General features: G+C 73.9%; 28 protein-coding genes (1 of these 28 running past the window's edge). 15 read left to right on the top strand and 13 right to left on the bottom strand.

Going from position 1 to position 57,671, the window contains the following annotated elements:
• From AB0I16_RS27600 to AB0I16_RS27565, 8 genes are all read right to left on the bottom strand, one after another.
• Positions 1-1,066: the 5' portion of a peptidogalycan biosysnthesis protein gene (locus AB0I16_RS27600; protein ID WP_363252302.1), read on the bottom strand. Its footprint begins 128 nt before the window's first position; 1,066 of the gene's 1,194 nt are visible here — the first part of the coding sequence; it begins with the start codon at positions 1,064-1,066; its stop codon lies beyond the left edge, outside the window.
• A 21-nt stretch (positions 1,067-1,087) separates the two neighbouring features.
• Positions 1,088-2,089 carry an aspartyl/asparaginyl beta-hydroxylase domain-containing protein gene (locus AB0I16_RS27595; protein ID WP_363252301.1) on the bottom strand — a complete coding sequence of 334 codons (1,002 nt, stop codon included), beginning with the start codon at positions 2,087-2,089 and terminating at the stop codon, positions 1,088-1,090.
• Between the two features lie 157 nt (positions 2,090-2,246).
• Positions 2,247-3,098, bottom strand: coding sequence for an MBL fold metallo-hydrolase (locus AB0I16_RS27590; protein WP_363252300.1), 852 nt, complete (start codon positions 3,096-3,098; stop codon positions 2,247-2,249).
• A gap of 87 nt (positions 3,099-3,185) precedes the next feature.
• Complete coding sequence (locus AB0I16_RS27585) at positions 3,186-4,502, bottom strand: aspartate kinase (protein WP_363252299.1); 1,317 nt, start codon at positions 4,500-4,502, stop codon at positions 3,186-3,188.
• Positions 4,503-4,516: 14 nt separating this feature from the next.
• Positions 4,517-5,758: an MFS transporter gene (locus tag AB0I16_RS27580; RefSeq protein ID WP_363252298.1), complete on the bottom strand. Its 1,242-nt coding sequence runs from the start codon at positions 5,756-5,758 to the stop codon at positions 4,517-4,519.
• Complete coding sequence (locus AB0I16_RS27575) at positions 5,755-7,008, bottom strand: hypothetical protein (protein ID WP_363252297.1); 1,254 nt, start codon at positions 7,006-7,008, stop codon at positions 5,755-5,757. Before AB0I16_RS27575 ends, AB0I16_RS27580 begins: the two co-directional genes overlap by 4 nt.
• Complete coding sequence (locus AB0I16_RS27570) at positions 7,005-8,225, bottom strand: aminotransferase class V-fold PLP-dependent enzyme (protein ID WP_363252296.1); 1,221 nt, start codon at positions 8,223-8,225, stop codon at positions 7,005-7,007. Before AB0I16_RS27570 ends, AB0I16_RS27575 begins: the two co-directional genes overlap by 4 nt.
• A 10-nt stretch (positions 8,226-8,235) precedes the next feature.
• The gene (locus AB0I16_RS27565; protein ID WP_363252295.1) at positions 8,236-9,348 is read right to left on the bottom strand and encodes a fatty acid desaturase family protein; all 1,113 of its coding nucleotides are present in this window, start codon (positions 9,346-9,348) and stop codon (positions 8,236-8,238) included.
• Positions 9,349-9,788: 440 nt separating this feature from the next.
• On the opposite strand from AB0I16_RS27565, the gene AB0I16_RS27560 reads away from it, so the two are divergent.
• From AB0I16_RS27560 to AB0I16_RS27545, 4 genes are all read left to right on the top strand, one after another.
• Entirely contained in the window at positions 9,789-10,487 is a 699-nt protein-coding gene (locus AB0I16_RS27560; RefSeq protein ID WP_363252294.1) for a response regulator transcription factor, read from the top strand.
• Between the two features lie 152 nt (positions 10,488-10,639).
• The gene (locus AB0I16_RS27555) at positions 10,640-11,992 is read left to right on the top strand and encodes an ATP-grasp domain-containing protein (RefSeq protein ID WP_363252293.1); all 1,353 of its coding nucleotides are present in this window, start codon (positions 10,640-10,642) and stop codon (positions 11,990-11,992) included.
• Between the two features lie 95 nt (positions 11,993-12,087).
• Complete coding sequence (locus AB0I16_RS27550; RefSeq protein WP_363252292.1) at positions 12,088-12,918, top strand: transketolase; 831 nt, start codon at positions 12,088-12,090, stop codon at positions 12,916-12,918.
• A complete protein-coding gene (locus AB0I16_RS27545; protein WP_363252291.1) occupies positions 12,915-13,907 on the top strand; it encodes a transketolase C-terminal domain-containing protein in 993 nt (330 codons plus the stop codon). The genes AB0I16_RS27550 and AB0I16_RS27545 overlap by 4 nt, the downstream gene beginning before the upstream one ends.
• A gap of 94 nt (positions 13,908-14,001) precedes the next feature.
• On the opposite strand, the gene AB0I16_RS27540 is transcribed toward AB0I16_RS27545, so the two are convergent.
• The 5 genes from AB0I16_RS27540 to AB0I16_RS27520 all read right to left on the bottom strand — a co-directional run bounded on the left by AB0I16_RS27540 (position 14,002) and on the right by AB0I16_RS27520 (position 27,526).
• Positions 14,002-15,261, bottom strand: a complete 1,260-nt coding sequence (locus AB0I16_RS27540; RefSeq protein ID WP_363252290.1) for an MFS transporter — start codon at positions 15,259-15,261, stop codon at positions 14,002-14,004.
• Positions 15,258-15,461, bottom strand: a complete 204-nt coding sequence (locus AB0I16_RS27535) for an MbtH family NRPS accessory protein (protein WP_363252289.1) — start codon at positions 15,459-15,461, stop codon at positions 15,258-15,260. Before AB0I16_RS27535 ends, AB0I16_RS27540 begins: the two co-directional genes overlap by 4 nt.
• Before the next feature lie 25 nt (positions 15,462-15,486).
• Positions 15,487-16,677, bottom strand: coding sequence for a cytochrome P450 (locus AB0I16_RS27530; RefSeq protein WP_363252288.1), 1,191 nt, complete (start codon positions 16,675-16,677; stop codon positions 15,487-15,489).
• Between the two features lie 65 nt (positions 16,678-16,742).
• A complete protein-coding gene (locus AB0I16_RS27525; RefSeq protein WP_363252287.1) occupies positions 16,743-26,078 on the bottom strand; it encodes an amino acid adenylation domain-containing protein in 9,336 nt (3,111 codons plus the stop codon).
• A gap of 728 nt (positions 26,079-26,806) precedes the next feature.
• Positions 26,807-27,526: a hypothetical protein gene (locus AB0I16_RS27520; protein WP_363252286.1), complete on the bottom strand. Its 720-nt coding sequence runs from the start codon at positions 27,524-27,526 to the stop codon at positions 26,807-26,809.
• Between the two features lie 658 nt (positions 27,527-28,184).
• Here AB0I16_RS27520 and ccrA point away from each other — a divergent pair.
• From ccrA to AB0I16_RS27465, 11 genes are all read left to right on the top strand, one after another.
• Positions 28,185-29,525, top strand: coding sequence for a crotonyl-CoA carboxylase/reductase (ccrA, locus tag AB0I16_RS27515; protein WP_363252285.1), 1,341 nt, complete (start codon positions 28,185-28,187; stop codon positions 29,523-29,525).
• Between the two features lie 358 nt (positions 29,526-29,883).
• Positions 29,884-38,829 carry an SDR family NAD(P)-dependent oxidoreductase gene (locus AB0I16_RS27510; protein WP_363252284.1) on the top strand — a complete coding sequence of 2,982 codons (8,946 nt, stop codon included), beginning with the start codon at positions 29,884-29,886 and terminating at the stop codon, positions 38,827-38,829.
• Positions 38,826-42,113 (top strand): beta-ketoacyl synthase N-terminal-like domain-containing protein, encoded by a 3,288-nt coding sequence (locus tag AB0I16_RS27505; protein ID WP_363252283.1) that lies wholly within the window; start codon positions 38,826-38,828, stop codon positions 42,111-42,113. The genes AB0I16_RS27510 and AB0I16_RS27505 overlap by 4 nt, the downstream gene beginning before the upstream one ends.
• The gene (locus tag AB0I16_RS27500; RefSeq protein ID WP_363252282.1) at positions 42,110-45,436 is read left to right on the top strand and encodes an amino acid adenylation domain-containing protein; all 3,327 of its coding nucleotides are present in this window, start codon (positions 42,110-42,112) and stop codon (positions 45,434-45,436) included. The genes AB0I16_RS27505 and AB0I16_RS27500 overlap by 4 nt, the downstream gene beginning before the upstream one ends.
• 5 nt (positions 45,437-45,441) lie before the next feature.
• A complete protein-coding gene (locus AB0I16_RS27495; RefSeq protein ID WP_363252281.1) occupies positions 45,442-51,201 on the top strand; it encodes an SDR family NAD(P)-dependent oxidoreductase in 5,760 nt (1,919 codons plus the stop codon).
• Positions 51,198-51,965 carry a 3-oxoacyl-ACP reductase FabG gene (gene fabG / locus AB0I16_RS27490; RefSeq protein ID WP_363252279.1) on the top strand — a complete coding sequence of 256 codons (768 nt, stop codon included), beginning with the start codon at positions 51,198-51,200 and terminating at the stop codon, positions 51,963-51,965. Before AB0I16_RS27495 ends, fabG begins: the two co-directional genes overlap by 4 nt.
• A gap of 49 nt (positions 51,966-52,014) precedes the next feature.
• A complete protein-coding gene (locus tag AB0I16_RS27485) occupies positions 52,015-52,803 on the top strand; it encodes an alpha/beta fold hydrolase (protein WP_363252278.1) in 789 nt (262 codons plus the stop codon).
• A gap of 73 nt (positions 52,804-52,876) precedes the next feature.
• Entirely contained in the window at positions 52,877-53,848 is a 972-nt protein-coding gene (locus AB0I16_RS27480; protein WP_363252277.1) for a beta-ketoacyl-ACP synthase III, read from the top strand.
• A 74-nt stretch (positions 53,849-53,922) separates the two neighbouring features.
• The gene (locus AB0I16_RS27475; RefSeq protein ID WP_363252275.1) at positions 53,923-55,149 is read left to right on the top strand and encodes a thiolase family protein; all 1,227 of its coding nucleotides are present in this window, start codon (positions 53,923-53,925) and stop codon (positions 55,147-55,149) included.
• Positions 55,149-56,705 (top strand): AMP-binding protein, encoded by a 1,557-nt coding sequence (locus AB0I16_RS27470; protein WP_363252274.1) that lies wholly within the window; start codon positions 55,149-55,151, stop codon positions 56,703-56,705. The genes AB0I16_RS27475 and AB0I16_RS27470 overlap by 1 nt, the downstream gene beginning before the upstream one ends.
• A gap of 41 nt (positions 56,706-56,746) precedes the next feature.
• Positions 56,747-57,583 carry an SDR family NAD(P)-dependent oxidoreductase gene (locus AB0I16_RS27465; protein WP_363252273.1) on the top strand — a complete coding sequence of 279 codons (837 nt, stop codon included), beginning with the start codon at positions 56,747-56,749 and terminating at the stop codon, positions 57,581-57,583.
• Positions 57,584-57,671 lie beyond the last annotated feature (88 nt).

Genomic DNA, 57,671 nt, shown 5'->3' with positions numbered 1-57,671 from the left:
CGTCGAGCATCCACAGGGGGCGGACCTCGGCGCCGCGCATCGCCTTGGTGTCGGTGGAGGCGATACCGGCGTGCATCCAGCGCCGGCCGTGGCGCAGCGCGTCGCGGACCGGCTCGTAGTAGACGAGGTTGAAGTACTCGGCGACGTCGACCAGCTGGTCGTAGTGGAAGCCCGCCCCCTTGAGGAAGGTGGCGTCGCCCCAGCGGTAGAACAGCAGGAACCCGACGGGGGGCCCGTCCCCCCTGGCGCACATCAGCACGCGCGCCGCGTCGCCCATCGTCTCGGCCTGGACGCGCAGCGACTCGGCGAGCACCGCGACGTCGGCGGGCTGTCCGTAGCGGGCCTGCGTGCCCTGGGACATCAGGGCCGCCTCCTCGTAGCACTCCGAGAGCGGCAGCTCGCTGAAGTGGTAGCCCGCGGAGTCGAATCGTCGCTGGTCCCTGCGGATCAGCTCGCCGCGGCGCTTGGACGGCAGCGTCCGCATCCAGCCGTGCCAGTCCTCGCCCTCGGTGCGTATCCAGGCGTCGGCGGCGCACAGCACGGGCTCGGCCCGGACCCCCGCGGCGCGCAGGGCCCGGACGTCGGTGCTGTTCAGGAACATGGCGCGGCACGGCAGCCGGTCGGCGCTCCCGTGGTCGAAGAGCCGGTCGGCCACGGCCCGCCTGCGCAGGTCCGCGAGTTCGTCCAGCAGGGCCGACGCCCCTTCGGCGCGGTCCAGCCCCTCGCTGATCAGCAGATTCGTCTGGTAGCCGCGGCGCGGGCCGACGAGAAGGCCCTGCGGGGCCGCCGCGGGCAGGCCGGCCCGGGACAGCAGCCGGCCCCACTGGTAGAACCCGTTGTTCTCCTCCCAGACCGCGGTGACGGGCACGGCCGCGGTGCCGCCGGGCAGCCGGGCGTGCACGTTGCCGGTCAGGGTCCGCCCGCCGGGGTCACCGACGCAGAAGTCCAGCCATCCGCTGGTGGCGTAGAGGTGGTCGCCCGCCAGCCGGTCCCACTCCTCTGTGCCCAGCCCCTCGGTCGGGGTGTCGAAGCCGGCGGTCCGGCCGCGGCTCACGGTCATGCTCATCTCGGCCTCCACCTCGGCGGATCACACGCTCTGCGGCGTCGCGGGGACCGCCAGTGTCCGGACCCGCCTGCCGGTCCTGGTACGCAGCACGACCCGCGGCCTTCCCCCGTCGTCGACGACCTGGACGGTGCGCTCGTCGGTCCAGCCCTGGAAGCGGAACTCGTCGTCCCCGATGTGGACCAGCCCCGCGTAGGGGGCGCCGTCGTAGGACAGCACCAGGCCGTCGCCCCGCGTCCCGATCTCGGCCGGCACCCTCGGCTGGTCGGTGAGGAACTCGCCGTCGGCCTCCTCCCAGTCCGTGAAGGACTTGGGGACCTCGAAGGCGACGCGGTGCCGGGAGGCGGGCCGCAGCGGCCGCTCCTCGCGGTTGACCATGATCCTGTCGAACGGCAGCCCGGCGCGGACCTCCGCCGGGAACAGGTCGAACAGCGCCTCGGTCACCTGCACGTCCAGCACGAAGTGCACGCGGTGGGTGGTACCGCTGTTCTCGATCCGGTGGGTGCGGGCGAAGTTGCCGAACCAGAGGGAGCCCGCCTCCCACACGTACGGGGTCTCCCCGAAGAACAGCTTCGCCTCGGGCAGCGTGATCACCGGTACGTGCAGCCGGGCGATGCCCCAGGTGAGCGCGTACTTGTTGTCGAAGTGGTCGGGGCCGTAGGTGTCCGGTCCCAGCGCCATCAGCCGTACGGAGCGCAGCGGCGAGGGGATCGACCGCATGACCGCGTGCAGATGCGGGGCGAGTGCGGTGTGGGAGGTGTCGGCGAACGGCACCAGGCCGGGCCCGCCCGGGTCGGTGCGCGCCTTGTCCCCGCCCGTGCTGCGCAGGGGCATGATGTGCCAGTCGAGTTCGGTCTCGACCAGTTCGTCGTCGGTGACGAAGGTCTTCTGCAGTCTCCAGTCGGCGGCCTGCTCCGCACGCAGCGCCTGGACGTCGCGCACCAGGGGGGCCACCTCGAACTCCGGCGTCAGCCGGACCACGTCGGGGATACCGGCCTGTGCATCCGCAATCGTTTCAACAGACACGTCTGTTACTTCCTTCGCATGGCTGAATGTGCTGACGAAAAGGCTGTGGGGCGGGGTCCGCGCGGTCCTGGCCGCACACTCACAGCCAGAGAAAACCAACCGCGCGGTTCTGTCAACGCGTTCACCGACGGCCTGAACACCGTCGTCCTCACCCTCCTCACCGCGGTTCCAGGGGCCGCCCCAGCGGGCCGCCGTCCAGTTCGGCGTAGGCGCGGCGGAGGTTGCCCACCAGGCGCTCGGCGCGGCCCGGGTGGCCGAAGGGGCCCGCCAGGGCCTCCCCGGCCATCTCGGACGGCGTCAGCCCCCGCTGCCAGCCCCGCATCGCGACGACCTGGACCCACCGCAGGTAGGACTCCGTCTCGTCGAGGACACGTGCGTCCCTGATCGGCCCCCGGCCGCAGACGACCGTGCGGGCGCCGAGCGCCCGCAGCGTGCCGACGGCGCGCAGCGCCCCCTCCACGGAGCCCATCAGGGTGCAGGGCGCCGTCCCCGCGAGCACCACGTCCCCGGTGAACAGCACCCGGTCGCCCGGCAGCCACACCACCACGTCGTTGGTGGTGTGCGCGGGCCCGCAGAAGACGAGTTCGACGCTCCGGTCCCCGCTGTGCAGGGTGAGCCGCTCGTCGAAGGTGACCGACGGCAGGGCGGGCCGCGGGCCCGCCCCCGCCATCTCACTGCGCGTCAGCGCGTGCGCGATGACGGTCGCCCCGGGGAAGGTCCCGCCGTCGCCGTGGGTCCGGCCGCCGTGGTGGTGGGTGTGGACGATCCTGCGGACCGGCCCCGCGCGCAGGGACTCCACGGCGGCGCGCACGGCCCGCGCCCGCGCCGCCGTTGCGACCGCGTCGATGACCGTGACACCCTCGGGCCCCGTGATGATGCCCGCGTTGGCCGGGCACCGGCCGTCGTCGGACGGGACGCACGCGAACACCCCGTCGGCGATCTCCGTCGTACGCGGCTGTCGCGGTGCCCGCGGGCGGTGCCCGGGGCGGAGCTGGTTCGGCTCGGTCATGCGGGGCTCCTTTCGGTGACGGGCGGCCGGCGCGCGGGAGGCCGGGGCCGGGTCGCGGGCTCGGCCGCCCGGCCCTGGGCCGACGGATCAGACGGGTGAGCCGACGGCGACCGCCGCCCTGCCCGTCGCGCCGCGCGGCTCGCGGACGGGCATGAACTCCCCGTGCAGGACCGCCACCGCGCGCGAGCAGTCCGCCTCGCCGACCGTGGCGGAGATCCGGCTCTGCGACGTGGACAGCGAGAGGGGGTCGATGCCCGCGGCGAGCAGCGCGTCCAGCATCCGGGCCAGGGTGCGGGTGTCGCTCATCAGACCGGTGCCGACCAGCGACACCTTGGCCACGGCGGGGTCGACGGCGACCCGGCAGGGCAGGGACGTCAGCAGGCTGGTCACCGTGTCGACGTCCGCGGCGGGCACCGTGAAGTCCCAGCCGTACCCGTGCGACGTGTCGGTGAACCTGGCCAGCACGTCGACCGGTACCGACGCGTCGGCCAGCAGGGCGAGGACTTCGGTGCCCAGCAGCGGGGCGTCGGGGGATGTGCCCACGGCCGTGACGCGGGCGCTGCGCGGCTCGTGCGACACGGCGGTCACACGGTCTTCGGTCTCCAGCATGGCGAGATCCGCTCCTTCCTGTCCGGATACCACGACGGTCCCGGGGTTGCGGCTGAAGGTGCTCCGTACGTGCAGGTCGACGCCCGCGCGGCCGGCCAGTTCCACCGAGCGCGTGTGCAGGACGCGGGCTCCGGCGTGCGCCATCTCCGACATGACGCCGCTGCGCAGGAGCGGGATCGGCCGCGCTTCCGGCACGATGCGCGGGTCCGCCGAGAAGACGCCGTCGACGTCGGTGTATATCTCGCACTGGGCGGCGCCGAGCGCGACGGCCAGGGCCACGGCCGAGGTGTCCGAGCCGCCCCTGCCCAGGGTGATGACGTCGCCGGCCGCGTTCACGCCCTGGAAGCCGGCCACGACGGCCACTTCCCCGCGTGCGAGGGCCCGGCGCAGCCGGGAGGTGTCCACGTCCTCGATGCGTCCGTTCGCGTGCCGGCCGGACACGGTGAATCCGGCCTGCGACCCCAGCAGCGACACCGCGGGGACGCCGAGCCCGTGCAGGGCGATGGCCAGCAGGGCGGCCGAGCCGGCCTCCCCCGTGGCGAGCAGTTGGTCGAGTTCCCTGCCCGGTGGGGCGGTGCTCGCCGACCGGGCCTCGTCGATGAGCCGGTCGGTGCGGTCGCCGCGGGCGGAGACGACCACCACGACGTCGCTGCGGGCGTGCGCCGCGGCGACGATGCGCGCGATCCGGGCGAGGTCTTCGGGGGTGGTCCCCATCGAGGTCCCGCCGAACTTGAGGACCCGGACCGGTCGTCGGGCGCCTGCGGGGCGCGGGGCGATGGAGGATGCGGAAGCCACGATGTCCCTTTCCGTCAGGACGTGGAGTCGGCGGTGGGCCGGACCGCGGGTGCGGACGCGGCGGTGTGCGCCGGGCCGCCGTCCGCCATGGCGGCGAAGCGGCGGTGGCATACGGCGACGATGACGACGGCCGCCACGGCCGCGGCGGCCCCGAGCAGGAACGTCACGGGCCCGAGGCCGGCCCCGATGAGCCACAGTCCCGCCGCGACGGCGAGGGACTCGGCCAGCCCCCAGACGAAGGTCAGGGCGCCGACGGCCAGGCTCGTGCGGCCACCCGCGACGGCGACGGCCAGCGTCTGGTAGACCGGGCCGTAGAGCATCTCGCCGACCGTGATGGCGAGGACGGCGCAGAGCATCAGCGCCATGCCGCCCTCCGGCGCCACGAGCAGGGCGGTCCCCGCCCCCAGCGCCAGGTTGGCGGCCACGATGAGGACCGGCTCGCCCCTGTCCCGGCACAGCCTGGTCACCAGGGCCTGGGTCACCACGATGGCGACGCTGGCGAAGGCGAACAGCAGGCCGACGCCGCGTGCTCCGAGGCTCGGCGTGGCGTAGGCGGCGAACACGCCGTAGAACTGCGCGTACGTGATGTGGGTGAGGAAGTTGACCCCGAGCAGGACGGGCATCCCCGGGGGCAGGCCGGTGGTCCTCGGGGCCTCGGCCGCCGGCTGCCGCACCGGCACGCGGCCGGTGGCCAGCCGGGTGGCCAGCACCCCCGCGAGCAGCGCGAACCCGATCGGGGCCAGCACGTAGAACCGGCCCGTGGCGGCGTAGGCGAGGGAGGAGACGAAGGGGGCCAGGCCGCCCGCCGCGTTGAGCGCGACGTTCTCGTAGGAGAAGGCCCTGCGGGTCTCCTCGGGGCCGAACTGGTGGACGATCAGGGTGAGTTGCGCGAGGGTGGCCAGTGACCCGGCGAGCCCGAAGGCCGCCGAGACCAGCATCCAGGCGATGAGCGAGCCGATCTGGAGCACCACCATGGCGCACAGCAGGCCCGCGGTCGCCGCCATCGCGATCTGTGAGCCGATGACGGCCCCCCGCTCGCGGCCCGGCGGCAGGACGCGGACGAACGCGAGGGAGCCGAGCCGGTTGGCGAGGACCGCCGCGCCGGTGATCAGCCCGCAGTCCGCGGTCGAGAAGAGGTCCTGGTCCAGCAGCCACACGGTGAAGAACGGGTACAGCACACCCCAGGTGCTGTAGGTGAGGAAGCGCACGGCGTAGATCGTCCAGCCGCCGGGCGGCGTCGCGCGTCCGGTCCTCACGACGGCGCCGCCCAGGCGGGGCCGCGCGGGCCGTCGGCGGTGTGCACCACGACGTCGTCGATCTCCCGTGTCACGTCGCTGATGGGCCCGGTGAGCATCCCGACCCACGCGGAGTCGCCCGCGCCCACGGGGTCGACGCGGCCGCCGTCCGGCACGAACTGGGTGTGCAGGCAGCGCCCCCCGTCCGGCACGGTCACCGACAGGACCTTCCCGCCGCCCTCGATGCCGTAGTAGTACGACAGGGTGGGTGTGCCGGTGCCCTGGGCGCGGTAGGCGGGCGCCGGGCTGGTGCCCGCGGCCGGCAGGCCCAGGGTGAGGACGTGGGCGAGGATGTCGGCGGGGTCCAGGCCGTGCACGAGCGCGAGCTGCTCGACGATGGCACCGCCGCCGACCCGCCCGATGTTGGCGTCGATGAGGTAGGGGCGCCCGCCGTCGACCAGGAACTCGCAGTGGAAGTACCCCTGGCTCAGGCCGGAGCGTCCGACGAGCGTGGTGACGGCGGTCTTGCACAGGTCCTCGGTGCCGTGCGGCAGGCGGCGGTCGGCGGGCAGCAGGTTGCTCACCTCCGTCCAGGCGATGCGACCGCGCTGGGAGAAGTCGATGAAGACGGTCCGCCCGTCGGTGACGTAGCCCTCCAGGCTGAACAGCGATCCGCGGATGTCCGCCTGCAGCACCCAGGGGTGGGCGAGGTCCTGGGAGAGGCCGGTGGCGGCCACGGCGTTCCACAGGTCCACCGGTCCCGCCCCCTTGGGCAGCCGCGCCGCGCCGCGCGCCCCGGCCTGCTCGGCGGGCTTCACGATGTGGCCGTGGGGCGCCGGGGCGAGGGCGGCCGGGTCCACCGCGAGCCGGGCCGCGTCGCCCCCCGTGAAGCGCAGCGTGGGCGGGCTGAACTCCGGCAGGAGCGCGGCGACCACGGCCTTGGAGGCCAGCCGCACCGCGACCGGTTCCGGCCCGTGCAGATCGTGGCGGGCGGCGATCTCCGCGATGAGCGGGAACTTCTCGTCGTACAGGCCGGTGATGGCGAACGCTTCCTCGGTGATCGAGGGTTCGTCGGCCAGCAGGCGCAGCACCGCGTCCCGGTCCTCGATGTCGGTCGCGAAGCAGACGCAGTCGCGGAGGCTGTCCGCGGCCCGGCCCGCGAAGCCGTCGGGGTCGGCGAGGAACACGGGCTCGAACCCCGCCGAGCGCAGCGCCCGGGGCACGTACTTGGCACTGGTGGCGTTGACACCGAGGATGATGATCTTCTTCACGCCGAGTACTCCCTCTCCTGCCGGCCCCTGGCGGGCACGGTGGTCCCGAGGGGCACGGTGGCCCCGCGTCCGCCGGTCTCCTCCAGGACGCCGATCGCGTAGTCGATCTCCTCCCGCGTGGTGCGGGGTCCCACGGCCAGCCGTACCGCCTGCGGGATGCCGGCCCGCAGGAGGTAGTTGGGGGTGTGCGCGCCGTCGATGAGCCAGCAGGCGACACCCGCGCGGCACAGCGCGTGCCACAACCGCTCAGGGGTGAGGCGCTCGTGGGTGACGCACAGGATGCCGGTGTGGTGGCTGCCGGGCGCGTGCACGCGCAGCCCCGGGATCTGCCCGGCCCGCACGCGCAGTTCCCGTGACAGGGCGGCCGTCCGGTCCCAGTCGTTGTGGCGGGCCTGGCGCACGGCGGTCTCGAACCCGACGAAGGCCTGCACGCTCTTCTCGCCGAGCTCGAACCTGCGGGCGCCTTCGGTGAGGCGGCGGATGCCGCCGCCGGGGGCGAAGGCGTGCGTGTGCACGTCGACGCTGACCGGGTCGGCCGACGCGCGGAACCGGGAGGACATCACCGCGAACCCCGTGCCGCGCGGCGCCAGCAGCGACTTCTTCCCGTTGGCCGTCAGCAGGTCCACGGGGGTGGCCGCCAGGTCGATGGGCACGTTCCCCGCCGACTGGCAGGCGTCGACGACGAGCAGGGCGCGGCGGTCGCGGACGAGTGCGGAGAAGGGCGCAAGGGGGGTGACGGCGCCCGTGCAGGAGGGCATGTGCGTCACCGAGATGAGGGCGACCCGGTCACTGATGTGGTGCTCGCACCAGTCGACGTCCACGTCTCCGCGCGGGGTGAGGGGGATCTCCCGGATCGTGAATCCGGCGGTCCTGCGCAGGTTCCTGAGGAAGAGGAGGTTGCCGGCCCACTCGTAGGGCGTCGTCCATACGACGTCGCGTGGGGTGAGGGTCAGTCCGGCCACGCCGCTGTGCCAGGCGCGGGTCGCCGAGTCCGACAGCGCCACGGCCTCGCGGGGGCAGTTGAACAGCCGCGCGACGCCGCGGTAGACGCCCTCGTCGAGCAGTTCCGCGTAGGCGCGTTCGGCGAAGTAGGAGCCGACCGTCCCCTCCAGGGTGAGGTAGTCGGCCACCGCCTCGCGGGTCTCGCGGCTCTGCAGCCCGGAGCCGGCCGTGTTGAGGTACGAGCGCCACCGCGCGGTGTACGTCCGGTCGGTCATGAGTGCCTCCTCACGGCTGCCGCACGGGCCGGGTGTGCGCGAGGGTGAGGACCTCGGCGAAGGTGGGCGAGGCCGCCTCGGGGACACCGCCGGCCCGGCGCCAGGCGCGGTACTTCGCGGCGTACGTCACGACCGTCTCCGCGCCGTCCCTGCCCTTGCCGCGGGTGACGATGCCTCCCCACAGGGCGTCCCAGCGGGCGTAGGTCGGATCGTCCAGGAGGATGCGGTGGGCGCGCTTCATGTTCCAGAACGGGATGCTCATGTTGAGGTGGTGCACCAGGTGGTAGTTGTCGTGGTGCCGGCCGAGCAGGTAGTTCTCCAGGGCCCAGCCGTGCCGGTTGCGCGTCATGAGCAGTTGGGCGCGCTCGCTCTCGGGCATCGGGAAGTGCTCGGCGAGTTCCGAGAGCCACCCCACCGCGACCGCGCTGGTGAACAGCGGGACGATCCAGAAGAGCAGCAGCAGGTGCAGTGTTCCGGTGGCGTAGCAGACCCCGGTGATCAGCAGCCACTGCGCGGCGAAGACCAGCCTCTCGGTGTTCAGGCCGACCGGCATGGAGACGTTGGTCCGCGGCCCCCGGTAGAAGATGCGGTCCCGGACGATGTACCGGACGTAGGCGGCCGTGCGCAGGCCGAGGACGGCCAGCGCGATGTTCTCCAGGAAGAACCGCGCGTCCGACTTCCCCGGGTCGTACAGCCCGAGTTCGCGGTGGAACTCGTAGTCGGGGTCCTTCTGCGGGTCCCCCAGGTAGCGGTGGTGGAAGCCGATGTGGCTGGTCCGGTAGGGCGAGTACAGGTGGAAGACGAGGTATCCGGAGAACACCGTCCCGAGCAGCAGGTTGAGTGTCCCGTTGCGGCTGAGGACCTTGTGTGACGACTCGTGCAGGAGGTTGACCATCGCGCGCTGGGTCGAGCCGATGAACAGCAGCGCGAGCGGATACAGCCACCAGGAGAGGTGCAGGCACGCCCAGACCGCGACGGCGACGCCCGCGTAGTCCATGAGGACCGCGAGCACGGCGTGCCAGTTGTCGAGGGCGCCCAGCGGCCGGAGCCTTTTGCGGACATCCGGCGCGACCTTGCCGAAGTCGTAGTCGACGTGTCCTCGCATCGTGGGTGATGGACTCAAGGGCGCCATCGGCGTTCCTCCCTGGGGCGTGGGGGCCTCGCCGGCCCGGGACGCCAGAAACGTAGGCACCGGGACCCGCCCGGCAGCCGGCGCTACGACTTCTGTCACATCCCGGCGCGCTCAAAGGCACATTCCCGCGGGGCCGTCGGGCCCCTGGGGCGGGCGCCGTCCCGGGCGCCCGCCGGGTGCCGTGCCGGGCGCCGTTCGCCGGTACTCGTGAAGAGTTCATATAGGCCCGGCCGGAGGGCGGTCGCTACCGTGATTGCCGTAGAGCGATCCGCGAGAGCGAGCGGCGCCCGGCGCGACGCGCCGCCGCGGACACCGTCCGGCCCGTCCCCTTCGCCGCACCGCGAGCCCGACACGCATCCCGTTTCCCCGACCTGTGAAGGTCCGGCGCGCCACCCCTCCACCCGGCCCGGAAAACAGGAGTACTGCCTGCCATGTCCCACGCATCCGTACGCGTCGTGGTCGCCGACGAGCAGCGGCTGTTGCGCGAGTCCCTCTGCGCGCTGCTGGACACGGAGCCCGGCATCGAGATCGCGGGCCAGACCGGCCGGCCGGCGGAGCTGTTCAGCCTGGTCGCGCGGGCCCGTCCCGACCTCGTGGTGATCGACGTCCAGATGGTGCCCGCCGACGCCCGCGAGGCGACCGCCGCCCGTCTGCTGCACGGTGTCCCGCGCTGCCGTGTGCTCGTGCTTTCCCTTCTGGAGCAACCGCGTCTCGTGCAGTCGCTGCTGGACCTGGGCGTGCACGGCTATCTGCACAAGAGCGTCGGCTACGCGACCGTCGCCGACGCCGTGCGGGCACAGCACGGGACCCGCTCCCACCAGACGGTGACCCTGCCGCTGCACCGGCTGCCGCCGCGCCTCGCGGGCAGCGGCCCGGTCACCGGCTCGGAGCTGTCGGCCCGCGAGCTGGAGGTCCTCACCCACGCGGCGGCGGCCCTGAGCAACCGTCAGATCGCGGCGCGGCTGGGGATCGCGGAGGGCACCGTGAAACGGCATCTGAGCAACATCTTCGAGAAGCTCGACGCGGTCAGCCGCCTGGACGCCGTGAACAAGGCCGCCTCGATGCGGCTCATCCACCCCGGCGACACCCGCGGCGCCCACGGCACCCACCGGTTGCGCGTCGCGACGTGAGGCGCCGCGCACCCGGCCGGGCGGCCCCGGCCCGCGGCATGTGCCTTTGGGGGTGACCCCATGTGTCTCAAGTCGTATCGCCCCGTGCCCCGCGCCGCCCCGCTCCTACGTTGCTGAGCGCAGACCGCGATGACCCGAGGCGGGAGAAGCCGATGACCGAGCTGATGGTGGACAGGGGTACCGGGGAGCTGCTCGACCGCTCCGCCGGAGCAGTGCACAGGTCCGGGGGCCGCGCGATCGGCGCCCTGGTCGACGCGTACGGGACGGGCAATTACCTGCCCGCGGCGTTCAACCGGCTGGGCGTCGACGTGATCCACGTGCAGAGCGCCGCCGAACCGATTTCGCGCATGCAGCCGTGGGACCGGTCCGCGTACCTCGACTCGCTGGTCTACGACCCGGACGGCGGCACCGAGCGTGCGCTCGCGGAGGCCGGAGTGTGCTTCGTGCTGCCGGGCCAGGAGCCGGGCGTCCTGCTCGCGGACCGGCTGAGCGAGGCGCTGGGCGTGCGCAGCAACGGCACGACGCGCTCCGACGCGCGCCGCGACAAGCACAAGATGACCGAGGCGGTCTCCGCGGCGGGGCTGCGCACCGCGCGGCAGCTGCGCACCGCCGACGTCGAGGAGGCCGTCGCCTGGGCCGAGGCCGGCGGGCACTGGCCCTGTGTGGCCAAGCCGCTGGCGTCCGCCTCCACCGACGGCGTCACCGTGTGCCGCACCGCCGGGGAGCTGCGCTCCGCGTTCCGCACGGTGCTGTCCAGCACCACCGTGTTCAACGGCGCCAACACCGAGGTGCTCGTGCAGAGCTACCTGGAGGGCACCGAGTACATCGTCGACACCGTGAGCGTCGACGGCCGTTCCTACGTCTGTGGTGTGTGGCGCTACGAGAAGCGTCTGCTGGCCAACGGCAAGCCCATCTACAACCGCGACATCCTGCTGCCGTCCGACACCCCGGTGGTCGCGGAGCTGGCCGACTACACCCGCAGGGTCCTCGACGTCCTGCACATCCGGCACGGCCCCGCCCACACCGAGATCATCGTGACCGACGACGGACCGGCGCTGGTCGAGGTCGGCGCCCGGGTCAACGGCCATCTGCACCCCGCCTTCCACGACCGGGCCATGGGCGTGAACAGCGCCGACCTGACGGCGCTGGCCTACCTGCGCCCCCGGGACTTCCTCGCCCGCTACGCCGACGGGATGTACGAGCGGCTCCGGCCCGCCGCCGTCTACAACGCTCCGACGCTGCTGTCGGGCACCGTCGTCTCGGTCGACGAGGACCTGGTGCGGGAGATCCGCAGCCGTCCCTCGGTGGTGGACCTCGTGGTCAAGCGGCGTCCCGGTGACGCCATCGTGCCCACCCACGACCTCCTGACCAGCCCGCTGCGGGTGTTCCTGACGCATCCGGACCCCGTCACGCTGGAGATCGACTACCGGTTCATCGAGTCCGTCCGCGAATCGGTCTTCCGGGTCCGGCCGGCCGGACCCCGGGCCGCCTGCGGCCTGGTGTGAACCGCGGGCGCCCCAGCGGTGCCCGCCCCCGCTCCCTCTTCTGCTGGATACCGCTGGTCAAGGCATCGGCCGGCTTTCGGAAGGACGCAACCCACATGCTCACACAGTCGCCCCCGCGGACCACGGCACGGGGACTCTCCCTGGAGATCAGGCGCAAGGTCATCGAGATGAGCGCCTCCCCGAACGGCGTGCACATCGGCGGCAGCATGTCGATCGCCGACATCCTGGCCGTGCTCTACGCCGACGTGCTGCGCGACCCGGCGGCCGAGAGCACGTCGGGCGACCGCGACCATCTGATCCTGAGCAAGGGCCAGGCCTCCGCGGCGCTCTACGCGGTGCTCGCCGCCACCGGGGTCATCCCGGAGGCGGAGTGCGCCACCTACGCCGAGGAGGGCGGCCGGCTGGGCGGTCACCCCATGAAGCGCCTTCCCGGAGTGGACTTCTCCACGGGCGCGCTGGGCCACGGGCTCCCCCTGGCCCTGGGGGTCGCCCTCGCCGGGAAGCGCTTCGACCACGGCAAGCGGGCCTTCGTGATCCTCGGCGACGGCGAGCTGCAGGAGGGCTCCAACTGGGAGGCGGCGATGGCCGCGGCGCACCACGGCGCCGACAACCTCGTCGCGATCGTCGACCGGAACGGCTGGCAGATCAGCGGCCGCACCGACGACTGCATGTCCCTGGAGCCGCTGGCCGGCAAGTGGGCCGCCTTCGGCTGGCGGGTCCTCGGTGTCGACGGGCACGACCACGACGAGATCCGTACGGCGCTGACCCGGCCCGTCGAGCCGGGCCGGCCGACGGTCGTCATCGCCCGCACGGTCAAGGCGCGCGGCGTCCCGGGCCTTGAGGACACCAAGCAGAGCCATTCGGCGACCCTCGGCACGGCGGCCCGGCGAGCGGCGCTCGCGGTCCTGGACGGTGAGGGGGCATGAGCAGCACCGACATCGCGACGCGCCGCACCGTGGCGCAGGTGCTCGACCACGTCTGGGAGAACCGCGCGACGATCGAGGGCCGCAACGCGTACGCCATGATGCTGCTCGCCCTCGCCCGGGAGAACCCGAACCTGGCGTGCCTGACCGCCGACATGAACTTCGAGGACCACTTCGCCATCGAACTGCCGCGGCAGCACGTGGACCTCGGCATCGCGGAGCAGAACATGATCGGGGTGGCCGCCGGTCTCACGGTGTCCGCCCGCCCGGTGTTCGCCAACGGCATGAGCCCCTTCGCCGTCGCCCGCGCCTTCGAGCAGATCAAGATCGATGTGGCGGGCGCCAACCTGCCGGTGAAGATCGTGGGCACGCACGCGGGGCTCGCGTCGGGCCACTACGGCCCGACCCACCACTCGATCGAGGACATCGGCGTGATCCGCATGCTGCCGAACATGACGGTGGTGGTCCCCGCCGACTCCTGGGAGGCGGCGCAGGCGACCGTGGCGGTCGCCGAGGACCCGGGGCCGGCCTACCTGCGGCTCGGGCGGCAGGCCACGGCGCCGCTGTACCGGGAGCGCGAGGCGTTCGTGCTCGGCAGGGCGCGGGTGCTGCGGGAGCCCGGCCGGGTGCTGTTCATCGCCACCGGGCCGCATCCCAACCTGGTCGCGGCCGGGGCGGCGCGGGAACTCGCCGAGCAGGGGGTGAGCGCCGGGCACCTGAACATGCACACGGTCAAGCCGCTCGACCAGGAGGCCGTGCTGCACGCCTGCGCCAACGCGGAGGCCGTGGTGACCATCGAGGACCACCGGGCCGTGGGCGGCCTCGGCGGGGCGGTGTGCGAGGTGGTGGCCGAGGTCGGCGGGCCGCCGGTGCGGCGGATCGGCGTGCCGGACATCCACTACGACCTGGTGGGCGGCGAGGAGTACTTGCTGCACCACGCCGGGATCACGGTGAGCAACGCGGTCGCCCAGGCCCTGGACGCGCTGGGGTGAGGTGTTCCGCCGCGCCGCGCCGCGCGGGCGGCGCGGGCGGGCGCGGCGCGGCGGAACACGCCTGGCGGCCCTGCGCCGCGTGCGTGAGGGGGCGTCAGGCCGGTCCGGCGGGCTGCCGGGCGGGGTGCGCGGCGGTCTGCGCGGGCGCCTGGTGGGGGCGGCGGGCCAGGCCGAGCAGGAGCAGCGCGCACAGGCTCGCGCCCACCGCGACCGCCGTGAGCACGGTGCTCACGGCGAGGTGTTCGAACAGCACCCCGGCCACTCCGTAGGCGACCGGGCTCGCGACGAAGACGGCGGCGCCGAACACGGGGACCACGTGGGGGCGCAGGTGCTCCGGCGGGCGCAGCATCATCAGCGCGACCGCCGGCGCGGTGACCGCGGGCAGGAACATGCAGCCGGCCGCCACGGCCGCCGTCAGCGTGGTGACCGGCTGGTCCCACGGCAGGAGCCACAGCCCGGCCGCCGCGCCCGCACCGCCCGCGGCCGCCAGCCGGACCGGGGTGAACCGGTGGGCGAGGCGGGCGACGGCCACGGTGCCGAGCGCCGTGCCGCCGCCCCAGGCCGCGAGGAGCCATCCGGCGACGTGCGGGTCGGCGTCGTAGCGGTCCCTGGCCAGTACGGGCAGGGCGAGCATCACGACGGGCATGAGCATCCCGTAGCCGAGCGCGGCGAGTGCGAGGGTGCGCAGCACCCGGTCCCCGAGCAGGTGGCGGACGCCTTCGGCCATGCGGTGCGACGACGGCGGCTCGGTGGCCGGCTGCGTGCGGGGCAACCCGATCAGCAGCACGGCCGAGAGCAGGAACGACGCGGCGTCGATCCACAGCACGTCGAGCGCGCCGAACCGCGCGATCAGGAAGCCGGCGACGGCGGGGCCGACCAGCCGCGCCGTCGAGGTCGCCGTCTCGAACAGGGCGTTGCCCGCGGTGACGACGCCCTCGTCGAGGCCGATGGACTCGGTCAGCAGCAGGCGCTGCGCGGACAGGTAGGCCGACGTGACGCAGCCGAGGAGCGCCACGATCACCAGGAGGGCCCAGAACGGCAGCATGCCGGCCACGTACAGGGTGGGCACGGCCGCCGTCAGCAGCGCGCTGGCCAGGTCGCCGGCGATCGTGACGCGGCGGGCCCCCCAGCGGGCCACCAGGAGCCCCGCCGGCATGGCGAGCAGCGGCACCGGCAGGATCTGGATCAGGAAGACCAGGCCCATGCGGGCCGGGGAGCCGCTGGTCATGAGGACGAACCAGGGCAGGGCGAGCGTGGTCATCTGGGTGCCGACCGACGAGGTGAACTCCGCGGCGACGACCCGGCGGAACCGCCAGCTCCGCAACGGTGACGGTGCTTCGGCGGCGGTCGTCACGGCGCCGTCCGTACCGAGGGTGGCCGCATGTCGCTCCAGTGCGCTTCCACGTGGGCGACGCAGGCGTCCCGCGTGTCCGGGCCGAACACCGGCGACCAGCCGTCCGGCACGGGCAGGCCCTCGGGCCACAGGCTGTGCCGGCGCCCTGCGTCGGCCAGGACGCGGTACGCGGCGTCGGGGGCGTCGAACGGGTTCGTCATCGTGCACTCCTCGTCGTCGGGGCGGCTACCACGTCACCGGCAGCCGGTGCACGCCGTAGACGGTCATGTCGGAGCGCATCGGGATCTCCCGCGGGTCCCCCTCGATACGCAGGCCGGGGAAGCGCCGCAGCAGGGCGGTGTAGCCGATGCGCAGCTCCATGCGGGCCAGCTGCTGGCCGAGGCACTGGTGGATGCCGTGGCTGAAGGTGAGGTGGCTGTGGCCGCCCCGGGTGACGTCGAGCCGGTCGGGGTCGGGGAACTGGGCCGCGTCACGGTTGGCGCTCGGCAGGTGGATCAGTACCGTCTCCCCCTCGCGCAGCGTCACCCCGTCGATCTCCACGTCCTCGGTCGGGGTGCGCTGCACGCCGACGTGCACGATGGTCAGGAAGCGCAGCAGCTCCTCGACCGCGCTCTCCACCAGCGACTCGTCCGCGCGCAGCAGCGCCAGCTGATCGGGGTTGCTCAGCAGCGCGTACGTGCCGAGCGAGAGCATGTTGGCGGTGGTCTCGTGCCCGGCGACCAGGAGCAGCAGCGTGGCGCCGATGGACTCCTCCACGCTGATGTCGTCGCCGGTCACCAGCACGCTGAGCACGTCGTCGGCCGGTTCGGCCTTCTTGCGGGCGAGCAGTTCACCGGTGAGGTCCACCAGGTCCTTCAGCGAGGCCTGCGCCTCTTGCGGGTCGACGTCCAGGCGCAGCAGGTTCTCGGAGTCGGCGACGAACCGCTCCCTGTCGGCGACGGGGACGCCGAGGAGGTCGCAGATCACCTGGGAGGAGACCGGCACCGCGTAGTCCGCGACCAGGTCGGCGGGCGGCCCCTTGCGCAGCATCGCGTCGGCGCACTGCGCGGTGATCTCCTCGATGCGCGGGCCGAGCCCGCGCATCCTGCGCACGGTGAACTGACCGGCGAGCCGGCGCCGGAACCGGGTGTGGTCCGGCGGGTCCATGTGCTCGAAGAGCCCCGGTATGTCCGCCTCCAGGTCCGAGGGCCGGTCGGAGGGGAACGCCAGGTGCTTGTGGGAAGGGGCCGAGCTGAACCGCTTGTCGGACAGGATCTGCCGGCCCTGCCGGTATCCGGTGACGAGCCAGCCCTCGTATCCGTCGGGGAAGGTCATGCGGCCGATCGGTCCCTGTGCGCGCAGGAGGCCCGGCGGGTCGAAGGGCCGCTCCCGCAGCGTGGGCAGTCCGTTGGTGACGGGACAGGTGGTCTCAGTCATGCTCTCTGCATTCCGCCGTCGGTGGGGCACGGCTGATGTGGTGGTGGATGAGGTCGCGGCGCGGTTCAGCGGTGGCCGTCCCGGCCGGTGGCCGCGTCCCGACCGGCCCGCAGGCGCTCGCGCAGCTGCGACACCGTGAGTTCGGGGTGGTTGGCCACCAGTTCGAGTACGCGCGGCCACTGCCGGACCAGCGCGCCCATGACGGGCGGCGCGATGTAGTCCGGTGAGTACACCCACAGGCCGTGCAGTTCGCCCTCGACGTCGCGGGCCACCAGGTACAGGTCGAGGTTGTGCGGCTCGATGGCGGTGATCAGCTCGGGGAGCGGTGTCACGTCGCCGACCCGCACGTCGAGCGGTGCCACGTCGAGGCCCGGCAGGGTCAGCGTCCTTGCGGGCACTCCGAGCAGGTTGAGCATGACGCGCAGGGGCAACTGGTTGCCGTCCCCGACGACGCCGTCGTGCACGAGCGCGCGCACCGGCACGTTCTGGTGCGAGTAGGCGTCGAGTTCGCCCTGCAGGACCCGCTGGACCAGCTCGTGGAAGGTGGGGTCGTCCGCCATGCGCGAGCGGTTGAGGATGATGTTGATGAACGGGCCGACCATCGACTCCGTCTCCGGCCGTTCGCGGCCGGCCAGCGGGTGGCTGACCGCGATGTCCGTCGCGCCCGAGTAGCTGTGCAGCAGCACGTGGAACGCCGACATCAGCATCATGAACAGGGTCACGCCCTCGCGGCGCGCGGCCTCCTTCACCGCCGACATGACCTCGGCGTCGACCACGACGCTGCAGCTGAAGCCCTCGATGAAGTCGTCGAGCTGGTGGGGCGGTGCCGCGAAGTCCAGCGTGCGCGCCGCCCCGTCCAGTTCGGTGCGCCAGTGCTCGATGTGCTCGTCGAGCGCGCCGTCGGCCAGCAGGCCCTGTTCCCAGGCCGCGTAGTCCAGGTGCTGGACCATGACCTCGGGCAGCCGGGGCGGGCGGCCCGCCGCGTGGGCCTCGTACAGCTTCGCCAGCTCGTCGAAGACCACGAGGAAGCCCCAGTGGTCCACCAGGATGTGGTGCGCGACGAGGACCAGCGCGTGTTCCTGGTCGGCCAGCCGCACGAGCAGCCCGCGCACCAGGTCGCCGTCCTCGATGCGGAACGTCTTCCTGGTCTCCTCGGTGAGCAGGGCGTGCAGCCGCTCGCGCTGCTCCGCGCCCTCGAAGGCGCGCAGTTCGACGGTGTCGAGCGGCCACTCGGGCCGTCCGTCGGCGAACTGCAGGGTCGCCGAGCCCCGCTGGACGTAGCGGGTGCGCAGGATGTCGTGGCGGCGCACGAGGTCGTCGAGGGCGCGGCGCAGGGCCGCGGTGTCGAGTTCGCCGCGCACCCGGAAGGCGGTGATGACGGCGTGGTGGGCGTGGTTGGGGCCCACCGGCTGGAGCAGGAACTCCAGTTGGCCGAAGGAGAGGCCGGTGCCCTCGCCGCGGTCGGCCCTGGGGATCGGGGCGGTCAGCAGGTCGGCCGCCCCGAAGGCCGTGGCGGGGGCGTCCTGGCGGCGGGGCGGCGCGACGGTGCCGTCGCGCACACCGGCCGCGCAGCGGGTCAGGGCGCGCAGCGCCTCGAACCAGGCGTCCGCGAGTTCGCGGACCTCGTCCTCGCCGAGCAGCGACGGCGCCCAGCTCCAGTCGGCCACCAGCCGCGGTCCGTCGGGGCCGTCCTGGGTGACGGCGTTGACCTCCAGGGGGTGGGACAGCGGCCGGACGCCCGCGGTGCCGGGGGCGGTGTCGTCGCGCAGCGGGAGCCAGGGCAGCTCCTCGTCGGTGACGGGCACCCGGCCGAGGTAGTTGAAGAGCAGCTGCGGCGCCGGCAGTGCCGCGAGCTGGGCCTCGGTGTGCGGGTCCAGGTAGCGCAGCAGACCGTAGCCGAGTCCGTTGCCGGGGAGGGCCCGTGCGCACTCGGCGGTGCGGACGACCGCGGCGGCCAGTTCGTCGCCTCCCTCGGTGACCCGCTGCCAGGGCAGTGCGGCGGCGTCCAGGCGCACCGGGTGGACGCTGGTGAACCAGCCCACCGTGCGGGACAGGTCGGCGCCCTCGGCCAGGTGCTCGTGCCGGCCGTGGCTCTCCACGTCGAGGACCACCGCGCCCCCGTCCGGCGCGCCGGGGCCGCCACGGCGGGAGCGCCACCGTCCGACGGCGAGGCCGAGGGCGGTCAGCAGCACGTCCTGGATGCCGCTGCGCAGCGCGGCGGGCACCTCGGTGACCAGGGGCGCGCAGTCCTCGGCGGACAGGGTGAGCGACAGGCGTCCCTCGGTGCCGGTGACGTCGCGCTCCGGGTCCGGCTCTCCGGCGACCAGGGGTTCGGCGCCCCGCAGGACGTCCTGCCACACCGGCAGTTCGGGCCGGTGCCGGGCGACGGCGGGGCCGGTGGCCACCTGTTCGGCCCAGCCGCGCAGGGACGTCGTCACCGGCGCCAGGACCGGCTCGCGTCCGGCGGAGATCGCCTCCCACGCCGCGGCGGCGTCGGACAGCAGGATGCGCCAGGAGACGCCGTCGACCGCGAAGTGGTGGACCGCGAGCAGCAGCCGCCCCGCCCGTTCCGGTCCGGCGTCGAACCACACCGGCCGCAGCATCGCGCCCGCGGCCGGGTCCAGGCTCCGCTTGGCCGCGGTGGTCTCCTCGCTGATCAGGGCGTCCCGGTCCGCGTCGTCGAGTCCGGTGATGTCGACGCGGCGCAGGATGTCGGCGACGCGGAGCGTGCCGGCCGCGGCCGCGTGCAGCGACCACCGCCCGTCGGGCCCGGTGACCAGGCGGGTGCGCAGGGCGTCGTGGGTGTCGACGACGGCCTGGAGCGTCGCGGTCAGCCCGGCCTCGTCGATGCCGGCCGGCAGGCCGACGGTGGCCGAGAGGTCGAAGCCGACGGGGGACCCGCCCAGCCGCCGCTGGCGCTCCAGCACGGGCAGCGGCGCGATGGTGCCCGTGCCGACGTCGGCGACGGCCGTGGCGGCCTCCTCGTCGGCCGGCCGCGCCACCTGGGCGATGCCGGCCGCCGTCTGGTGGGTGAACACGTCCCTGACGGTGAAGACCAGTCCCTCGGTGCGGGAGCGGGCGACCAGTTGGGTGGCCTGGATGCTGTCGCCGCCCAGGTCGAAGAACCCGGCGTCGGCCCCGACCTCGGGCAGTCCGAGGACGCGGGCGAAGACGGTGCACAGGGTCCGCTCGGCCGGTGTCCGCGCCGCGCGGGAGCCGGCGGCCGTGTTCAGGTCGGGTACGGGCAGCGCACGGCGGTCGAGCTTGCCGTTCGCCGTCATCGGGAACGCGTCGAGCACCAGCACCGCGACGGGCACCATGTACTGCGGCAGCCGTTCGGCGACGAAGGAGCGCAGTCCGGCCGGGTCGGCGGTGGCGCCGTCGGCGAGCACGACGTAGCCGACGAGGTCCTTGCCGCCGGAGGGCTTGTCGTGGACCAGCACGGCCGCGTCGGCGACGGCCTCGTGGGCGCCGAGGGCGTTCTCGATCTCGCCGGGCTCGATGCGGAAGCCGCGGATCTTGACCTGGTCGTCGGTGCGGCCGAGGTATTCGATGGTGCCGTCGGCGCGCCGGCGGGCCAGGTCGCCGGTGCGGTACATGCGTTCGCCCGCCGCTCCGTAGGGGCAGGCGACGAAGCGTTGCGCGGTCAGGCCGGGGTCGGCGTAGTAGCCGCGGGCCAGCCCCCGTCCCGCGAGGTAGAGCTCGCCGGGGACGCCGACCGGTGCCGGGCGGAGCCGCTCGTCGAGGACGTAGGCGCGGGTGTCGTCCATCGGGGTGCCGATCGGCACCGTGCCGTCGGTGAGCTCGCTCATGCTGTGCAGCACGGCGAACGTCGTCGTCTCGGTCGGGCCGTACCCGTTGGTGAGGACGGTCCCGTGCCAGGCGGCCAGTGCCCTGGCGACCACGGGCGGCGACAGGGCCTCGCCGCCGGCCAGCACCTCGCGCATGCCCGCCAGGGCCGTGACGTCGTACTCGACGAGCAGGTTGAAGAGGGCCGCGGTGAAGAACGCCGACGTCACGTCCCGTTCGCGGATGGTGCGCAGCAGTACGTCGGGGTCGAGTTCCCCGGCCGGCGCGACGACGACCTCGCCGCCGTTCAGCAGCGGCACCCAGAGTTCGTAGGTGGAGGCGTCGAACGCGCTCGGGGCGTGCATCAGGACGCGGGAGTGGTTGCCGTTGCGCCACGCGGGGTCGGCGGCCAGGCTCGCGACGTTGCCCTGGGTGACCGCGACGCCCTTGGGGCGCCCGGTGGAACCGGAGGTGAACATGACGTAGGCCAGCCGGTCGGGGCCGCCCGGGACCGACGGGGCGGCGGGCCCGTCCCCCGCGTCGGCGACGGCCGGTCCGGCACTCACGTCGAGTACGCGCACCCCGTCGACGGCGGGGTGCGCGGGTCCGCCCCCGTCCGCGCCGCCGTCCACGAGGAGTACGCCGGCTCCCGACTCCTCCATGATCAGCCGCATGCGGGACTCGGGGTAGCGGGGGTCCAGCGGCACGTACACGCCGCCGGCCTTGAGGACGGCCAGGATGGCCACGGGCACCCGTACCGAGCGCTCCATCAGCAGGCACACCGCGTCCTCGGCCCCCTCGGCGCCCACCCCCAGGGCACGCAGCCGTGCGGCGAGCAGGTCCGTGGCGCGCGACAGTTCGGCGTAGGTCAGCCGTTCGCCGCCGCCGCTGACCGCGACGGCGTCCGGGGTGCGGGCGGCCTGGGCCTCGAACAGCTCGGGCAGGCCGGCGGCCGGCTCCGTACCGCCGGTTCCGTTCCACTCCTCCAGCACGCGGTGCCGCTCGGCGGGGGTGAGGACGTCGACGTCACCGACCGGCCGGTCCGGGTCGGCGATCATCGCGAGGACCACCTGGCGCAGCCTGCCGAGCATGGTGCGCACCGTCTCCGGGTCGAAGACATCGGCGTTGTACTCGATGCCGCCGTCGATGCCGCGCGCGGCCCCCTCGGCCGTGAGGCGTTCGTGCAGCAGGAGGACGAGGTCCATGCGGGCCGTGCCGGTGCCCGTCACCAGCGGTGCGGCCTCGACGCCGGGCAGCTCCAGGGTCTCGTCGGTGGCGCTCTGCCAGGACAGCATGACCTGGACCAGCGGGTGGTGGGACATGGACCGGGACGGCCGCAGGCTGTCCACGAGGGACTCGAAGGGGATGTCCTGGTGGGCGAGCGCCTCCAGGGTCTGTTCCCGCACGGCGGCGAGCAGTTGGCGGAACGTCTGGCCCGGCTCGATCCGGTTCCGCAGGACCAGGGTGTTGGCGAAGAACCCGATCAGGTGCTCGGTGGCCTCGTCGTCGCGGCCCGCGTTCGCCACTCCGATGGGGATGTCCTCGCCCGCGCCGAGGCGGTTGAGCAGGACGGCCAGGGCCGTGTCGAGGACCATGAACATGCTGACGTCGCAGCGGCGGGCCAGCCGGCCGAGCCCTTCGTGCAGGTCAGGGCCCCACTGGAAGGTGACCGTGTCCCCCTGGTGCGACGCCTCGGCCGGGTGCGGCCGGTCGACCGGCAGGGCGATCCGTTCCGGCATGCCCTCCAGGGCCTCGCGCCAGTGGGCGGTCTGCCGTGACCAGAGGCTCTCGGGGTCGTCCTGCCGGCCGAGGTACCGGTGCTGCCACAGCGTGTAGTCGGCGTACTGCACCGGCAGCGGTTCCCACGCGGGGGCGTGGCCCGCGCGGCGTGCCCGGTAGGCGGTGGCCAGGTCGTGCCGCAGGGGCGCGAGCGACCAGCCGTCCGCAGCGATGTGGTGCACGACGACGGCCAGGACGTGGGCGTCGGCCCCGGTCGTGAACAGCTCCGCGTGCAGGGGGATCTCACGGGTCAGGTCGAAGCAGTGCCGGACGGCCCGTGCCACCGCGTCGTCCAGGCCGGCCGCGGCGACCTCGGTCACCGGCAGCGCCGGGCGTGCCCGGTCCGGCGGGAGGATGTGCTGGCACGCCGCCGCGCCGGTGCCGGGGAAGACGGTGCGCAGCGACTCGTGACGGGCGACGACGTCGGCCAGGGCGGCCCGCAGGCAGTCCACGTCCAGCGCCCCGGTCAGGCGCAGCACGACGGGGAGGTTGTACGTGGGTGAGGGGCCCTCCATCTCGTGCAGGAACCACAGCCGTCGCTGGGCGAAGGACAGCGGCAGCGGGTCGGGACGGGTGGTGGGGCGCAGCGCGGGCCGCGTGTCACCGCCGCCGCCGCGCACCAGCTCCGCCAGTTCGGCCACCCGCTGCTTCTCGAACAGGGCGCGTACGGGCAGCTCCACCCCGAGCGTGGCGCGGATGCGCGCGACCAGCCGGGTGGCGAGGAGCGAGTGGCCGCCGAGGGCGAAGAAGCCGTCGTCGATGCCGACCCTGGGCACCATGAGCACCTCGGCGAACAGGTCGCACAGGGCCTCTTCGGCGCTGTCGCGGGGGGCGGCGTAGGCCGCCGCCGTGCGGGACTCCTGGCCTTCGGGGACGGGCAGCGCGCCGCGGTCGGTCTTGCCGCTGGGGGTCAGCGGCAGGGCGTCGAGGAACACGAAGGCGGACGGGACCATGTAGTCGGGGAGCTTCTCGGCCAGTGCCGAGCGCAGCCGGCGGCGCAGTTCGTCGCCGGTGCCCGCGGACGCGGCGGGCACCGCGTAGGCCACCAGTCGCTGGTCGCCCGGCTGGTCCTCGCGGACGACGACCACGGTGTCCGTCACCTGGTCCTGGCGCATGAGCACGGATTCGATCTCGCCCAGCTCGATCCGGTAGCCGCGGAGTTTGACCTGGTGGTCGAGGCGTCCGAGGTAGTCGATGGCGCCGTCCACGCGGCGGCGCACCAGGTCGCCGGTGCGGTACAGCCGGTCGTCCGCGCCGGAGGTGAACGGGTTGCGGATGAACTGCCGCTCGGTCAGTTCCGGCCGGTTGAGGTAGCCGCGGGCGAGGCCGCTGCCGCCGATGCAGAGTTCGCCGGGGACGCCCGAGGGCACCGGGCGCCCCTCGGCGTCGAGGATGTGTATCTCGGTGTTGGCGATGGGCCGGCCGATGGTGATCGTCTCGTCCACGATCCGCGTGCCCAGGGAGTAGATGGTGGTCTCGCTCGGGCCGTACATGTTCCACAGCTCGACGCCGCCGTCCAGCAGGCGCCGCGCCACGTCGGGAGGCAGGGCCTCGCCGCATATGAGTCCGCGCAGCCCCGGGCGGCCCGGCCATCCGGCGTCGAGCAGCATCCGCCAGGTCGAGGGGGTGGCCTGCATCATCGTGGCGCCGGTGGCGGCCATCTCGGCGGCCAGGAGCGTGCCGTCGGTGGCCACGTCACGCGTGGCGAGCACCACGCGGGCGCCTTCGACGAGCGGCAGCAGCAGCTCCAGGGTGGCGATGTCGAAGGACAGGGTGGTGACGGCGAGCAGGCTGTCGCCGGAGTCGATGCCCGGCCACTGCTTCATCGCCCGGAAGAGGTTGCGCAGCGCCCGGTGCGGCAGCTGGACGCCCTTGGGCCGGCCGGTCGAGCCGGAGGTGTAGATGACGTAGGCGAGGGCCTCGCCGTCGAGCGGCGTGCCGAGGGGTTCGGCGGACTCGGCGGCCAGCTCCGCGCGCAGGTCGTCCACGCACAGGGTGGTGGCCGCGGATCGCGGCAGCCCCGGTGCCACGGAGCTCTGGGTGATGATGACGGGCAGGGCGGCGTCCTCGGTCATGAACGCGATCCGGTCGCCGGGGAGCCCGGGGTCGACGGGCACGTAGGCGCCGCCGGCCTTCAGCACGGCGAGCACCGCGACGACCATGTCGAGCGAGCGTTCCAGGCAGACCCCGACCAGTACGTCGCGTGTGACGCCGTGGCGGCGGAGCCTGTGGGCCAGCCGGTTGGCGGCGGCGTCGAGCTGGGCGTAGGTGAGGGACTCCCCGCGGCAGTGGACCGCCTCGGCGTCGGGCCGCAGCCGTGCCTGCCGTTCGACGCGCTGGTGGGTGAGGAGTTCGTCGGGCCACTCCACGCGGGTGTCGGCCCGTTCCTGGTCCTGTGCCGCCTGCTCGGCCGCCGTGAGCAGGGCGATGTCGAGGATCGGCTGGTCGGGGTCGCGCAGCACGTTGTCGAGCAGCACCGCCAGGTGGCCGCCCATGCGGTCGACCGTGGCCGCGTCGAAGAGGTCGGTGTTGTACTCGAACCAGCCGCCGAGCGTGTCGCCCTGCTCGAAGACCTGCAGTTCGAGGTCGAACCGGGCGGTGGAGCTGGGCACGTCCATCAGTTCCAGGCGCAGACCGCCCGCGCCGAACTCCGGGACGGGGATGTTCTGGTAGACGAACGACACCTGGAACAGCGGTGACCTGGACAGGTCCCGCTCCGGGCGCAGTTCCTCCACCAGGCGCTCGAAGGGCAGTTCCTGGTGGGCGAAGGCGCCGAGGGCGGCCCCGCGCACGCGTCCGAGCAGCTCGGTGAAGGTGGGGTTGCCGGAGACGTCGTTGCGGATCGCGAGGGTGTTGACGAAGTAGCCGATGAGCTGCTCGACCTGGGCCTGGCCGCGGTTGGCCACCGGCACGCCGACGACGACGTCCTCCTGCCTGCTGTACCGGTGCAGGAGGGCGACGTAGGCGGCGAGCAGCGTCATGAACGGGGTGACTCCCGCGCGCCTGCTCAGCTCGCGCACGCCGTCCATCACCGGGGCGGGCAGCCGGAAGGGCCGTGAACCGCCGCCGCTGCCGAGGACCGCGGGGCGGGGGCGGTCGGTGGGCAGTTCGAGGATGGGGGCGGCCCCGTCGAGGGTCTTCGCCCAGTAGTCGAGTTCGGCGGTGAAGCCGGGGCCCGCGAGCTGCTTGCGCTGCCACGCGGCGTAGTCGGCGTACTGGACGGACAGCTCCGGCAGCTCGGCCGCGGTGCCCCGCAGATGGCTCCGGTACAGGGTGACCAGCTCGCCGAAGAGCACCGACGTCGACCACAGGTCGGCGACGATGTGGTGCATGGTCAGGAGCAGCACGTGCTCGTCGGGCGCCAGCCGGAGGAACTTCATCCGCATGAGCGGCCCGGTGCCGAGGTCGAAGGGGCGGGCGAACTCGCGGCGGGCGAGTTCCTGGATGCCCGCCTCGCCCTCGGGGCCGCGCAGGTGCTCGCAGCCCTCGACGGCCAGTTCGAGCTCGCCGGTCGGGTGCACGACCTGTACGGGCTCGCCGTCGGACTCCTCGAAGGTGGTGCGCAGGGACTCGTGCCTGCGGACGATCTCGGCGAGGCCGCGGCGCCAGACCTCCACGTCGAGCGGGCCGTGCACGCGTACGGCCGCCGGGATGTTGTAGGCGGCGCTGCCCGGGTTGAGGCGGTCCAGGAACCACATGCGCTGCTGGGGGAACGACGCGGAGAACCGGCGCTCGCGTGCCGGGGGCCGTTGGGCGCCCTTGCGCCGCAACCGCTCTGCCAGCAGCGCGCGCTTCTGCTCCGGCGTGAGGCTGGTCAGGTCGATGTCGGTCATGCGCCAGTCTCCTGATCGTTGAACTCGGCGGGGAGGAGGTTCGTTGCGCCTGCGCTGTCGTCTTCGCGGGCCGCGGTGCCGACGTCCGGTGGGGCGCCCTGCCTCTCGGCGATCCGTGCCCGCCGTCCGAGGTGGCGCGCCGCCCTGGCGGCGAGCGTGCGTGCCGGGCGTCGGGTGCCGGCCGGGGTCGTGACACGGGCTCTGCGGGCGAGTGTCCTGGGAGAAGGGAAACCGCGGACCGGTGGGGGCCGCCACGATCGGCCTCGTGCCCGGGCTTCGGATGCCCCTGTCTACCGACCGCCGCCGGGCCTGTCCATGTTCGGCGCCGCCGCCTCGGGGCGGCTGTGCGTTCGGCGCCGCCGCCTCGGGGCGGCTGTGCCCGGGGCGCGCGGGCCGGTGGGACCACGTGCCCCGAGAGCCGGTGTCATCCCCCCGGTCGGATCAGCGTGCGGCGTCCGGTGCGTGCGATCGCGAGGCGCCGGAGCGTCCTCGGTGGGGGTCCCCCCCCCGCGCCCTTCAGGCGTGGGGGAGTGCGTGCCAGGTGTCGCACGCCCGGCCGGGGTCATGACACAGGCTCTGAGGATGGTCGCCCGGCGGCGGCGCCGAGGCAACCGCGTGCACCGGCGGACGCGTCGCCGGGACCGGGCGCGGACGTCTTCGGGCAACGAAGAGGCGCAGGCACGGATGACCGTGCCTGCGCCCTGTGTGTCCGTCCGCCGTTGCCGCGGTCAGGCGGTGCGCCCCCGCGCCCGCCGCAGCGGACGCACGATCATGAGCACCGACCCGACGAGCAGGAGCAGTCCGGCGACCAGCGACGCGGCGCCGATCCAGGGCAGCCATCCGATCTTCGCCGCCACGGTCACATGGCCGGAGGGGCCGCGCGAGCCGTCGGCCTTCATGGCGACCGCGGTGACGTCGCCCGAGGTCACCGACCAGTCCAGCGTCTGGGCCCCCTGTCCGCTGGCCTTGGCGATCCATCCGTCGGCCTCGGCGGGCGGCGTCTTCGGGGTGCCGCCCGGGTGCTTGCTCTCGCTGTCGCCCTTGTCGGTGGAGTCGTGGATGGTCACGTGCTGGACGTCGTCCAGGTACCGGCGCATCTGCTCCTTGCCCGCGAGGCCGATGAACACCGCGTCGGAGCCGCGGTCCGGCTCGAAGGTGATGCGGAGGTCGTCGTAGAGGCCCGCCATCTCCTTGTCGGCGCGCCAGCTCTCGCTGGCCATCGCGTACGTGTCGGTGCGGTGCGCGTACTTGCTGGTGCCGAGGTCGATGTAGCCGTCGTCCTTCGAGGCGTAGTACACGGCCGTGCCGCCCACGCCGACGAGTGTCAGGGCCACGAGAGCCAGGAACGCGCCGACCACGACGGTTGTGACGCGGCCGGCCGTCCAGCCCTTGGCGGTGGTGCGCACGTCCGCTCCCTTCAGGAGACCTTTGGTGTCGCTGGCGGTCACGAGTTCCTCCTCGGTCTGCTCACCCGGCCCGGAGAAAGCGGGCGAGCGCTCTGTTTTCCTGTGCGGACGATGCCGTGCCGGGCGGTGCGATACCCCCCTGGCCGCCCGCGTGGCTCACGGTAAGCGGAAGAAAGGCATCCGGCATCGGGGACATCCCTGAGACCCGGCTCAGGGAAATCCCTGAGAAGCCCGCGGCAGCACGGGAGATGCCGCGGAAAGCGGACGTTCAACTGGATTTTTCGACCACTTGAACGCTGCACGGATTCACCTCGCCCGCCTGTTCACGCGCCCGTTCGCCGCTCTGCCCCCAATTCCCCGGCGCCCGGCCCGGAAACGCCGCGCCCGGCACGCCTCAAGCCGGTCTCCACCGTCTCTCGATCCGGGCTCATGTCACCGCGTTCAGGCCACTCAGGGCGTTCAACCGGCCGAATCAGACGGTTGAACACGGGCGGACATTCCGGCGTCGAATTGCCCGAGGCGCCGCACCCATGAACGGTTCACCGCTGGACTGGGTCGCGAGCCAAGTGCCAGCATTCACCCCGCACTTGCCTCCACGAATCGGCAAGGCGGCCCTGCCTTTTGTTGCGCAGAAACGCCGAACAAATGCGTCCGTATTTCACAGTTCTCACAGACTGAGCCGGAAAGAGGCCCGGAGACGATGCAGAAGATCCTTGACGCCATCTGTGCGGGTGAACTCGACGAAGTGGCGCACTTGCCGGTCCCCGATTTCTACCGAGGAGTGGTGCTGCACGCCGATGAGACGGCGATGTTCGAGGGCGTGGCGAGCCGGGACAAGGACCCGCGCAGGTCGCTGCATCTGGAGGAGGTGGCCACCCCCGAACCCGCCCCGGGCGAGGTGCTGGTGGCGGTGATGGCCAGCGGGATCAACCACAACACGGTGTGGTCCTCGATCTTCGAACCTCTGCCGACGTTCGGCTTCCTCTCCCGGTACGGCCGCACCTCGCCGCAGGCCGCCCGGCACGACCTGCCCTACCACGTGCTGGGTTCCGACCTGTCCGGCGTGGTGCTGCGCTGCGGCGAGGGCGTGACGGGCTTCCGGCCCGGGGCCGAGGTGGTGGCGCACTGCCTGTCCGTGGAACTCGACCACCCCGACGGGCACTCCGACACGATGCTCGACCCCGAGCAGCGGATCTGGGGATTCGAGACCAACTTCGGCGGACTCGCCGAACTGGCACTGGTCAAGGCCAACCAGCTCATGCCCAAGCCGCGCCACCTCACCTGGGAGGAGGCGGCCGCCTCCGGGCTGGTCAACTCGACCGCGTACCGGCAGCTGGTCTCCGCGAACGGCGCCCGCCTCAAGCAGGGCGACACCGTACTGATCTGGGGCGCCTCCGGCGGCCTCGGCTCCTACGCCACCCAGCTCGCCCTCAACGGCGGAGCCACACCGGTGTGCGTGGTCTCCAGCCCCCGGAAGGCCGAGGTGTGCCGGCGCATGGGAGCGGAGCTGGTCATCGACAGGAGCGCCGAGGGCTATCGGTTCTGGAAGGACGAGCACACCCAGGACGTGGGCGAGTGGCGCCGGTTCGGGGCCCGGATCAGGGAGCTGACCGGGGGCGACGACCCCGACATCGTCTTCGAGCACCCGGGGCGCGAGACCTTCGGCGCGAGCGTGTACGTGGCCCGCCGCGGCGGCACCATCGTCACCTGCGCCTCCACCTCCGGCTACGAGCACACCTTCGACAACCGGTATCTCTGGATGCACCTCAAGCGGATCGTCGGCACCCATTTCGCGAACTACCGCGAGGCGTGGGAGGCCAACCGCCTCATCGCCAAGGGACAGGTGCACCCCACGCTGTCGCAGGTGGTGCCCCTCGACGGCACGGCGCAGGCGGTCCACGACGTGCACCACAACCTGCACCAGGGAAAGGTCGGGGTGCTGTGCCTGGCCCCCGAGGAGGGGCTCGGCGTCACCGACCCCGTGCTCAGGTCGCGGCACGAGCCCGCCATCAACCGGTTCCGCACGCCGAACGTTTCTTGACGGTCCGAGGGAATCTGATGGATGCTGGCCGACGAATAGCGGAAATCGAAAGGGAATTCGGCCGAATTAACGGTCCGATTCTCCCCGCCGCTTCTCCGGCCACCGCATCCCGGACGCCGGACACCCGCTTCTCGATTCCCTTCTCGGAACGGCCGGGCAGCCGATATCGGCGGACAGCACAACGGCTCACGGCCCCCCGCACCGCGCTTGACGCGCCGTGCCCGCGGCATCCGCACCACCGCGATCCGCGGCCGGTCCGCCCACTTTCATGAGAATTTACGCAGGCTTCCAGCATGGAGAGGACGGTCGGATGTCGGGCCGGGACGCACGATCGCTTGTCGACCATTTCCGCACGGTATTGGGCGAGCACGCTCAGGAGCAGATCTTCCGCTTTCTCGTGGACGGCGAGGGCGAGCCGCAGGCCCTCCGCAACGCCGACCTCGACCTGAGGGCCCGCACGATCGCCGCGGCGCTGCAGGAACGCTTCCCCGCCGGAGAGCGGGCCCTGATCATGTGCCCGGCCGGACTGGACTACGTCACCTCGTTCTTCGCCTGCCTCTACGCCGACGTCGTCGCCGTGCCCGTCTACCCGCCGGACCCGGCCTTCCCGATGCGCACCCTGCCGCGCCTGACCGCCGTCGTGGAGGACGCCGAGCCGGCGGTGGTCCTCGCCCCCGCCGCGACCATCGCCATGGTCGACCGCTTCGCCGAACACGCCCCGGCGCTGCGGGACATCGTGTGGCTCGCCGTCGACGACATCGACACCGCCGCCGCCGACGGCTGGCGCCACCCCGGCACCACCCGCGACGACCTGGCGTTCCTGCAGTACACCTCCGGTTCGACCAGCAGCCCCAAGGGCGTGATGGTCAGCCACGGCAACCTGATGCACAACATCTCGGAGATGAACCGGCAGTTCTTCGGAAACGACCCCGACCAGCACATGGTGAGCTGGCTGCCGCCCTTCCACGACCTCGGTCTGATCATGGGCCTGCTCACCCCGGCGTACGGCGGATACCCGGTCACCTTCATGTCCCCGTACTCGTTCCTGAAGCGGCCACTGCGCTGGCTGCGAGCGATCTCCGACACCGGTGCCACCGCGAGCCCCGCCCCGAACTTCGCCTACGACCTCGCCGTGGCCAAGGTGACCGAGCAGGACCGGCGGACGCTGGACCTGAGTACGTGGCGTGTCGCCCTCAACGGGGCCGAGCCGGTGCGCGGGCAGACCATGGACCGCTTCTCCCGCACGTTCGCCGAGTGCGGTTTCCGGCCCGTCACCCACGCCCCGTCCTACGGGCTGGCCGAGGCCACCCTGGTGGTGTCCACCGGGGACCCGGCCGCCGAACCCGTCCACCGCGACCTGCGCGCCGAGGCGCTCCTCGGCGGCACCGCCGAGGACGCGGCACCGGGCGAGGCGGCACGCAACCTGCCCAGCTGCGGCGTCTCGCTCAAGGACCAGAAGGTCGTCGTCGTGGACCCGCACACCCGTGCCGCGCTGCCCGCGGGACGGGTGGGTGAACTGTGGGTCGCCGGACCGAGCGTCGCGCACGGCTACTGGCGCCGCGCCGAGGCCACCGAGGAGACCTTCCGCGCCCGTCTCGACACCGGCGAGGGCCCGTTCCTGCGCACCGGCGACCTCGGCTTCGCCGACGGTGACCAGATCTACGTCACCGGCCGCATCAAGGACGTCGTCATCGTCGCCGGCCGCAACCACTACCCCCAGGACATCGAGCGGACCGTCGAGAGCGCCGATCCGGGCCTGCGGGAGGGCTGCGGGGTGGCCGGCGCGCGCGAGATCGACGGCGAGGAACGGCTGATCGTCGTGCAGGAGTACCGCGGCAGCCGCTCACCCGAGGACCGCGCCCGGGTCATCGACGCGATACGGGCCGAGGTCGTCCGCGAACACGGCCTCCAGCCCCACATCGTCGCCCTGGCAAGGACCGGCACGGTGCCGAAGACCTCCAGCGGCAAGCTGCAGCGCGCGGCCTGCGTCGACGCCCTGCTGGCGGGCGAGGCGCAGCCGCTCGCACTGTGGCGCGCGGACGATACGGGCCCCGCCCCCACGGACCGGACCGCACCGGACGCGGCCACGGGCGTCCCCGCGGACCGGACCGCACCGGACGCGAACACCAGCGTCCCCTCAGGCCGGCTCGCACCGAACCCAGCCACGGGCCTCCTCGCAGACCGGACCACACCGGGCACGAACACGGGCGTCCCCAAAGACCAACCCGCACCGGACACGAACACCAGCGTCCCCCCAGGCCGGCCCGCACCGAACCCGGCCACGGGCCTCCTCGCAGACCGGACCACACCGGGCACGGACACGGGCGTCCCCGAAGACCGACCCGCACCGGACGCGGACACCAGCGCCCCCGCAGGCCGGACCGCACCGGACGCAGACACGGGCGCCCCCGCGCGGCCCGCGCCGGACGTCGGGGAGGTCACGGCGTGGCTGCGTGAGGCGTTGGCTGCTGTTACCGGTCGTGTGGCCGCCTCCGTCGACCCCGATCTGCCGTTCGCCGCGCACGGGCTGCGCTCCGTCGAACTCGTCTCCCTGGTCGGGGAGCTGGAGCGCCGCTTCGGGTGCTCGCTGGACTCCGGCGTCGTCTGGGCACACCCCACCGTCGCCAAGCTCGCCGCCCACCTGGCGGGCACGGCCCCCGGCTCCCCCGCAGCCGCGGCCCCCGCCGCCGAGCCCGCGACCACGCTCACGGCCCCCGCGCCGCCCGCCGCCCCCTCCCCCCGGGCCGCCTGGCCGGGCGCGGACGAGCCGGTCGCCATCATCGGGATCGGCTGCCGCTTCCCCGGCGGCGCGAACGGACCCGACAGCTTCTGGCACCTGCTCAGCGAGGGCCGCGACGCGGTCACCGAAGTGCCCGCCGACCGGTGGAGCACCGAGGAGTTCACCGACGACGACCCCGCGGCCCCCGGGCGCACCACCAGCCGCTGGGGCGGCTTCGTCGACGGCGTCGACCGGTTCGACTCGGACTTCTTCGGCATCTCGCGGCAGGAAGCCGCCCGCATGGACCCGCAGCAGCGGCTGCTCGCGGAGGTCTCCTTCGAGGCCCTGGAGAACGCGGGCGTCCCCACCGGCTCACTGGCCGGCTCGCGGACCGGGGTGTTCATCGGCATCTCCACGTTCGACCACGCCACCGGCCAGCTGAGCGAACTCGACGCCATCGACGCCTACACCGGCACCGGCAGCGCCCTGAGCATCGCCGCGAACCGGCTCTCGTACCTGCTGGACCTGCGCGGTCCCAGCATGGCCGTCGACTCCGCCTGCTCCTCCTCGCTCGTGGCCGTGCTCCAGGCGTGCGCGAGCCTGCACCGGGGCGAGTGCGACCTGGCCGTCGCCGGCGGCGTCAACCTCGTGCTCTCCCCCGCGTTCGCCATCAACTTCAGCAAGGCGGGCGTCATGTCCGCCGAGGGCCGCTGCAAACCGTTCGACGCGAGCGCCGACGGCTACGTGCGGTCCGAGGGCGCCGGCGTGGTGATCCTCAAACCGCTCGGCCGGGCCCTGGCCGACGGCGACCCGGTGCACGCCGTGATCCGCGGCGGTGCCGTCAACCAGGACGGGGCGAGCAACGGCCTGATGGCGCCCAACCCCCGGGCCCAGGAGGCCGTGGTGCGCGCCGCCCACGCCAGGGCCGGGGTGCGCGCCGCGGACATCGCCTACGTGGAGGCGCACGGCACCGGCACCATCCTCGGCGACCCCATCGAGGCCAAGGCCCTCGGCGCGGTGCTCGGCGAGGGCCGCGCCGCGGACCGGCCCTGCCTGATCGGCTCGGTGAAGTCCAACCTCGGGCACATGGAGGCCGCCGCGGGGATCGGCGGGCTGATCAAGACCGCCCTCATGGTCCGCCACCGCACGGTGCCGCCGACGCTGCACTACCGCACGCCCAACCCGCACATCCCCTTCGACGACCTTCCGCTCCGCGTCGCGCACACCCGTCAGCCCTGGCCCGACACGGCCGGTCCCGCGCTCGCCGGCGTCAGCTCCTTCGGTTTCGGCGGCACCAACGCCCACCTGGTGGTGGAGGAGCCCCCGCCGCCCGCCGTGACCGCCCGCCCCGCGGCCGAGGGCTCCGCGCTGCTGACCGTCTCCGCCCGCGACGAGGGGGCCCTGCGGGACCTCGCCGCCCGCTACGCCGGCAAGCTCACCGCGGCCACACCCGTGGGGGCCTTCGCGGCCGCTGCCGCCGTGCGCCGCACCCACCACGAGCACCGGCTGGCCTGTGTGGGCGCCGACGCCGCCGAACTGCGGACCGCCCTGCACGCGTTCGGCCGCGGGGAGAGCGCCCCCGGACTCAGCACCGGGGTGCGCCGGGCCGGCCTGGAGTCCAAACCGGTGTTCGTCTTCTCCGGGCAGGGGCCCCGCTGGTGGCCTCTGCCCGCCGAGTTCCTCACCGGTGACCTCTCGGGGGAGCGGGCCTTCCGCGCCGCCCTGGAGCGGGCCGACACCCTGCTGCGCCGGCACACCGACTGGTCCCTGCTGGACGAGCTCGCGGCCGGCCCGGCCCGCTCCCGGCTGCTGGACACCGCGGTCGGCCAGCCCGCCCTCGTCGCCGTCCAGGTGGCACTCGCCGCCCTGTGGCGCTCCTGGGGCATCGAGCCCGCCGCCGTGGTCGGGCACAGCGTGGGCGAGATCGCGGCCGCCCATGTGGCGGGCGCGATCTCCCTGGAGGACGCCCTCCTGATCGCCCTCCACCGCGGCACCGTGCTGCACGCCGCCACCGGCAAAGGCCGGATGGCCGTCGTGGGCGTCTCCCTGGAGGAGGCCCGCACCCTGCTGGCCGAGCGCGCCCCGGGGCCGGTGTGGATCGCCGCCGCCAACAGCCCCGGCTCCACGGTCTTCTCCGGCGAGAACGGCGCCCTGGTGGAGTTCGCGAAGTCCCTGGCCGACGACGGTCTCTACAGCAAGGTCCTCGAGTCCGTGGGGTTCGCCTCGCACTGCCCCCTGATGGAGCCCGTCGCCGCCGAACTGGGGCGGGTCCTCGCCCCCTTGCGGCCCGGACCCACCACCATCCCGATGATCTCCACGGGCACCGGCGAGTTCGTTCCCGGCGACCGGCTCGACGCCGGGTACTGGGCCGCCAACCTCACCCGGCCGGTGCTGTTCGACACCGCCGTCGCCACGCTCGCAGGCACCGGCCACAACGTCTTCGTCGAGGTGACACCGCACCCGATGCTGACCGACGCCGTCACCGAGCGCCTCGCCGACCACGACGACGCTGTCGCGGTGTCGTCCCTGCGCAGGGACCAGCCGGGGCGGGCCACCGTGCTCGCCGAACTCGGCCGCCTGTACACCGCCGGCCACCAGGTCGACTGGGCGCGGGTGCACGGTCCCGCGGGGCCCATGGCCGACCTGCCCACCTACCCCTGGCAGCACGGCCGCGACTGGCGCGAGGAACGGCCGGCGCGCCGGTCCGCGCACCGGGGCCACCCGGTCCTGCGGGCGCGCACCGAGTCCGCGCTCGCACCGCACGCCGTGCACTGGTCGGCCCCCGTGGACCTCGCCGGGTTCCCCTACCTGCGGGACCACCAGGTCGGCGGCAGCCCCGTGCTGCCCGCCGCCCTGGTCCTGGACGCGGCGCTCGCCGCCGCGCGCACCCGCCTCGGCGACGGCGCCGTCCTGCACGACGCCGCCTTCACCCGGCTCTCCGTACTGCCCGACGAGGCCGAAGAGGCCACGCTGCAGCTCGCCCTGGTGCCCGCGACCGCCGACACCGCCACGGTGAAGCTGTTCACCCGGTCCGGTGCCGACGAGGAGTGGGCCGAGGCCGCGTCGGCGGGCCTGCGCCGCACGGCGCCCGCCGCCACCGCCGAGCCGCTGGCCGCCGTCCGCGCGCGCTGCGCCACGCCGGCCCCGCCCGAGGACCACTACACCGCCCTGCGCCGCGCCGGACTGGCGTACGGGCCCGCCTTCCAGGGCATCGAGGAGCTGTGGCGGGGCCGGGCCGAGGCGGTGGCCCGGCTGCGCGAGCGGAGCGCCCTGACCACCGACCGCGGCGAGCACCCCGTGCACCCGGTCGTCCTCGACAGCGCGCTGCAGGTCCTCAGCTCCGCCCTCGACGCCCAGGACCAGCCCCTGGACGCCACGTACGTACCGGTGGCCGTCGGCGGCTTCACCCTCGTCGGCGACCGGGCCGCCCCCCGCTGGGCGCACGCCTCCGTCACCGCGCCGCACCCCTCCGCCGACACGATCACCGGCGCCCGCGTGGTCCTGTACGACGCCGAGGGCGCCGTCGTGGGCGAGGTCACCGGCATCACCCTGCGGCGTCTGGACCCCGCCGGGGCCCCGGACCCGCGCGACGAGGCGCTGCTCGACCTCGTCTGGCGCCCCGCTCCCCCTCCCGCCGCCGACCGGCCCGCGGGCGACTGGCTGCTCTTCGCCGACCGGGGCCGCACCACCGCCGGCCTCACCGACGCGCTGCGCGCGCACGGCGCCACCTGCCGGACCGTCACCGCAGGACCGGCCTACCGCAAGCTCGACGCCCACCACTACGAACTCGACCCCGGCAGCCGGGCGGACATCGCCGCCCTGCTGGCCGACCTCGCCGCCTCGGACATCCGCCCGGACGGGATCGTGCACGCCTCGGCGCTCGACGCGGGCCCGCCCGATGACGGCGGCGACCCGACCCCGGCGGGCGCGACCGGCGACGCCTGCCTGCCGGTGCTCCACCTCGTGCAGGAACTCGCCCTGGCGGGGCAGGACCCCGCCCCCCGCCTCGTCCTGCTCACCCGCGGCGCCCAGCACGTCGCCGACGGGGACGAGGTGAACGTCGGGCACGCGCCGCTGTGGGGCCTGGCCCGTGTGATCGCCCTGGAACACACGGAACTGCGCAGTTCCGTCATCGACCTGGACCCGGCCGGGCCCGCGGAGGAGGCCGGGCCGCTGCTCGCCGAGGTGCTGGGGTCCGACGACGCCCAGGTCGCCCTGCGGGGCGGCGCCCGGCTGACGCCCGCCCTGCGGCCCTGGGAGCACACCGGCGACGCCCGGCGCCCGCGCCCGACGTGGGACTTCGACGCCGCTCGCGACGGCAACCACCATCTGCTGGCCGCCCGCCCCGGCAGTCTCACCAGCCTGCGCCCCACGTGGTGGCACCGCACCCCGCCGGCCGCGGGCCAGGTCGAGGTCGAGGTCACCGCCGCGGGCCTGAACTTCAGCGACGTGCTCAAGGCCCTCGACTCCTATCCGGGCGCCGAGGGCGTCGTCCCCCTCGGCGCCGAATGCGCCGGCCGGATCGTCGCCGTGGGTGACGGCGTCACCGGGCGCCGGGTGGGCGACCGGGTCATCGCCGCCGCGCCCGGCGCCATGGCGGCCTTCATCACCCTGGACGCGCGGCTGGTCGCCCCCGCTCCCGCGGGCCTCGACGACGAGCAGGCCGCCGCCGTGCCCATCGCCTTCCTCACCGCCGTGCACGGCCTGGAACGGCTGGCGCGGCTGGGCGAGGGCGAGAGCGTCCTCATCCACTCCGCGACCGGCGGTGTCGGTCTCGCCGCGCTCCAGGTCGCGCGGCGGCGCGGTGCCCGGGTGTTCGCCACCGCGGGGACCGCGTCCAAGCGCGAGCTGCTGCGCGGCCTGGGTGTCGCGCACGTGATGGACTCCCGCACCCTCGACTTCGCCGACGAGATCAGGGCGCTCACCGACGGCCGCGGGGTCGACGTGGTCCTCAACTCCTCCTCCGGCGAGACACTCGTCCGCTCCCTGGAACTGGTGGCCCCCGGCGGGCGCTTCGTGGAGATCGGCAAGCGCGACATCCACGACAACAGCCCCATCGGCCTTGAGTTCTTCAAGGGCAACCGGGCCTTCCTCGCCGTCGACCTCGAACAGACCATCCGCGAGGAGCCGGCCCGGGTCGCCGGCCTGCTCGCCGACCTCGTGGCGGGCTTCGACCGCGGCGAGTTCACGGCGCTGCCCGTCACCACGCACACCTTCGGCGACGCCCCCGCGGCCTTCACCGCGATGGCCAAGGCCCGCCACACCGGGAAGCTCGTCCTGGTACCGGCGGCCCACGAGCCGGTGACCACCGCGGCGGACGCCGCGCCCGTACGCCCCTCGGGCACGTATCTGATCACCGGCGGGCTCGGCGCGCTCGGTCTGGAGACGGCCCGCTACCTGGTGGACCAGGGCGCACGTCACCTGGTCCTGGCCGGCCGCAGCGCCCCCGGGCCGCAGGCCGGGCGGGCCGTCGCCGCGCTGCGCGAGCGGGCCGAGGTCGTCGTGGCCGCCGCCGACCTGTCCGAACGCCGGGCGGTGGACGACCTGCTGGCCCGCCTGGCGGGCTCCCTGCCGCCGCTGGCCGGGGTGGTGCACGCCGCGGGCGTCCTCGACGACGGCCTGCTCACCGGACTCGACGGGGAACGGTTCCGCTCCGTCGCCGGCCCGAAGTCGGCCGCGGCCTGGCATCTGCACCGGGCCACCCTCGGCCGGGACCTGGACTTCTTCGTGCTGTACTCGTCGGCCGCCGCCGTGCTCGGCTCGGCCAGCCAGGGCAACTACGCCGCGGCGAGCGCCTTCGTCGACGCCCTGGCCCACCACCGGCGCTCCCTGGGCCTGCCCGCGCTGAGCATCGACTGGGGCCCCTGGGCGCGGATCGGCCTCGCCGCCCGCCCCGAGCGCGGCGGCGCCCTGGCCGCCCGCGGCATCGGGAGCATCACCCCCGAGCAGGGCATCGCCGCCCTCGACCGCGTCCTGAGCAGCTCCGCCGCCCAGGTCTGCGTGCTGCCCCTGGACCGCGCGAAGGTCCGCGACCACCACGGCGGCGGCCTGCTGCGCACCCTCGTCGAGGACCACGCCGGGCAGGCGGAGAGCGCGGGCGGCCCCGGGGAGGAGATACGGCGCTCGATGCTCGCCGTCGAACCGGGCCGCCGCCGCAGGGCCGTGCTGACCGAGCACTGCCGGGCGACCGCCGCCCGCCTCATCGGCGCGGACCCCGCCAGGGTCGACACCAGCGCCCCCCTCACCGGCATGGGGTTCGACTCGCTGCTCTCGCTGGAACTGCGCAAGTCCCTGGAGTCGTCGCTGCGCGTCAAGCTGCCCTCCACCGTCACCTGGCGCTTCCCGACCCTCGACGCCCTGGTGCCCTACCTGGCCGACCGGATGGAGATCGCGCTCGATCCGGGCCAGGACGCGGACGGGGACCGGGCGGCCCCTTCCGGCGGCGCGGCCGGACCCGCGCCGGCCCGGCCGGCCGCCGGGGGAACCCCGGACGCGGCCGTGGACCTCGACGCGATGTCCGCCGCGGAACTCCAAGCACTCCTGATGGCCAAGACCACACAGATCGACGAGGGGGCCCAGCGATGACTCCGGGACAGGACCTGACAGCGACCGACGCGCTCAAGCGCGCCTATCTGACGATGGAGCGCCTCCAGCGGCAGGTGGCGGAGTACGAGCGGGCACACGCCGAGCCCGTCGCCATCGTGGGCACCGGCTGCCGCCTGCCCGGCGGCGTCACCGGCACCGACTCCTACTGGCGGATGCTGGCGGGGGCCACCGACGCCGTGGGGGAGATACCCGCCGGGCGCTGGGACCACGAGGCGTTCTACGACGAGGAGGCCGGGAAGCCGGGGAAGATCTACACCCGCGCCGGCGCGTTCCTCGACGACCTCGACCACTTCGACCACGACTTCTTCGGCATCTCCCAGCGCGAGGCCGTGGCGATGGACCCGGCCCAGCGGCTGAGCCTCCAGGTGTGCTGGGAAGCCCTGGAGGACTCGGGGCACGCGCCGTCCGCTCTCGCGGGCAGCCGCACCGGGGTGTTCATGGGCGCGGCTTCCTGGGACTACATCACCGCCCAGCTGCGCCACCCCGAGGACGTCAGCGCGTACACCAGTTCCGGTGCCGCGATGTCCTTCATCCCGGCCCGCATCGCCTACCTCCTCGACCTGCGCGGCCCGAACCTCGCCGTCGACTCCGCCTGCTCCGCCTCGCTCCTCGCCGTCCACCAGGCGTGCCAGAGCCTGCGGCTCGGCGAGTGCGACATGGCCCTGGCCGGCGGCGTCAACGTGGTGCTCTCGCCGATGCTGATGATCTCACAGTCGCAGTTCGGCTCGGTGTCCCGGCAGGGCCGCGCCAGGACCTTCTCCGACAGCGCCGACGGCTACGTGCGCGGCGAGGGCTGCGGCGTGGTCGTGCTCAAGCGGCTGTCCGACGCCCTGCGCGACAAGGACCGCGTCCTCGCGGTCGTGCGCGGCGGCGCCGTCAACCAGGACGGCCGCAGCGCGGGCATCACCGCGCCGAACGGCGCCGCGCAGCGCGACGTCTTCCACCGCGCGCTGCGGGCCGCGGGGGTGACGGCCGATCAGGTCGGCTACATCGAGACCCACGGCACCGGCACCCGCCTCGGCGACCCCATCGAGGCCGAGGCCCTCGCCGACGTGTACGGCCGCGACCACGGGTCGCCGGTCTACCTCGGTGCCGTCAAGACCAACATCGGCCACCTGGAGGCGGCCGCGGGCATCGCCGGGCTCATCAAGGCCGCCGTCTGCGTCGACCGCGGCGAGATCCCGCCGAACCTCCACTTCGACCGGCTCAACTCCAACATCTCCTTCGACGGCACGACCTTCCGGGTGCCCACCGCCGTGACGCCGTGGCCGCACACCGACGGCCCCCGGACGGCCGCGGTCAGCAGCTTCGGGCTGAGCGGCACCAACGTCCACCTGATCCTGGAGGAGGCGCCCGCACCGCAGGCGCCGCCCGCCGGGGACGACCGCAGGCCCGCCTCGGTGCTCGCCCTGTCCGCCCGCAGCGAGAGCGCCCTCACCGCGCTCGCGGGACGCTACGCCGAACGCCTCACCGCCGATGACACCCCGCTGGCGGACGTCTGCCACGCGGCGGGCGCCGGCCGCTCCCACTTCCGCCACCGGCTCGCCGCCGTCGGCGCCAGCCGCCAGGAGGTCGCCGCCCGGCTCACCGCCTTCGTGAACGGCGAGGAGCCCCCGGGCCTGGTGCGCGGCGAGGCGGACAGCCCCGAGATCGTGTTCGTCTTCACCGGGCAGGGGGCCCAGCGGCCCGGAATGGCCCGCGGGCTGTACGACACGCAGCCCACCTTCCGGCGTGCGGTCGACGAGTGCGCCGAGATCCTGCGCCCGCTCCTCGACCGGCCGCTGCTGTCCGTCCTGTTCCCCGACGACCCCGAGGACCGGCGGATCAACGACACCGCCTACGCCCAGCCCGCGACGTTCGTCGTCGAGTACGCCATGGCCGAGCTGTGGCGCTCCTGGGGCATCACGCCCGCCGCCGTGCTCGGCCACAGCTTCGGCGAGTGCGTCGCGGCCTGCGTGGCGGGTGCCATGTCCCTGCGGGACGGGCTGACGTTCGCGGTGGAGCGCGCGCGCCTCATCCAGGAGTTCTCGCTGCCCGGCACCATGGCGGCGGTCTTCGCCTCCGAGGAGGAGGTCGCCGCGGAGCTCGCCGCGCATCCGGGGCGGATCGCCGTCGCCGCGGTCAACGGCCCCGCCAACGTGGCGGTCTCCGGCGACGGCGACCTCGTCGCCGCCGTGTGCGCCGCGTTCGACGCCCGCGGGGTGAAGACCAAGCGGCTGCACATCGCCTCGGCCGGGCACTCCCCGCTGATGGACCCGGTCCTCGAACCGCTGCGCCGTGCCGCCCGGCGGATCACCTTCACCGCCCCGCGCATCCCCCTGGTCTCCAACGTCACCGGCGGGCTGTGGTCCTGGGACGAGGCGCCGGACCCCGACTACTGGTGCCGGCACGTCCGCGGCACCGTCCGGTTCACCGACGGGGTGGCGACCCTGCGGTCCATGGGCCACCGCACCTTCGTCGAGGTGGGCCCGGCCCCCACCCTGCTGGGGGTGATCAGCGACGCCCTGCCGCCGGGCCACGACGACCTGCTCCTGCCCAGCCTGCGGCCCCGGCAGGACGACTGGGAGGTCCTGCTCGGCACGGTGGCCGAGCTGTACGCGGCGGGCGCCCCCGTCGACTGGGCGGGCTTCGACCGTGACTACGCCCGCGCCAAGGTGGCCGTGCCCACGTACCCGTTCGACCCGGTCCGCTGCTGGCAGCCCCCGCGCCCGTGGGACGGCGGCGCGGCGGCGCCCGCCGAGGAGGCCGCCGGACCGTCGGACGAGAGCGGCACCGGCGGTCGCCGCGCCCGCTCCGCCCGCCGCTCCTCGCGCGGCCGGCGCCGCGCGAGCCGTATCCCCACGGCGGCCGAGCTGCTGGCGCTGGGCGAGTCCGAGCGCCTGGACACCCTGCGGACGCAGTTCGTGCTCAGCGTCAAGGACGTGCTCGGCTCCGCCTCCACCGACGTCGGCGTGGACGAGCCGCTGACCGGCTTCGGCCTCGACTCCCTCATGGCCGTCGAACTGCGCAACGAGATCCAGAGCAGGCTCGGCCTGACCCTGCGGGTCACCGACTTCCTCGGCGGCGCGACCATCGCCAGTGTCGCCGAGGGCATCGTCAGGGAGCTCGCCGCGACCGGCGGCAGCGGCTCGGCGGGGCACGACGGCTCCGGGGCACCGGCCGCGATCCGGCGCCAGCCCCGGGCCGTCGACGCCGCCACGGCGCTCCTCGACGAGCTGACCGGTTCCCCCGCCCTCGTGCCCGACCGGGAGAAGCAGTCGTGAGCGACGATCTCGCCGAGCGCCTGGCCGCCCTCACACCCGAGGAGCGGGCCCGCTTCGACGCCCTGCTCGCCGAACACTCGGCCGAGGTCACCTTCCCGCTGGCCGTCCTCCAGCGCGGCACCTGGTTCCTCGAACAGCTCAGGCCCCGCAACCCCGGCTACATCGTGCCCGGCGCGGTGCGCGTCGACGGCCACCTCGACGCCGGTCTGCTGCGGGCCGCCGTCGCCGAGATCGTCCGCCGTCACGAGGCCCTGCGCACCACCTTCCGGTCCCGTGCCGGGGCCCCGGTGCAGATCGTCCACCACCATCTCGCCGTCGACGTCCCCGAGACCGATCTCAGCGGCCCGCGCCACACGGACGCCGACCGCCGGAAGTGGATCGACGACGCCCTGGCCGAGCCCTTCGACATCGACACCGGCCCCCTGCTGCGGGTGCGGCTGCTGCGCACGGGACCCGACCGGTCGGTGCTCGTCGTCGCCATGCACCACCTGGTGTCGGACCGCTGGTCCCTCGCCGTCTTCCTCAACGAACTGTCCGAGCTGTACGAGGCGTTCGCCGCGGGCCTGCCCTCCCCGCTGCCCGAACTCGCCGTCCAGTACGGCGACTTCGCCACCTGGCAGCAGCGGCAGGCCGACAGCGCCGAATGGGAGCGGGGCCTGGCCCACTGGCGCGAGCACCTCGACGGCGCCCCGGCCGTGCTCGACCTGCCCACCGACCGGCCCCGCCCGGCCGTGCAGGGCTTCAACGGGGGCTCGGTCCCCGTCGCCCTGCCGCCCGCCCTGGTCGGCGAGCTGGCCGCGCTGGCCGCACGGCACGGCGCGACGCCGTACATGGCGCTGCTCACCGCCTTCAACATCCTGCTGCACCGCTACACCGGGCAGGACGACATCGTCGTCGGCGTGCCGACCGCGCTGCGCGGGCACGCCGAGGTCGAACCCCTCATCGGCTACTTCGTCAACACCCTGCCCATCAGGACCGACCTGTCCGGCGGCCCCGGCTTCGAGGCGGTCCTCACCCGGGTCCGCGACGCCTGCCTCGGCGCCTACGCCCACCAGGACATCCCCTTCGAGCTGATCGTCGCCGACCGCAACACCCCGCGCGACCTCAGCCGGCCCCCGCTGTACCAGGTCAGCTTCAGCTACGGCCGCGAGCCGGTGCCGACGCTCGCCATGGCCGGTGCCCGGCTCACCCGGCTGCCGGTGCGGAGCGAAGGCGCGCGCTTCGATCTGGAGCTCCAGGCGTTCGACACCGACGGCGGTCTCACCGGCTGGTTCGAGTACGACCGCGACCTGTTCGACGAGGAGACCGTCGTGCGCCTCGCCGGTCACTTCCGTCACCTGGTCGAGCAGATCGTCGCCCGCCCCGGCGCCCCCGTCCACGACCTGGCCCTCATGGACGGGCCGGAACGCCATCACCTGCTCGAAGAGCTCAACGACACCGCGCGGCAGTGGCCCGACGGCCTGGTGCACGAGTGCGTCGAGCGGCAGGCCCGCCGCACCCCCGGCGCCGAAGCCGTCCGGTACGCGGGCGCCTCGCTGACCTACGCCGAGCTGAACGGGCGGGCCAACCGCCTCGCCCACCTCCTGCGCGGGCGCGGCGTGGGCCGCGACGTCCTCGTCGGTGTGGCCATGGAGCGCTCCCTCGACCTCGTGGTCGCCCTGCTCGCCGTCCTCAAGGCCGGCGGGGCGTACGTCCCCCTGGACACCGCCCTGCCGCCCGCCCGGCTGGCAGCGATCGTCGAGGACGCCCGGCCTCCCGTGGTGCTGACCCACGAAGGACCGGACGGCCGGCTGCCCGGACTCGGCTGCCCCGTGCTGCGGATGGAGGAGCTGGCCGGTGAGCTGGCGGCGCACTCCCCGGACGATCCGGACGCGGGCGTGGACGGCGACGACCTGGCGTACGTCATCTTCACCTCCGGGTCGACGGGCCGGCCCAAGGGCGTGATGAACGTGCACTCCGCCCTGCGCAACCGGCTGCTGTGGATGCAGGACGCCTACGGTCTCGACGCCCGCGACCGGGTGCTGCAGAAGACCCCGTTCTCCTTCGACGTGTCGGTGTGGGAGTTCTTCTGGCCCCTCATGAGCGGCGCCGTCCTGGTGATGGCCCGGCCCGGCGGGCACCGCGACTCCGGCTACCTGGCCGACACGATCGCCGCGGAGCGGATCACCACGATCCACTTCGTGCCGTCCATGCTGCGGCTCTTCCTGTCCGAACCGCCGGAGCGCTCGGCCTCCCTGCGGCGCGTCTTCTGCAGCGGCGAGGAGCTCTCGCGCGACCTGCACGACCGCTTCCTCGCCCTGCACACGGCCGAGCTGCACAATCTGTACGGCCCCACCGAGGCCGCCATCGACGTCACCGCCTGGCACTGCCGCCCGCAGGACGACCCCCGCCCCGTGCCCATCGGCCGCCCCATCGCCAACACCCGCATGTACGTGCTGGACCGCCACGACCGGCCGGTTCCCGCCGGGGTCGCCGGAGAGCTGTGCATCGGGGGCCAGGGCCTCGCCCGCGGCTATCTCGGCCGCCCCGACCTGACCGCCGAGCGCTTCACGGACGACCCGTTCGTGCCCGGGGCCCGCATCTACCGCACCGGCGACCTGGCCCGGCACCGGGCCGACGGCGCGCTGGAGTTCCTCGGCCGGCTCGACCACCAGGTCAAGCTCCGCGGCCAGCGCCTCGAACTCGGCGAGATCGAGGCCGTCCTGACGCGGCACGCCGCCGTGCGCGAGGCGGTCGTGATCGCCCACGAGCCCGCACCGGGTGATGTCCGGCTGGCCGCCTACGTCACCTCCGGGGCCGCCGCCGCGCCCGGCGCCGAAGAACTCACCGCCCATCTGCGCGAGCACCTGCCGGAGTACATGGTCCCGGCGTCCTTCACCGTGCTGGAGGCCCTGCCGCTGACCCCCAGCGGCAAGACGGACCGCAAGGCCCTGCCCGCGCCGCGGACCGGCAGGGCCGGCCTCGCGACCCGGTTCGTCGCCCCCGAGGCCGGCCTGCAGCAGACCCTCGCCGGGATGTGGCGCGAACTGCTGGGCGTCGAACGCGTGGGGCTGCGCGACAACTTCTTCGACCTCGGCGGGCACTCCCTGCTCATGGCCGAGTTCCGGACCTCGCTCGCCACCGCGCTCGGCCACGAACTGACCATGGTCGAGCTGTTCCAGCACCCCACGGTCGAGTCCCTCGCCGCCCGTATCGGCGGCCCCCGCACCGCCCCCGACACCGCCGGCCGAAGCGCCAGGCAACGCGCACAGAACCGACGTCAGTCCCGTAACCGGCGGCAACAGGCGGCCGAACGCCGGGCTTCCTCTCGCGGAGACAGGTGATCCACGTGTCACAGCACCACCAGGACCAGGACCAGGGCCAGGACCACGAGAAGGACCAGGACCAGGAGAAGGACCAGGCCCTAGACCGCGTCGCCATCATCGGCATGGCGGGCCGCTTTCCCGGCGCCGGCGACGTGAAGACCTTCTGGGGCAACCTCGAAGAGGGCCGCGAGGGCATCACCGTCTTCACCGAGGAGGAACTCGCCGCATCCGGCGTCGACCCCGCCTCCCTCGCCCGTGCGGACTACGTCAGGGCCAAGGGCGCGCTGGCCGACGCCGACCTGTTCGACGCGGGCTTCTTCGGCTTCAGCCCCCGCGAGGCCGAGCTCCTCGACCCCCAGCACCGGGTCTTCCTCGAATGCGCCTGGCACGCGCTGGAGTCCGCCGGTGTCGACCCGGCCCGCTTCGAGGGCCGCATCGGCGTCTTCGCGGGCGCGGGGCTCAACACGTACCTGCTGTTCAACCTCATGAACAACCAGCAGGTCCTGGAGACGTCCGGCATGTACCAGGTGATGCTCGCCTCCGACAAGGACTTCCTGGCCACCCGCACCGCGTACAAGCTGGACCTGAGGGGTCCCGCGATCACCGTGCAGACGGCCTGTTCCACCTCGCTGACCGCGGTGCACCTGGCCTGCCAGAGCCTGCTCAACGGCGAGTGCGACATCGCCCTGGCCGGCGGCGTGTCCGTGAGCGCCCCGCTGCGCGCCGGATACGTGCACGAACCCGGCGGCATCCTCTCCCCGGAAGGGACCTGCCGGGCCTTCGACGCCGACGCGCAGGGGACCGTGCCCGGCAACGGCGCCGGCATCGTCGTCCTGCGCCGCCTCGCCGACGCGCAGGCCGACGGCGACGGCGTCGACGCGGTCGTCCTCGCCACCGCCGCCAACAACGACGGCTCCCTGAAGGCCGGCTACACCGCGCCGAGCGTCGACGGCCAGGCCGAGGTGGTGACCGAGGCGCTGGAGCTGGCCGGCGTCGACCCCGCCACCGTCGGCTACATCGAGACCCACGGCACCGGCACCCCGCTCGGCGACCCCATCGAACTCGCCGCGCTGACCCGCGCCTACGGCGCGGACGCCGACGGCGGCGACCGCTGCGCGATCGGCTCGGTCAAGAGCAACGTCGGTCACCTCGACGCGGCCGCCGGTGTCACCGGCCTCATCAAGGCGGCGCTGGCCCTCAAGCACGAGGCGATCCCGCCGACCCTGCACTGGGAGCGGCCCAACCCCGGCCTGCAGCTGGAGTCCGGACCGTTCCACGTGAACACCGCGCTGCGCGCCTGGCCGCGCGCGGACGTGCCCCGCCGGGCCGGCGTCAGCTCCTTCGGCATCGGCGGCACCAACGTCCACGTGGTCCTTGAGGAGGCCCCCGCCGTGGAGCCCGCCCGGGACGGCGAGGGAGCGGACGACGCCGCGCGGCCCCGGCTGCTGCCCCTCTCGGCGAAGTCGGCGCCCGCGCTCGCGGAGGCCGCCGGGCGGCTGGCCGACCGGCTGGAGAGCGGCGCGGACCTCCCCCTGGACGCCGTGGCGCACACCCTGGCCCACCGCAGGGCCCACTTCGCCCACCGCGGTGCCGTCGTCGCCCGCGACCGCGGCGAGGCGGTCACCGCGCTGCGCAGGCTGGCACAGGCCCCGCCCACGGCCGCAGCCGCGGACGACGCCCCGGTCGCGTTCCTCTTCCCCGGGCAGGGCTCCCAGTACCCCGGCATGGCGCGCGGCCTGTACGGGCGGCGGGGCGTCTTCGCCGCCGAGTTCGACCGCTGCGCGGAGCTGTTCGCCCCGTATCTGGGCGAGGACCTGCGCGCCCTGGTGCTCGACGGGGACGGTCCGCGCGGCGCCGAACGGCTGCGGCGGACCCGGCTCGCCCAGAGCGCGCTGTTCTGCGTGGAGTACGCCCTCGCGCGGCAGTGGCAGTCCTGGGGTGTCCGGCCGCGTGCCATGGCCGGTCACAGCATCGGTGAGTACGTCGCCGCCTGCCTGGCGGGCGTGTTCTCGCTCCGGGACGCGGTGCGCCTGGTCGCCGCCCGTGGCCGCCTCGTCCAGGAGATGCCGCCCGGCGCGATGCTCAGCGTCTTCCTCTCGGAGGAGGAGACCACCGCCCGGCTGGGCGAGGGCCTGGCCGTCGCCGCCGTCAACTCCACGGCGCTCACCGTGGTCGCCGGTGAGCCGGGGGCCGTCGACGCCTTCGAGCGGCGCCTCAAGGACGAAGGGGTGGGCTGCCGTCGGCTGCACACCTCGCACGCCTTCCACTCCCCCGGCATGGACGCCGCCGTGGCCCCGTTCGTCGAGGAGGTCCGCGCCGTCACCCTCAACCCCCCGGCCATCCCGTTCCTGTCGAACGTCACCGGCACCTGGATCACCGACGAGGAGGCGACGAGCCCGGAGTACTGGGGCGCGCATCTGCGCCGGCCCGTCCGGTTCTCCGACGCGCTCGACGTGCTGCTCGCCGACCCGTTCCTCGTACCGCTGGAGGCCGGCCCCGGCCAGAACCTGGCCAACTTCGTCCGCGCCCACCGGTCCTGGTCGCCCACGCGCACCGTCGCCGGCTCCCTGCCCCACCCCGGCGAGCGCACCGATGCCGGCGTCCACCTGCTGAACGGCCTCGGAACCGTCTGGGGCGCGGGTGTCCGCGTCGACTGGGCGTCCGTCGTCGGCGCGGGCCACCGGCCGCCCGTGGACCTGCCCGCCTACCCCTTCCAGCGGCGGCGCTTCTGGGTCGAGCCCGCCGGGCGGCCGGGCGCGCCCCTGGACACCGGGCCCGAGCGCACCCCCGCGGACGAGTGGTTCTACGCCCCCGTCTGGCAGCGCCTCGCCCTGCCCGCCGGGCGGGCGGCCACCGCCACGGGCGACACCTGGATCGTCCTGGGCGCGGAACTCCCCCTCGGCGGTGCCGTCGCGGACCGTCTGGCGGCGGCCGGGGACCGCGTCGTGCGCGTCACCGCCGGCGCCCGCCGGGAGCGGACCGGCGAGGACGCCTGGACGCTCGATCCGGCCGACCGGGACCACCTGTCCGCGCTCGCCTCGTCCCTGGCCGCGCTCCCCTCCGCGGCCGGGGACGGGCGGCGCTTCCGCTTCGTCCACCTGTGGAGCACGGCCGGGTCACCGGACGGCACCGCACCGGCCCGCGCCCGGCTGGACGCCGCGCGCCGCACCGGCTTCGACGGCCTCCTGGCGCTCGCCCAGGCCCTCGGCTCCGAGCGGCTGCCCGCGCCGGTCACCCTCGACGTGCTCTGCGAGGGCGTGTTCGACGTGACGGGCGAGGAGGCGCTGAAGCCCGAGAACGCCCTCCTGCTCGGGGCGGCCACGGTGATCCCGCAGGAGACCGCGGGCACGGAGTGCCGCGTCTGGGACGTCACCGGCGCCGCCGTGGACCCGGCCGCCGACACCGTCCTCGCGGCCCTCGACGGCACCGGCACCGCCACGGAACTCGCCGTGCGCGGGCGGCACGTGTGGGTCCGCGGCTTCGACCGGGTGGACTGGGTCGCCGGCGCGGCGGCCGAGCGCACCGCGCTGCGCGACGGCGGCGTCTACCTGGTGACCGGCGGCCTCGGCGGCGTCGGCCTCGCCCTCGCCGAGCACATCGCCGCGACGGTCGACCGGCCGGTCCTCGCCCTGCTGGGCCGGTCCGCGTTCCCCGCGCGCGACACCTGGGACGCCCACCTCGGCGCACACGGCGACGCCGACGCCACCAGCGTGCTCATCAAGCGGCTGCGCCGCCTCGAAGCGGCCGGTGCCCGCGTGGTCCTGCCGCGCGCCGACGTCACCGACGAGGAGCAGATGCGCCGGGCGGTCGGTGAGGTGCGGGCGGTGGCGGGGCCCCTCGACGGCGTCATCCACGCCGCCGGCCTGCCCTCCCAGGGCATGATCGTCACCAAGTCCCCGGACGACGCGGCGCAGGTCCTTGCCGCCAAGACGCACGGGGTGCTCGTCCTCGACGAGGTCTGCCGGGACGACGGGCTCGACTTCATGTTCCTGTGCTCCTCCGTGACCTCCGTCCTCGGCGGCCCGGGACAGAGCGACTACGCGGCGGCCAACGCCTTCCTCGACGCGTGGGCCCAGCACAAGCGCCGGGAGAGCGGGTTGCCGGTCACCGCCGTCGGCTGGGACACCTGGCGTGACGTGGGGATGGCGGCCGGCCTCGGCTCCCGGTTCGGCCTCGGCCCCGGGACGCCGCTCGACGGCCACCCGCTGCTGCGGCGCCTGGTGCGCTCGACCCCCACCTCCCGCACGTACAGCACCGTCCTCAGCACCGAGGACAGCTGGATCGTGGCGGACCACCGCATCGAGGGCCACGGGCTCGTCCCCGGCACGGCCTACCTGGAACTGGTACGGGCCGCCGTCGCCGAGCAGGCCGCCGGGCGGGACATCGAGATCGGCGACGTGCAGTACATGATCCCCGTCGTCGTCCCGGACGGGCAGAGCCGGGAGGTCTTCACCACCATCGAGGAACGCGACGGCCGGTGGCACTTCGCGGTGCGGAGCCAGAGCGGCGCGCCCGGCGCCACGGTCTGGACCGATCACGCGCGCGGCACCGTCGCCTTCCCGGAGGCCGCGCCGGAGACCGTGCGGGACCTGGACGAGCTGCGCGCCGGCTGCGGGGTGACGAAGGTCCTCGACACCGAGGAGTCCATCAAGCTCGGCCTGCGCCTCGACCGGTTCGAGAAGGGCGGGCCCATCGAGTTCTCCTTCGGGCCGCGCTGGAAGTGCATGCGCGAGATACAGGTCGGCCCGCGGCGGGTGATGGCGACCCTGCGCCTCGACGAGGCGTACCACGCCGACCTGGACGACTACCTGCTCCACCCCGCGCTGCTCGACGCCGCGGGCGGCACCGCGCGGGTCCACGCCCCCGACACCTTCTACCTGCCGTTCAGCTATCGCAGCCTGCGCTTCTTCCACGGCCTGACCAGCACCGTCCACGCCCATGTGGAGGTGAAGGGCGCGGCGGACTCCGCGGGCGAGACCAGTACGTGCGACATCGAACTCCTCGGCCCCGACGGCCGGCTGCTGGCCCGCATCGCCGATTTCACCATCAAGCGGATCAACGACCCCGCGGGCCTGCGCGAGCAGATCCTGCGGTCCGCCGAGCCTCCCGCCGGCGGCGGCGGGACGGAGGAGGAGGAGGAGCCCGCGGCCGGTGCCCTGCGCACCCTCGCCGAGGGGATCACCGAGGAGCAGGGCAAGGAGGTCTTCGCCCATCTCCTCGGCGCGTCCGGCCTGCCCGGCCACGTCGTGGTCAGCCACCGGGACCTCACCTCCGTACGCGAGCTGGCCAGGTCCCTGACCCCCGAGCTGCTGCGGCGGGAGATGGAGCAGTTCGCCCCGCCGGGCACCAGCCACCCGCGACCCGAGCTGGACACGCCCTACGTCGCGCCCCGCACGGACCACGAGCGGGACGTCGCCGAGGTGTGGCAGGACATCCTCGGGGTGGAGGGGGTCGGCGTCGACGACGACTTCTTCGCCCTCGGCGGGCACTCGCTGGCCGCTGTCCAGATCGGTGCCCGGCTCAAGGACCGGCTCGGAGTCGAACTCGACCTGCGGGCCTTCTTCGACCTGCCCACCGTCGCCCACACCGCCGCGCTCCTCGACGCGGGCCCGGCCGCCGGGGCGGACCGTCCCGGCAGCACCATCGAGGTGCTCAGCCGCGCCGAGCCCGATGAGGACCCGGACCCGCTCGACGGACTGACCGACGACGAGGTGGAGGAGGAGCTGCGCCGCCTGCTGGCGTCGGAGGAGCTGGCCACGGAGGACCGGGAGGGCAGGGCATGAGCGCCGAGGCCCCGGCCGGGGCGCGGCAGGCCGCCCCGGTGGCGCTGGTGGCGGGCGGCACGCGCGGCATCGGCCGCGCCGTCGCGGTGCGGCTCGCCCGGGACGGCTTCGACGTGGCGGTGTGCTACGCCTCCGACACCGCCGCCGCCGAGAGCCTGGTGAAGGAGATCGACGCGCTGGGCCGGCGCTCCTGCGTCCGCCGCACCGACGTCGGCGACAGCCTCGCGGTGGAGGAGTTCGTCGACGCGGCCGAGGAGACGCTCGGCCCGGTCTCCGCCGCGGTCACCTCGGCGGCCGTGCTGCGCGACGGCCCGCTGGCGGCGATGGAGGACGACGACTGGGCCGCTGTGCAGCGGGTCAACCTCGACGGCACCTACTACGTCTGCCGGACCGTCATCAACGGCATGATCGAGCGGCGGAGCGGTGCGATCGTGACGATGTCCTCCATCGCCGGTCTGTACGGCAACGCCGGGCAGACCAACTACGCCGCGTCCAAGGCCGGGATCATCGGGTTCACCAAGTCCCTGGCCCGCGAGACCGGGCGGTACGGAATCCGGGCGAACGTCGTCGTGCCCGGCTTCGTCGCCACCGACCCCGTCATGGAGCTGCCCGGCGAGCTGCGGGAGCAGTTCCGGCAGCGCATTCCGCTGGGCCGGTTCGGCGAGCCGCACGAAGTGGCCGACCTGGTCTCCTTCCTGCTCTCGGACCGGGCCGCGTACATCACCGGCACCACGTTCCAGATCGACGGCGGCGTGGCCGTCTGACCCGCGCGGGCGCACCACGCGCCGGAACACGACCAGAGAGAGGCACACCATGCGCAACCCGTGGTTCGCCCGGTCGGAGCCAGGAGACGAGCCGGGCATCCGTCTCTTCTGCCTGCCCTACGCGGGCGGGAACGCGTCGGCGTACCGGACCTGGCACGATCTGACCCCCGAGCACGTGCGGGTGCATCCGCTGGAACTGCCCGGCCGCGGCACCCGCTGGAGCGAGACCCCGGTGAGCAGGATGCCCGTGGTCACCGGGATGCTGGCCGACGTGCTCGCCGGGCACCTGGACCGGCCCTACGCCCTGTTCGGCCACAGCATGGGCGGTCTGATCGCCTTCGAACTGGCCAGGACGCTGCGTGAGCGGGGACTGCCCCGGCCGGCGCACCTGTTCGTCTCCGGTTCGGCCGCCCCCGACGTGCCGCGCACCCGGCCGCCGATCCACGCGGCGCCGGACGCCGAGGTGATCGAGGAGCTGCGCTTCCTCGGCGGCACACCGCCCGAACTCCTCGCCGACGCCGCGCTGATGGAGCTGGTCCTGCCCGCGCTGCGCGCCGACTTCTCCCTGCTGGAGACCTACGAGTACCGGGCTCTCGCGCCGCTGGATGTGCCGCTGACGGTCTTCGGCGGCGAGGCGGACCCGCTCGTGGCGAGCGCGAAGCTGCACCTGTGGCTGCGGCAGGTCCGCGACCGCTCGCGTCTCGTCGTCCTGCCCGGTGAGCACTTCTTCCTGCACTCGGCGGTCTCCGACGTCCTGGCCACGATCACCGACGCCCTGGACGGCGCGGCCCCGCCGGACCCGGCACACGCGGTCGGGTCGTCGCCGGGCGTCTTCTGAGCCCCCGCCGCGCGGTGCCGCCCGGGCCGCCGCCAACGCCCCCGCCTTTCGCCACGTGACCCCTGGAGGACCCGTGACCGCCACCACCGCCGGCCGCATACTGTCGATCGCCCACCACCAGCCGACCCGCGTCCTGACCAATGGCGAGCTTGCCGCCATGGTCGACACCTCCGACGAGTGGATCAGGTCCCGCGTCGGCATCGCGACACGTCACATCGCCGCCGAGGACGAGAGCGTCGCGGACATGTCCGTCGGGGCCGCCGCCAAGGCCGTCGCGCGGGCGGGGGTGGACGCCGCGGACATCGACCTGGTGCTCGTCGCGACGTGCACGGCCGTGGACCGGATGCCGAGCACCGCCGCCCGCGTCGCCCGGCACCTGGGGGTGCCTGCCGCCGGCGTCTTCGACCTCAACGCCGCCTGTGCCGGGTTCACCTACGCGCTCGCCACCGCCGACCTCGCCATTCGCGGCGGCGGCAGCCGTACCGCGCTGGTGATCGGCGCGGACAAGATGAGCGACTTCCTGGACTGGACGGACCGTACGAGCTGCGTCATCTTCGGTGACGGGGCCGGTGCCGCGGTCGTCACGGCGGCGGACGCCTCCCGGCCCGGCCTCATCGGGCCGGTGGTGTGGGGCTCCCAGCCCGAACGCGGTTCGGCCATCACCCTGGGCACCACGGGGCCGGCCGGTCCGCCCGCCCTGTTCCGCCAGGACGGGCACGTCGTCTACCGCTGGGCGATGACCTCGCTCGCGCCGGTCGCGCGCCAAGCCTGCGAGCGGGCCGGTGTCGCCCCCGCCGACCTGGCAGCCGTCGTGACGCACCAGGCCAACCTGCGGATCATCGAGGCCGTGACCCGGCAGATCGGCGCCACCGGCGCGGTCATCGCCCGCGATGTCGTCGACTCGGGCAACACCTCGGCGGCCAGCGTCCCCCTCGCCCTGTCCAAGCTCGTGGAGCGGGCCGAGATCCCCAGCGGCGCCCCGGTCCTCCTGCTCGGCTTCGGCGCCGGTCTCTCCTACGCGGCCCAAGTGGTCGGCTGCCCCTGAGAGCACAGGCTCTGAGCACCCATTCGGCCGGGCCTCCCCTCGCCGGGAGGCCCCGGAACACAAGGAGTCGCTCCATGTCGGAGCAGGTATGGATCGCCGGGGCGGGGATGACGAGGTTCGCCCGCCACGACGGCCGCGGTGTGCCGGACCTGGCGGCGGAGGCCGTGCGCGAGGCGCTGGCCGACGCGGGGCTGGAGCGCCGGGACGTGGAGGCGGCCTTCTTCGGGAACACCACGCAGGGGGCGTTGCAGGGGCAGCTCATGGTGGGCGGTCAGATCGCGCTGCGGGGCATGGGCTTCGAGCGGATACCGATGTACAACGTCGAGAACGCTTGCGCCACGGGCGCCACGGCGCTGCATCTGGCGGTCGACCAGGTCCGTGCGGGTGCCGTGGACATCGCGCTCGCGGTGGGTTCCGAGAAGATGAACGTCGCGGACAGGGACCGGACCATGGCGGTCTTCGAAGGCGCGTACGACGTGTCGGACCCCGCAGGGCTGGCGGCGTCGCTGACCGCGCTGGGCGGCGAGGCCGAGGACGCGGGCACGGGCGGGCGCAGCGTCTTCATGGACATCTACGCGGCCATGGCCCGCGCGCACATGCGGCGCTTCGGCACCACGCAGCGGCAGTTCGCCGCGGTCTCGGCCAAGAACCACCGGCACTCCGTGCACAACCCCAGGGCGCATTACCGCAAGGACTTCACCGTCGACGACGTCCTCGCCGCGCGCGCCCTGTCGTTCCCGCTGACCGTCCCGATGTGCGCGCCGGTCACCGACGGGGCGGCCGCCGTCGTGGTCTGCGGGCAGCGGGGGCTGCGGCGGCTCGCCGGGCACGGCCGGGCGGTGCGCGTCCTGGCGAACGTGCTCGGCACCGGCGTCGTCCGCCCGCAGGACGCGTGGGACCAGCACGTCAGCGGATTGCTGGCGGGCCGGGCGTACGAGCGGGCCGGGGTGGGGCCGCGGGACGTCGACGTGGCCGAACTGCACGACGCCACGGCCTTCGGGGAGATCCAGCAGACCGAACTGCTCGGCCTGTGCGAGCCCGGGGCGGGCGGCGCGGCCGCGGAGGCCGGGGAGACGGCGCTGGGCGGGCGCATCCCGGTGAACCCGTCGGGCGGCCTGGAGGCGAAGGGGCATCCGCTGGGTGCGACGGGCCTGGCCCAGGTGTACGAGCTGGTGCGGCAGTTGCGCGGCGAGGCGGGCGTCCGGCAGGTGCCCGGGGCCCGCATCGCGCTCGCGGAGAACAGCGGCGGCTTCTACGGCGGCGAGGAAGCGGTCGCCGCGATCACGGTACTGGGGGCGTAATGGCGATCATCGATTTCTTCGACCGCGGCAGGCGGCGCGCTCCGGGCGCCGTCGCCTATGTGTGCGGCGAACGGTCCTGGACGTTCGACGAGGCGGGTGAGCTGTCGTGCCGGATCTCGCACGCCCTGGCGCGGGCGGGCTGCGGCCGGGGGACGAAGGCGGGCGTGCTGTCGCCCAATGACGCGCGGGCCTGGATCGGCGTCCTGGGCATCTGGCGGGCCGGTGCCGCCTGGGTGCCGCTGAACCCGACCACTCCGCCCGCGGACCTGCGGCGCGCGATCGACGCGTTCGACTGCGAGGTGCTGTTCTTCCACAGCTCGACGGCGTCGGTGGTGGCCGGGCTCGCGCCGTCGCTGCCGAAGATCAGGCAGTACGTGTGCCTCGACGCGGCCGCGGCCGGCGCCCCTTCCCTGGCGGAGTGGACGCACGGCCTGCCGGCGACACCACCGCGCACGCACCACGAGATGGACGACGTGGTGGCGATCTCCTCGACCGGCGGCACGACGGGTGCGCCGAAGGGGGTGATGAACACCCACCGGTCGCTGTCCACCTGCCTGGCGCATCTGATGATGGCGTTCCACTACGAGGACCAGGACCCGGTCGTCGACCTGGCGGCACTGCCCCTGAGCCACGCCTCGGGGGTGATCAGCCTCGCCGCCACGGCGCGCGGCGGCACGGTGGTCTTCCTGCCGGGGGCCGAGCCGACGGCGATCCTCGACGCCATCGAGCGGCACCGGGTCACCGAGCTGTTCCTCGCCCCCACGGTCGTCTACCGGCTGATGGAGACACCGGGGCTCACCGAGCGCGACCTGTCCTCCCTGCGCTATCTGCTGTACGCGGCGGCGCCCATGTCGGCCGAGAAGCTGCGGCGGGCCATCGAGCTGTTCGGGCCGGTCCTGATGGAGTGCTACGGCCAGGTGGAAGCGTTCGCCGGGGTGTCCTTCATGCGCCCCGACGAGCACTTCACCGACGGGGCCATAGCGCCGGACGCCCGGCTGACGTCCTGCGGCCGCCCCTACCCGCTGGTCTCCGTCGAGATCCGGGACGGCGAGGGGCGGCAGGTCCCCGCCGGTGGGTCGGGGGAGGTCTGCGTACGCGGCGACCTCGTGATGAAGGGCTACTACGCGGACCCCGAAAGGACGGCCGAGACCGTCGTCGACGGCTGGCTGCACACCGGCGACATCGGCCACTTCGACGCGGACGGCTATCTGTTCATCACCGACCGCAAGAAGGACATGATCATCTCTGGCGGGGTGAACATCTACCCGAGCGAGATCGAGCAGGTCATCTGGGGCCACCCCGCGGTCCAGGACTGCGCGGTCATCGGTGTTCCGCACGACGACTGGGGAGAGGCGGTCACGGCGGTGGTGGAGCCCAACCCGGGCGCCCGGCCGTCCGGTGAGGAGCTGATCGCGTTGTGCAAGAAGACGCTCGGCAGCATCCGCGCGCCCAAACGCGTGGACTTCGTCACCGCCCTGCCCCGCAGCGCGAACGGCAAGGTCCTCAAGCGCGCCGTACGCGAACGCTACTGGACCGGCCGCACCCGGCAGGTCTGAGAGCCCCGTTGCACCCGTCCCGTACGGAAAGGCAGGTCAGCATGTCCGTCGACTTCGGTCTGGAGGGCGCGGTCGCGATCGTCACCGGCGGCGGCTCGCGTGCGCCGGGCATCGGGAACGGCAGGGCCGCGGCGGTGCTGCTCGCCGAGGCCGGGGCCCATGTGGTGGTGGTCGACTCCGCAGCGGAGAACATGGCCGGGACCCGGGACCTCATCGCGGCACGGGGCAAGGACGCCCTGCTGGTCACCGCCGATGTGACGAGCCAGGAGGAGTGCGCCGACGTGGTCCGGCGGACCTGCGAGACCTTCGGCGGGCTCGACGTCCTGGTCAACAACGTCGGTGTCGCGGGCCCCGCGGGAACCGTGGTCGACGTGGACCCGCTCGCCTGGGACGCGTGCCTGCGCCTCAACCTGACGTCGATGATGCTGATGTCCCGGGCCGCGATCCCCCGCATGCGCGCGGGCGGCGGGGGATCGATCGTCAACATGTCCTCCGCGGTCGGGCTCGTCGGCGGCCACCCGCAGGTGGCCTACCCGACGACGAAGGCGGCGGTGATCGGACTCACCAGGACCATGGCCGCCCACCACGGTCCCGAGGGAATCCGCGTGAACGCGGTCGCCCCCGGCTACGTCCACACCCCGATGGTGTCCTCCCAGGGCATCGACGAGAGCGCCCGCGAGCAGCGTCGGCACGCGGCACCGCTGGCCGTCGAGGGCACGGGCTGGGACGTCGGGGAGGCCGTGCTGTTCCTGGCCGGCCCGAGGTCCCGGTGGATCACGGGGGTCGTGCTGCCCGTCGACGCGGGCCTCACCGCCACGCTCGGCTCCGGCGGCGCCCCGTCGGTGACCTCCCGGCCCGGCCAGGCCCCGCCGGCCTGAGAGCCTGTCTTTGAACCCCCGTCGTCCGCGCGGAGCGCGGGCGCAGCGGCGGTCGGTGCGTGCGATCGGCGTGCGGCGTCCCCGGTCA

It is taken from the genome of Streptomyces sp. NPDC050703 (assembly GCF_040654435.1).
GTDB lineage: Bacteria > Actinomycetota > Actinomycetes > Streptomycetales > Streptomycetaceae > Streptomyces.
Note: the sequence above shows the minus strand (reverse complement) of the source record. Positions and strands in the feature narration are given on the sequence as shown.

Coding starts and splice junctions, on each gene's coding strand:
- AB0I16_RS27590 (WP_363252300.1), bottom strand. CDS start 3,098: ATGACCGAGCCGAACCAGCTCCGCCCCGGGCACCGCCCGCGGGCACCG.
- AB0I16_RS27570 (WP_363252296.1), bottom strand. CDS start 8,225: ATGACCGACCGGACGTACACCGCGCGGTGGCGCTCGTACCTCAACACG.
- AB0I16_RS27560 (WP_363252294.1), top strand. CDS start 9,789: ATGTCCCACGCATCCGTACGCGTCGTGGTCGCCGACGAGCAGCGGCTG.
- AB0I16_RS27555 (WP_363252293.1), top strand. CDS start 10,640: ATGACCGAGCTGATGGTGGACAGGGGTACCGGGGAGCTGCTCGACCGC.
- AB0I16_RS27550 (WP_363252292.1), top strand. CDS start 12,088: ATGCTCACACAGTCGCCCCCGCGGACCACGGCACGGGGACTCTCCCTG.
- AB0I16_RS27545 (WP_363252291.1), top strand. CDS start 12,915: ATGAGCAGCACCGACATCGCGACGCGCCGCACCGTGGCGCAGGTGCTC.
- AB0I16_RS27535 (WP_363252289.1), bottom strand. CDS start 15,461: ATGACGAACCCGTTCGACGCCCCCGACGCCGCGTACCGCGTCCTGGCC.
- AB0I16_RS27530 (WP_363252288.1), bottom strand. CDS start 16,677: ATGACTGAGACCACCTGTCCCGTCACCAACGGACTGCCCACGCTGCGG.
- AB0I16_RS27525 (WP_363252287.1), bottom strand. CDS start 26,078: ATGACCGACATCGACCTGACCAGCCTCACGCCGGAGCAGAAGCGCGCG.
- ccrA (WP_363252285.1), top strand. CDS start 28,185: ATGCAGAAGATCCTTGACGCCATCTGTGCGGGTGAACTCGACGAAGTG.
- AB0I16_RS27505 (WP_363252283.1), top strand. CDS start 38,826: ATGACTCCGGGACAGGACCTGACAGCGACCGACGCGCTCAAGCGCGCC.
- fabG (WP_363252279.1), top strand. CDS start 51,198: ATGAGCGCCGAGGCCCCGGCCGGGGCGCGGCAGGCCGCCCCGGTGGCG.
- AB0I16_RS27485 (WP_363252278.1), top strand. CDS start 52,015: ATGCGCAACCCGTGGTTCGCCCGGTCGGAGCCAGGAGACGAGCCGGGC.
- AB0I16_RS27475 (WP_363252275.1), top strand. CDS start 53,923: ATGTCGGAGCAGGTATGGATCGCCGGGGCGGGGATGACGAGGTTCGCC.
- AB0I16_RS27470 (WP_363252274.1), top strand. CDS start 55,149: ATGGCGATCATCGATTTCTTCGACCGCGGCAGGCGGCGCGCTCCGGGC.
- AB0I16_RS27465 (WP_363252273.1), top strand. CDS start 56,747: ATGTCCGTCGACTTCGGTCTGGAGGGCGCGGTCGCGATCGTCACCGGC.